50 protein-coding genes (1 of these 50 running past the window's edge) are annotated in these 57,671 nt (G+C 66.7%); 15 read left to right on the top strand and 35 right to left on the bottom strand.

Annotated features, from left to right (window positions below):
• The 19 genes from ffh to ACFWCF_RS19220 all read right to left on the bottom strand — a co-directional run.
• Positions 1-1,300 carry the 5' portion of a signal recognition particle protein gene (ffh, locus tag ACFWCF_RS19310; protein WP_378489898.1) on the bottom strand. The gene continues 272 nt to the left of window position 1, outside the view, so 1,300 of the gene's 1,572 nt are visible here — the first part of the coding sequence; it begins with the start codon at positions 1,298-1,300; its stop codon lies beyond the left edge, outside the window.
• A 138-nt stretch (positions 1,301-1,438) separates the two neighbouring features.
• Positions 1,439-3,940, bottom strand: coding sequence for a [protein-PII] uridylyltransferase (locus ACFWCF_RS19305; protein ID WP_378564652.1), 2,502 nt, complete (start codon positions 3,938-3,940; stop codon positions 1,439-1,441).
• The gene (locus tag ACFWCF_RS19300) at positions 3,930-4,268 is read right to left on the bottom strand and encodes a P-II family nitrogen regulator (protein WP_378489900.1); all 339 of its coding nucleotides are present in this window, start codon (positions 4,266-4,268) and stop codon (positions 3,930-3,932) included. Before ACFWCF_RS19300 ends, ACFWCF_RS19305 begins: the two co-directional genes overlap by 11 nt.
• 150 nt (positions 4,269-4,418) lie before the next feature.
• Positions 4,419-5,726, bottom strand: coding sequence for an ammonium transporter (locus ACFWCF_RS19295; RefSeq protein WP_378489901.1), 1,308 nt, complete (start codon positions 5,724-5,726; stop codon positions 4,419-4,421).
• Complete coding sequence (locus ACFWCF_RS19290; RefSeq protein WP_378564649.1) at positions 5,711-5,854, bottom strand: hypothetical protein; 144 nt, start codon at positions 5,852-5,854, stop codon at positions 5,711-5,713. Before ACFWCF_RS19290 ends, ACFWCF_RS19295 begins: the two co-directional genes overlap by 16 nt.
• A 168-nt stretch (positions 5,855-6,022) precedes the next feature.
• Entirely contained in the window at positions 6,023-7,603 is a 1,581-nt protein-coding gene (ftsY, locus tag ACFWCF_RS19285) for a signal recognition particle-docking protein FtsY (protein WP_378564646.1), read from the bottom strand.
• A gap of 12 nt (positions 7,604-7,615) precedes the next feature.
• On the bottom strand, positions 7,616-11,242 hold the full coding sequence (smc, locus tag ACFWCF_RS19280) for a chromosome segregation protein SMC (RefSeq protein ID WP_378564643.1): 3,627 nt from the start codon (positions 11,240-11,242) through the stop codon (positions 7,616-7,618).
• 22 nt (positions 11,243-11,264) lie between these two features.
• The gene (locus ACFWCF_RS19275) at positions 11,265-11,558 is read right to left on the bottom strand and encodes an acylphosphatase (protein ID WP_378564640.1); all 294 of its coding nucleotides are present in this window, start codon (positions 11,556-11,558) and stop codon (positions 11,265-11,267) included.
• A gap of 10 nt (positions 11,559-11,568) precedes the next feature.
• Complete coding sequence (locus ACFWCF_RS19270; protein ID WP_378489906.1) at positions 11,569-12,006, bottom strand: OsmC family protein; 438 nt, start codon at positions 12,004-12,006, stop codon at positions 11,569-11,571.
• 48 nt (positions 12,007-12,054) lie between these two features.
• A complete protein-coding gene (gene mutM / locus ACFWCF_RS19265; protein ID WP_378564636.1) occupies positions 12,055-12,939 on the bottom strand; it encodes a bifunctional DNA-formamidopyrimidine glycosylase/DNA-(apurinic or apyrimidinic site) lyase in 885 nt (294 codons plus the stop codon).
• A gap of 7 nt (positions 12,940-12,946) precedes the next feature.
• Positions 12,947-13,711, bottom strand: coding sequence for a ribonuclease III (gene rnc, locus ACFWCF_RS19260; protein ID WP_378564633.1), 765 nt, complete (start codon positions 13,709-13,711; stop codon positions 12,947-12,949).
• An 11-nt stretch (positions 13,712-13,722) separates the two neighbouring features.
• Positions 13,723-13,905 (bottom strand): 50S ribosomal protein L32, encoded by a 183-nt coding sequence (gene rpmF, locus ACFWCF_RS19255; protein WP_006551208.1) that lies wholly within the window; start codon positions 13,903-13,905, stop codon positions 13,723-13,725.
• Between the two features lie 2 nt (positions 13,906-13,907).
• On the bottom strand, positions 13,908-14,471 hold the full coding sequence (locus tag ACFWCF_RS19250; protein WP_378564985.1) for a YceD family protein: 564 nt from the start codon (positions 14,469-14,471) through the stop codon (positions 13,908-13,910).
• 163 nt (positions 14,472-14,634) lie between these two features.
• Positions 14,635-15,393: a DivIVA domain-containing protein gene (locus tag ACFWCF_RS19245; RefSeq protein ID WP_378564630.1), complete on the bottom strand. Its 759-nt coding sequence runs from the start codon at positions 15,391-15,393 to the stop codon at positions 14,635-14,637.
• 127 nt (positions 15,394-15,520) lie between these two features.
• Positions 15,521-16,012 (bottom strand): pantetheine-phosphate adenylyltransferase, encoded by a 492-nt coding sequence (gene coaD / locus ACFWCF_RS19240; RefSeq protein ID WP_378489910.1) that lies wholly within the window; start codon positions 16,010-16,012, stop codon positions 15,521-15,523.
• Positions 16,009-16,575, bottom strand: a complete 567-nt coding sequence (gene rsmD, locus ACFWCF_RS19235; RefSeq protein WP_378489911.1) for a 16S rRNA (guanine(966)-N(2))-methyltransferase RsmD — start codon at positions 16,573-16,575, stop codon at positions 16,009-16,011. The genes coaD and rsmD overlap by 4 nt, the downstream gene beginning before the upstream one ends.
• Entirely contained in the window at positions 16,572-19,973 is a 3,402-nt protein-coding gene (locus ACFWCF_RS19230) for a pyruvate carboxylase (protein ID WP_378564627.1), read from the bottom strand. The genes rsmD and ACFWCF_RS19230 overlap by 4 nt, the downstream gene beginning before the upstream one ends.
• Positions 19,974-20,244: 271 nt before the next feature.
• A complete protein-coding gene (gene recG / locus ACFWCF_RS19225) occupies positions 20,245-22,551 on the bottom strand; it encodes an ATP-dependent DNA helicase RecG (protein ID WP_378564624.1) in 2,307 nt (768 codons plus the stop codon).
• A 44-nt stretch (positions 22,552-22,595) separates the two neighbouring features.
• A complete protein-coding gene (locus tag ACFWCF_RS19220) occupies positions 22,596-24,263 on the bottom strand; it encodes a DAK2 domain-containing protein (protein ID WP_378564982.1) in 1,668 nt (555 codons plus the stop codon).
• Between the two features lie 191 nt (positions 24,264-24,454).
• Here ACFWCF_RS19220 and rpmB point away from each other — a divergent pair, with 191 nt between their 5' ends.
• Positions 24,455-24,646, top strand: a complete 192-nt coding sequence (gene rpmB / locus ACFWCF_RS19215; protein WP_054720034.1) for a 50S ribosomal protein L28 — start codon at positions 24,455-24,457, stop codon at positions 24,644-24,646.
• 87 nt (positions 24,647-24,733) lie between these two features.
• Complete coding sequence (locus ACFWCF_RS19210; protein WP_378489915.1) at positions 24,734-25,534, top strand: enoyl-CoA hydratase/isomerase family protein; 801 nt, start codon at positions 24,734-24,736, stop codon at positions 25,532-25,534.
• 36 nt (positions 25,535-25,570) lie between these two features.
• Here ACFWCF_RS19210 and ACFWCF_RS19205 read toward each other — a convergent pair whose 3' ends face one another.
• The 3 genes from ACFWCF_RS19205 to ACFWCF_RS19195 form a co-directional block, all read right to left on the bottom strand.
• Entirely contained in the window at positions 25,571-26,269 is a 699-nt protein-coding gene (locus ACFWCF_RS19205) for a uracil-DNA glycosylase (RefSeq protein WP_378564621.1), read from the bottom strand.
• Between the two features lie 84 nt (positions 26,270-26,353).
• Positions 26,354-26,875: a gamma carbonic anhydrase family protein gene (locus tag ACFWCF_RS19200; RefSeq protein ID WP_378489917.1), complete on the bottom strand. Its 522-nt coding sequence runs from the start codon at positions 26,873-26,875 to the stop codon at positions 26,354-26,356.
• Between the two features lie 9 nt (positions 26,876-26,884).
• Positions 26,885-27,880 (bottom strand): thiamine-phosphate kinase, encoded by a 996-nt coding sequence (locus ACFWCF_RS19195; protein WP_378564618.1) that lies wholly within the window; start codon positions 27,878-27,880, stop codon positions 26,885-26,887.
• Positions 27,881-27,990: 110 nt separating this feature from the next.
• Between ACFWCF_RS19195 and ACFWCF_RS19190 the strand changes: the two genes are divergently transcribed.
• Positions 27,991-28,596, top strand: a complete 606-nt coding sequence (locus ACFWCF_RS19190; RefSeq protein ID WP_378564615.1) for a DUF3515 domain-containing protein — start codon at positions 27,991-27,993, stop codon at positions 28,594-28,596.
• Positions 28,597-28,606: 10 nt separating this feature from the next.
• On the opposite strand, the gene ACFWCF_RS19185 is transcribed toward ACFWCF_RS19190, so the two are convergent.
• On the bottom strand, positions 28,607-30,160 hold the full coding sequence (locus ACFWCF_RS19185; protein WP_378564612.1) for an acetyl-CoA hydrolase/transferase family protein: 1,554 nt from the start codon (positions 30,158-30,160) through the stop codon (positions 28,607-28,609).
• Between the two features lie 146 nt (positions 30,161-30,306).
• Between ACFWCF_RS19185 and ACFWCF_RS19180 the strand changes: the two genes are divergently transcribed.
• The 5 genes from ACFWCF_RS19180 (at position 30,307) to ACFWCF_RS19160 (ending at position 35,868) form a co-directional block, all read left to right on the top strand.
• Positions 30,307-32,409: a RecQ family ATP-dependent DNA helicase gene (locus ACFWCF_RS19180; protein WP_378489921.1), complete on the top strand. Its 2,103-nt coding sequence runs from the start codon at positions 30,307-30,309 to the stop codon at positions 32,407-32,409.
• 142 nt (positions 32,410-32,551) lie between these two features.
• A complete protein-coding gene (gene ectA, locus ACFWCF_RS19175; protein WP_378489922.1) occupies positions 32,552-33,070 on the top strand; it encodes a diaminobutyrate acetyltransferase in 519 nt (172 codons plus the stop codon).
• Between the two features lie 67 nt (positions 33,071-33,137).
• A complete protein-coding gene (gene ectB, locus ACFWCF_RS19170; protein ID WP_378489923.1) occupies positions 33,138-34,421 on the top strand; it encodes a diaminobutyrate--2-oxoglutarate transaminase in 1,284 nt (427 codons plus the stop codon).
• Positions 34,422-34,464: 43 nt separating this feature from the next.
• Positions 34,465-34,866: an ectoine synthase gene (locus ACFWCF_RS19165; protein ID WP_378489924.1), complete on the top strand. Its 402-nt coding sequence runs from the start codon at positions 34,465-34,467 to the stop codon at positions 34,864-34,866.
• A gap of 63 nt (positions 34,867-34,929) precedes the next feature.
• Positions 34,930-35,868, top strand: coding sequence for a D-isomer specific 2-hydroxyacid dehydrogenase family protein (locus tag ACFWCF_RS19160; RefSeq protein WP_378564609.1), 939 nt, complete (start codon positions 34,930-34,932; stop codon positions 35,866-35,868).
• On the opposite strand, the gene ligD is transcribed toward ACFWCF_RS19160, so the two are convergent.
• The gene (gene ligD, locus ACFWCF_RS19155; RefSeq protein ID WP_378564606.1) at positions 35,862-36,827 is read right to left on the bottom strand and encodes a non-homologous end-joining DNA ligase; all 966 of its coding nucleotides are present in this window, start codon (positions 36,825-36,827) and stop codon (positions 35,862-35,864) included. The two genes, ACFWCF_RS19160 and ligD, sit on opposite strands and share 7 nt — an antisense overlap.
• A 130-nt stretch (positions 36,828-36,957) precedes the next feature.
• On the opposite strand from ligD, the gene ACFWCF_RS19150 reads away from it, so the two are divergent.
• The 3 genes from ACFWCF_RS19150 to ACFWCF_RS19140 are packed head-to-tail and all read left to right on the top strand — an operon-like array spanning position 36,958 to position 40,038.
• Positions 36,958-37,563 carry a phosphoribosylanthranilate isomerase gene (locus ACFWCF_RS19150; RefSeq protein WP_378564603.1) on the top strand — a complete coding sequence of 202 codons (606 nt, stop codon included), beginning with the start codon at positions 36,958-36,960 and terminating at the stop codon, positions 37,561-37,563.
• Positions 37,564-37,614: 51 nt separating this feature from the next.
• A complete protein-coding gene (locus ACFWCF_RS19145) occupies positions 37,615-39,153 on the top strand; it encodes an ATP-dependent DNA ligase (RefSeq protein WP_378564600.1) in 1,539 nt (512 codons plus the stop codon).
• A 39-nt stretch (positions 39,154-39,192) separates the two neighbouring features.
• Positions 39,193-40,038, top strand: a complete 846-nt coding sequence (locus ACFWCF_RS19140; protein WP_378564979.1) for a Sir2 family NAD-dependent protein deacetylase — start codon at positions 39,193-39,195, stop codon at positions 40,036-40,038.
• A gap of 87 nt (positions 40,039-40,125) precedes the next feature.
• Here the strand turns inward: ACFWCF_RS19140 and proB are convergent, their stop codons facing one another.
• The 11 genes from proB to ACFWCF_RS19085 all read right to left on the bottom strand — a co-directional run bounded on the left by proB (position 40,126) and on the right by ACFWCF_RS19085 (position 54,893).
• Positions 40,126-41,226 carry a glutamate 5-kinase gene (gene proB, locus ACFWCF_RS19135; protein ID WP_378564597.1) on the bottom strand — a complete coding sequence of 367 codons (1,101 nt, stop codon included), beginning with the start codon at positions 41,224-41,226 and terminating at the stop codon, positions 40,126-40,128.
• A gap of 13 nt (positions 41,227-41,239) precedes the next feature.
• A complete protein-coding gene (obgE, locus tag ACFWCF_RS19130) occupies positions 41,240-42,697 on the bottom strand; it encodes a GTPase ObgE (RefSeq protein WP_378564594.1) in 1,458 nt (485 codons plus the stop codon).
• 134 nt (positions 42,698-42,831) lie between these two features.
• Complete coding sequence (rpmA, locus tag ACFWCF_RS19125; protein WP_378489936.1) at positions 42,832-43,095, bottom strand: 50S ribosomal protein L27; 264 nt, start codon at positions 43,093-43,095, stop codon at positions 42,832-42,834.
• A 36-nt stretch (positions 43,096-43,131) separates the two neighbouring features.
• The gene (gene rplU, locus ACFWCF_RS19120; protein ID WP_378489937.1) at positions 43,132-43,443 is read right to left on the bottom strand and encodes a 50S ribosomal protein L21; all 312 of its coding nucleotides are present in this window, start codon (positions 43,441-43,443) and stop codon (positions 43,132-43,134) included.
• 225 nt (positions 43,444-43,668) lie between these two features.
• Positions 43,669-46,878, bottom strand: a complete 3,210-nt coding sequence (locus ACFWCF_RS19115; RefSeq protein ID WP_378564589.1) for a translation initiation factor IF-2 N-terminal domain-containing protein — start codon at positions 46,876-46,878, stop codon at positions 43,669-43,671.
• Between the two features lie 388 nt (positions 46,879-47,266).
• A complete protein-coding gene (gene ndk / locus ACFWCF_RS19110; RefSeq protein ID WP_378489939.1) occupies positions 47,267-47,686 on the bottom strand; it encodes a nucleoside-diphosphate kinase in 420 nt (139 codons plus the stop codon).
• Positions 47,687-47,703: 17 nt separating this feature from the next.
• Positions 47,704-48,033 carry a DUF4233 domain-containing protein gene (locus ACFWCF_RS19105; protein WP_378489993.1) on the bottom strand — a complete coding sequence of 110 codons (330 nt, stop codon included), beginning with the start codon at positions 48,031-48,033 and terminating at the stop codon, positions 47,704-47,706.
• Between the two features lie 128 nt (positions 48,034-48,161).
• Entirely contained in the window at positions 48,162-49,601 is a 1,440-nt protein-coding gene (locus tag ACFWCF_RS19100; protein WP_378564586.1) for a bifunctional folylpolyglutamate synthase/dihydrofolate synthase, read from the bottom strand.
• Positions 49,598-52,267: a valine--tRNA ligase gene (locus ACFWCF_RS19095; RefSeq protein ID WP_378564583.1), complete on the bottom strand. Its 2,670-nt coding sequence runs from the start codon at positions 52,265-52,267 to the stop codon at positions 49,598-49,600. The genes ACFWCF_RS19100 and ACFWCF_RS19095 overlap by 4 nt, the downstream gene beginning before the upstream one ends.
• A 47-nt stretch (positions 52,268-52,314) precedes the next feature.
• Positions 52,315-52,905 carry a hypothetical protein gene (locus ACFWCF_RS19090; protein ID WP_378564580.1) on the bottom strand — a complete coding sequence of 197 codons (591 nt, stop codon included), beginning with the start codon at positions 52,903-52,905 and terminating at the stop codon, positions 52,315-52,317.
• Positions 52,902-54,893: a S9 family peptidase gene (locus ACFWCF_RS19085; RefSeq protein ID WP_378564577.1), complete on the bottom strand. Its 1,992-nt coding sequence runs from the start codon at positions 54,891-54,893 to the stop codon at positions 52,902-52,904. The genes ACFWCF_RS19090 and ACFWCF_RS19085 overlap by 4 nt, the downstream gene beginning before the upstream one ends.
• Before the next feature lie 110 nt (positions 54,894-55,003).
• Here ACFWCF_RS19085 and thiD point away from each other — a divergent pair, with 110 nt between their 5' ends.
• From thiD to ACFWCF_RS19065, 4 genes are all read left to right on the top strand, one after another.
• Complete coding sequence (thiD, locus tag ACFWCF_RS19080; RefSeq protein ID WP_378564574.1) at positions 55,004-55,795, top strand: bifunctional hydroxymethylpyrimidine kinase/phosphomethylpyrimidine kinase; 792 nt, start codon at positions 55,004-55,006, stop codon at positions 55,793-55,795.
• Positions 55,796-55,910: 115 nt separating this feature from the next.
• Positions 55,911-56,231 (top strand): SAV_915 family protein, encoded by a 321-nt coding sequence (locus ACFWCF_RS19075; RefSeq protein ID WP_378564571.1) that lies wholly within the window; start codon positions 55,911-55,913, stop codon positions 56,229-56,231.
• Positions 56,228-56,518, top strand: coding sequence for a hypothetical protein (locus ACFWCF_RS19070; protein WP_378564568.1), 291 nt, complete (start codon positions 56,228-56,230; stop codon positions 56,516-56,518). Before ACFWCF_RS19075 ends, ACFWCF_RS19070 begins: the two co-directional genes overlap by 4 nt.
• A gap of 4 nt (positions 56,519-56,522) precedes the next feature.
• Positions 56,523-57,641, top strand: coding sequence for a hypothetical protein (locus ACFWCF_RS19065; protein WP_378564565.1), 1,119 nt, complete (start codon positions 56,523-56,525; stop codon positions 57,639-57,641).
• Positions 57,642-57,671: the final 30 nt, after the last annotated feature.

Raw genomic sequence — 57,671 nt, 5'->3', positions numbered from 1 at the left:
CTTCGAAGAACCGGTCGACGAGCTGGTTGACGTCGGAGACCTTCACACCCGAGCCGTTGGCGATCCGCAGCCGACGGGAGCCGTTGATGATCTTCGGGTTGGCGCGCTCCGCCGGGGTCATGCCGCGGATGATCGCCTGGATCCGGTCGAGTTGCTTCTCGTCTACACCCGCGAGCGCGTCCTTCATCTGGCCCGCGCCGGGCAGCATGCCGAGCAGGTTGGCGATGGGGCCCATCTTGCGCACGGCCATCATCTGCTCGAGGAAGTCCTCGAGGGTGAGATCGCCGCTGCCGATCTTGGCGGCTGTCGCTTCGGCCTGCGTGGCGTCGAAGTGCTGCTCGGCATGCTCGATGAGGGTGAGCACGTCGCCCATGCCGAGGATGCGGCTGGCCATGCGTTCGGGGTGGAATACGTCGAAGTCCTCGAGCTTCTCACCGGTGGACGCGAACAGGATCGGCTGACCGGTCAGTTCGCGGACGCTGAGCGCGGCGCCGCCACGTGCGTCGCCGTCGAGCTTGGTGAGCACGACGCCGGTGAAGCCGACACCCTCGCGGAATGCCTCGGCGGTGCTCACGGCGTCCTGACCGATCATCGCGTCGAGGACGAACAAAGTCTCGTCGGGCTGGACGGCGTCGCGGATACCTGCGGCCTGGGCCATCAGCTCCTCGTCGATACCGAGGCGACCGGCGGTGTCGACGACGACCACGTCGTACTGCTTGTTCCTGGCCTCCGCGATGCCCTGCTGCGCGACCTCGACCGGGTCGGCGGCCGTGACGCCGAGTGCGTTCTCGCCTCCGCCGATCGACGTTCCCGGATGCGGCGCGAACACCGACACACCGGCACGTTCACCGACGACCTGCAGCTGCGTGACCGCGCCCGGACGCTGGAGGTCGCAGGCGACCAGCATCGGGGTATGTCCCTGGTCCTTGAGCCACTTGGCGAGCTTGCCTGCGAGCGTGGTCTTACCCGCACCCTGCAGACCGGCCAGCATGATGACGGTCGGCGGGTTCTTCGCGAACTGCAGCCGCCGGGTCTCGCCGCCGAGGATCCCGACGAGCTCGTCGTTGACGATCTTGACGACCTGCTGAGCCGGGTTGAGCGCACCGTGGACCTCGGCGCCCTTGGCCCGTTCCTTGATCTTCTTGATGAACGAGCGCACAACGGGCAGCGCCACGTCGGCGTCGAGAAGGGCGAGGCGGATCTCGCGACACGTCGCGTCGATGTCCGCGTCGGACAGGCGCCCCTTGCCGCGCAGGTCCTTGAGGACACCTGTCAACCTGTCGGAAAGGGATTCGAACACCGAATGCGCTCCTGCGGTCTGACGAGAATACGGACAATACTGCGCTCCAGGGTAGCCGCTCCGATCCACCCACAGCCGAGGGCGGGGCCGTCCGGTCGGCCGAAAGACCGGCCGGACGGCCCGGAGCACGACCTCACGTCACGACGCGGTCGTCGGCTTCGGCGGTTCGGGAGCCGGAAGGACGGCCAGCAGGGCCTGTTCGAGCCGCTCCCGTGACTCCCTGGTTCCGGCTGTCGACAGGTCGACGCAGAAGGAGTCGACGACGGTCGATCCGATCGTCGTCACCGTCGCCCATCGCACGTCGGCTCCGAGATCTTCGAAGACGCCTGCGAGGCGACAGAGCATTCCGATCCGATCTTCCGCCCTGACCTCCAGCACCACCTGCCCCGGATCCGTCGTGTCGAGCCAGATCAGCCGCGGCGGTGCCTGGGAGTACGTGCCGGGCACCGCGCGTTCGGGTCGTATCGACGGTGCGGACTCGCGCGCCGCACGGTCTTTCGCCTCGAGCTCCGCGAGCAGGTCGAGGTCACCGGACCGGGCCCGCAGGAGTTCCTGCCGCAGCAGACCTGCCGCGGGCGGCGCCCCGAATCGTGGCACCACCGCGAACGAGTTGACAGTGCTTCCCGCGTGACTTCCGATGGACGCCGACTGCACCCGCAGTCCGTGAAGGGCCAGCACTCCTGCCGTGTCGGACAACACCCCGGGCTCGTCGGGCGCCACCACCGTCACGGTGTGGCCACGACCGTCGGGCCGCGGGACGAGCGAGACATGCATGGCACCGTCCTCGGCGAGTTGCGCGAGTTCGGGGTCGATCGGGGCGGGCGCGGGAAGATCCTCCCCCGCCATCATCAGGCGGCACCGCCGCACGAGTTCCCTGATGAGCGAGGCTTTCCAGTCGCCCCAGACACCGGGGCCGGTGGCCTGCGAATCCGCCTCCGCGAGCGCGTGCAGCAGTTCCAGGAGCAGCGGGTCGCCGCCCAACGCGTCCACTACCGCTGCGACGGTCGTCGGGTCGTCCATGTCGCGTCGCGTCGCGGTGTGCGGGAGCAGTAGGTGGTGTCGGACCATTGCCGTGAGCACCGACAGATCGGACGGCCACAGCCCCATGCGTGTCCCGATCTGGTCGGCGACCTCCGCACCGACCACACTGTGGTCGCCGCCGCGGCCCTTACCTATGTCGTGCAGGAGGGCTCCGAGGAGCAGCAGATCGGGGCGGGACACCCGCGTCGTGAGCGCACTCGCATGCACCGCGGTCTCCACGAGGTGACGATCGACGGTCCACGTGTGGACCGCGTCGCGTGGCGGGAGGTCGCGAACCGCGCCCCATTCGGGCAACAGACGCCCCCACAGTCCCGTGCGATCGAGTGCCTCAACGACGTCGACGGCAGCGGGCCCCGAGGCGAGCAGCACGATCAGGTCGTCGAGTGCCTGCCGCGGCCACGGCTCCCGCAGTTCCGGTGCGTGGTCCGACAATCGGGTCAACGTCGCCGCGGAGATCGGCAGTCCCGATCGTGCGGCCGCGGCCGCCACCCTCGTGATCAGGCCCGGGTCCTTGCCCGGTTGGGCGTCGCGGGCAAGCGCGACCTCGCCCCCGTGCTCGACGACGCCTTCGTCGAGAGGTCGACGTACCGGCCCGCGTCGCAGGCGCGACAATCCTTTGCGCGGCAGGGAGTTGCCCGCCGTGCGCACGCCGACCTCGACGGAGTAGCTGATCGTGCGCGCCGACTCCGTGAGCAACCGCGCCAGGTCGAAACGGTCGCCGATGCGCAATGCGGCACCGATCTCGTCGGCGTCCTGCGCCTGCAGTTGATCACGGCCACGACCCGCGACACGGTGCAGTTCGGTACGGACGTCGAGCAGGTGACGGTGGGCAGCGGCCAGGCCACCCCCGGGTGCGTCCGGTCCGAGGCCGGGCATGCCGTCGGTGAGCTGCGCGACGGACAACGCGTTGAGCAGTTGTACGTCCCGCAACCCTCCCCGACCGCTCTTGAGATCGGGCTCGGCTCGGTGCGCGACCTGACCCGACCGCTCCCAGCGCGCTTCTGTCATCTCGATCAGCTCGTCGAAGCGGTTCCGGATCCCGGTACGCCACTGCCTGCGCACACCACCGATGAGGAGGTTGCTCAATTCGTTGTCACCGGCGATATGTCGGGCTTCGAGCATCCCGAGCGCGGCGGGGAGGTCGCCGGAGGCCACCTGCAGAGCCTGAGGGACGGTCCGGACGCTGTGGTCGAGCCGGATGTGTGCGTCCCACAGGGGATACCACAACCGATCCGCCACCGACGACACCGTGCCGGGATCGATGTTGTCGTGGAGCAGGATGAGGTCGACGTCGGAGTGCGGCAGCATCTCGCGGCGGCCGAGCCCCCCTACCGCGACGAGCGCAAATCCGCTGTCCGGTCTGATGCCGAGTTCGGAACCCTCGGTGGTCAGCCAGAAGTCGAACAGGTCGACGAGTGCATCACGTAGCGCTTGGGTATCGAGGCGGCGGGTGCGGCCGGAGCCGGAGACGAGGGCGTTCCGGGCTGCAGAGAGGTCTGCCGCCGTGTTCGGGCTCGAAGACACCGAAGGCCCACGACCCGCTGCCTGCGCAGCGCGTCCTGGGCCTCGGGTCTCTGCCCCGTGGGGGTCAGAGTGCATCCGTACCTCGTTCTCCGGTGCGGACTCGGATCACCGATTCCACCGGGGTGACCCACACCTTGCCGTCACCGATCTTTCCGGTACGTGAGGCCTCGATGATCGTGTCGACCACCTTGTCCACCACGGAGTCGTCGACGACGACCTCGACGCGCACCTTCGGCACGAAGTCCACCGAGTACTCGGCTCCGCGGTACACCTCGGTGTGGCCCTTCTGGCGCCCGTAGCCCTGCACCTCGCTCACCGTCATTCCGAGCACCCCGGCCTGTTCGAGCCCTGCCTTGACGTCCTCGAGCGTGAACGGCTTCACGATTGCCGTGATCAGCTTCATTTTTCATCCCTTCCCGGTGCCCACCGGACGTTGTCTTTGCTGTCCGCGTAACCCTTGCCCGCTATCTTCGTCCACTTTCCGCCTCGGTGACGAGGTGAAGCGTCACTTCAGTACAGCGGCGACGTGTCACTTCAGCACCCACACGAAGTTTCACTTCAGGGCAGTGGCGAAGTCGTATGCGGTTTCCGCGTGCTCGTTCTCGTCGATTCCACGAGCTTCTTCCTCGGGGGAGATACGCCAGCCCAGAGGCCTCAGAGCGAAGACGATCACAGCGGTGACGATGGCGGTGAACACCATCGCGACCAGGACGATCACGATCTGGATGACGAGTTGCTTGTAGTCGCCTCCGTAGAACAGACCGGTCTCGGTGGCCAGAAGACCGATGGCAACCGTGCCCCACAGACCGGACACCAAGTGCACACCCACGACGTCGAGCGAGTCGTCGTAGCCGAACTTGTACTTCAGGCCGACCGCAAGTGCCGAGAGAACACCGGCGACAGCACCGAGAGCGATGGACCCGACGGGGCTGAGGGCGCCGGCAGCGGGGGTGATGGCGACCAGACCGGCGACGGCACCCGATGCAGCACCGAGACTGGTGCCCTTGCCGTCGCGGACACGTTCGGTGGCGAGCCAACCGAGGATCGCGGCGGCAGCCGCCACCGTGGTGTTGAGCCACGCCAGACCGGCGACACCGTCTGCGGCGAACGCGGATCCGCCGTTGAAACCGAACCAGCCGAACCACAGCAGCGCAGCGCCGAGCATCACGAACGGAAGATTGTGCGGACGGAACGCGGTCTTCCCGAAGCCCGTGCGCTTGCCGATGACGAGCACGAGCACCAGCGCGGCAATGCCTGCGTTGATGTGGACCACCGTGCCACCGGCGAAGTCGATCGGGTGGACCGCAGCGGTGAGCCCGCCCTCCCCGTCGTCAACGGTGCCGAACATCATCGCTGCGATGCTGTTCTCCGAACCGGAGAGCAGGCCGCCGCCCCACACCATGTGGGCGAGCGGGAAGTAGGCGAGCGTCACCCATACACCCACGAACACCATCCAGGTGCCGAACTTCACGCGCTCGGCAAGTGCACCGCTGATCAGCGCTGTGGTGATGATCGCGAACGTGACCTGGAATCCGATGTCGATGACCTGCGGGTAATTGCCGAGACCCGGCAGGAATCCACCCTCGTCGTCGTAGATGGCGCCCTGCAGACCGAACATCTCGAACGGATTCGCGAAGACCCCGCCGATGCCCTCGGTGCCGTACGACATCGACCAGCCCCACAGCACATAGATCACGGCGATCAGCGCCATCGCACCGAACGACATCATCATCATGTTCAGGACCGACTTGGCGCGCGACATGCCGCCGTAGAAGAACGCCAGACCCGGTGTCATCAGCAGCACGAGCGATGCTGCCATGAGCATCCATGCGGCGTCGCCGGTGTTCACCACTTCCTCCACTTGCACACCTCCCAGTTGTCCGCGCCGTTGAGCGCGTCGTTGGGGAAAGCTTGCTGCGGAGATGTTTCAGCAGAAGCGCCGTCCTGTTTCGTCGGCGTGAACGCCCGACGGATCGGTGTTTCGTTCATGTTTCACAATGTGTTTCGTTCATGTTTCACAGGAACACCCAACACACCTGCGGCAGAAGGCCGCCCCCGCCGGAGCGGGAGCGGCCTCGATCAGATCTTTCGGAAGTGCCGGCAGTGTCGGCCGAACAACAGTGTCAGCCGAACCACAGGGTCAGCCGAACCACAGGGTCAGCCGAGTAGCGCGTCGACGAACGCACCCGGTTCGAAGGGCGCAAGGTCGTCCGCGCCCTCGCCGAGACCGACGAGTTTGACCGGAAGACCGAGTTCGTGTTGCACCTGGAAGACGATTCCGCCCTTGGCAGTGCCGTCCAGCTTGGTCAGCACCACGCCGGTGATGTCGACGACCTCGGCGAACACTCGGGCCTGCATCAGCCCGTTCTGCCCGATCGTGGCGTCCAGCACCAACAGGACCTCGTCGACGGCGGCTTTCTTCTCGACGACACGCTTGACCTTGCCCAACTCGTCCATCAGGCCGGTCTTCGTGTGCAGACGACCCGCGGTATCGATGAGTACTGCGTCGACCCCGTTCTCGATGCCCTTCGCCACGGCATCGAACGCCACGGCTGCGGGATCGGCGGCCTCTTTACCGCGAACCACCTCGGCGCCCACACGCTCGGCCCAGGTCTGGAGCTGATCGGCCGCAGCAGCACGGAAGGTATCGGCAGCACCGAGCAGGACTCGACGTCCGTCCGCAACGAGAACCCGGGCGAGCTTTCCGGTCGTCGTCGTCTTACCCGTGCCGTTGACACCGACGACGAGCAGCACCGCCGGGTGGTTGTCGTGAGGCAGGGCGCGGATGGAACGGTCGAGTTCGGGTCGCAGTTCGTCGACGAGCACCTTACGGAGCACCGCACGCGCGTCTGCCTCGGTCCGGACGTTGCTCGCCGCTATCTCGTCTCGCAACCGGTCGACGATCTTCGTTGTGGTGGCGGAGCCGAGGTCGGCGATGAGGAGCGTGTCTTCGATCTCCTCCCACGAATCCTCGTCCAGATCGCCGCCACCGAGCAGACCGAGCAAGCTCTTGCCCACCGCGTTCTGTGAGCGGGCCAGGCGGCCGCGGAGGCGGACGAGTCGTCCCGATGTCGGCTCGATCTCATCGAGCGCAGGCGCCGGGGGCGTTTCGACGGGAGTGGGCGCGGGCTCCGTTTCGGCAGGGGCAGCCGGCGCAGGCACAGTATCTATCGGCGCAGGAGCTTCGGGCTCCGCGGTCTCGGGCAGGACCTCGGGCTCGGCAACAACCTCAGGCTCAGCAACGACCGGGACTTCAGGTGCGCTCTCGGGCTCTGCAGGCTCCGGTTCCGCGATGGGGGGGCCGGGTGCAGCCTCCGGCTCGACCGGCTCCGGCTCTGCAGGCTTCGGTTCTGCAGGCTTCGGTTCTGCAGGCTTCGGTTCTGCAGGCTTCGGTTCTGCAGGCTTCGGTTCTGTCGGCGGCACCACCGGTATGCGCGTGGTGGGCGGCGCCTCCGTGACCTCCTCCGGCAACGGCACGGTACGAGGTTCCGGCGCAGGCTTCGGGGCCGGGCGTTCGACCGGTTGCGGCGGCGCGGCAGTCGCTCCCTGACTGAAACTGAATCCGCTCTGCGCTTTGTATCCACCCGAGCGGTCCTCGGCTGCCGCAGTGTCGAGCTGCGGGGTGCGCTTCGCCGTCAGCGACACCTGCCGTCGCCGATAGAGGGTCAGACCCACGACGAGCGCGACAAGAACAACCGCGAGGGCGGCCGCGATGATTATCCAGGCTCCGGTACTCACGCACCCATACTGTCAGGCCTGGAGCTCTTGCTCCGGTTCAGGGACCGGTGTCGTGACCTTTTGCCCGCGCAGACGTTGGGAGATCACGCGGGTGATGCCGTCGCCTCGCATGCTGACGCCGTACAGCGCGTCGGCGACTTCCATCGTCGGCTTCTGGTGGGTGATCACGATCAGTTGCGACTTCTCGCGCAGCTGTTCGAACAACCCGATCAGCCTGCGCAGGTTCGTGTCGTCGAGCGCTGCCTCCACCTCGTCCATGACGTAGAACGGCGACGGCCGGGCACGGAAGATCGCCACGAGCATCGCGACTGCAGTCAGCGATTTCTCACCACCGGACAGCAGCGACAACCTCTTGATCTTCTTACCGGGGGGCCGGGCCTCCACTTCGATGCCCGTCGTGAGCATGTCCTTCGGGTCGGTGAGGACGAGTCTGCCTTCACCGCCGGGAAACAATTTTGCGAATACCTGCTCGAACTCGCGCTCGACGTCGGTGTAGGCCTCGGTGAACACCTGCAGGATCCGCGCGTCGACCTCGTCGACCACAGACAGCAGATCCTTGCGGGCATTCTTGACGTCCTCGAGTTGCGTCGCGAGGAAGTTGTACCGCTCTTCGAGTGCGGCGAACTCCTCGAGGGCAAGCGGGTTGACCTTTCCGAGCGTCGAGAGATCCTTCTGAGCCCGCTTGGCCCTGCGTTCCTGGGTCGCGCGATCATACGGCTGCGGCTGCGGAGCAACCACCTGTTCTCCGCGTTCGCGCGCCTGCTCGTACTCGGCCATTTCCAGCTCGGTCGGCGGGAGCGGAACATCGGGGCCGTACTCGGCGACGAGGTCGTCGAGCGCAATGCTGAACTGCTCGAGAATTGTCTGCTCGAGCTGTTCGATGCGCAGCGCCGCCTGGGCCCGCGCCACTTCGTCTCGGTGTACAGCGTCGGTGAGTTGGTCGCGCTGAGTGGCGAATTCGCGGACGAGCCCCTTGGCCCGGTCGAGTTGCTCAGCGCATTCTGTGCGGCGGCGGGTCAGCTCTTCCCGGTGTGCGTGTGCGGTGGCGACCGCGGTCTCGAGTTCCCCGGTCACGCGGGCACCGGCTGCGGCAACCGCAGCAGCGACCGCAGCTGCCTGTCGACGGGTGGCGCGTGCTCGCTCGGCGCGTGCTCGGGCCTCACGTTCGGCCTGTGCGGCACGCCGCAGCGAGTCTGCCTTGCCGCGCAGCGATTCGGCGCGCTCCTCCGCCGTGCGTGCAGTGAGCCGGGCCTCCATCTCGACCGCGCGGACCTCGGCGAGAGCTGCCGCGGCCATCTCCCGCTCAGCGGCGGTCGAGTCGGTGCCTGCGCCCTCGCCACTTCCGTCCTGTTCGTCCTCCGCGACCCGCAACCGCTCTTCGAGTTCGACGAGCTTCTCCCGGGCCGTGTCACGTTCCTTCTCCGCTGCTGCGCGCTGCGTGACGAGACGTTCGGATTCGGCGTGTGCGCCTCGAGCGGCCTGGCCGAGGCGCCCGAGCTGTTCGTAGACCGCCGACATCGCGGCATCGGATTCGTTGAGTGCCGCGAGTGTCTGTTCGGCGTACTCGGCGCGCGCCTTCTGTTCCTCGGCAGCGCCGGTCAGTGCAGCAGCGAGCTCTTCCGAACGGTGTTCCGCGGCGCCGAGCGCTTCTCGCGAGGAGTCGATCGCGGCCTGGATCTCGAGTGTGCTCGGCGCACGATCGGATCCTCCGACGACCCATCCGGATCCGGTGAGATCGCCGCGCCGGGTCACGGCACGCAGATCCGGTCGCTGCGAGCACACCGCCGCGGCGGCCTCGAGGTCATCGACCAGCACGATTCCGGCGAGGATGGCGCCGAGACCGCCGCGCAGTTCGTCCGGGCATTCGACGACGTCGCGCACCCACCGAGCACCCTCGGGAAGCGCACCTGTGGCGTCGGGGGCCTCCGCACCGACCGCGAGGAACGCGACACGGCCCTGGTCGGCGTCGGCGAGCGCGGTGGCCAGCGAGTTCGCCGCTGCGACCGACGCGACCGCGAGGGCGTCGGAGGCCGGTCCGAGTGCAGCGGCGACCGCCGCTTCGAAACCGGATTCGACGCGCAGACGTTCCGCGAGCGGTCCCAGCACACCGGAGTCCGCATGGTGCTCGAGCAGCCACGCAGCGCCGTCCTTACGCTCGAGTCCCATCGACAGAGCCTCGATGCGAGCACCGAGCGAGGCGACCTCTTTACCTGCGGCGCGTTCGGCGTTCTGAAGTTCCTCGACGCGTTCGTCGGCGATGCGTGCCGCTTCGACGGCCCGTTCGTGCTGGGCGTCGGCGTCGATCTCCCCCGCATCGAGGTCGTCGATGCGGCCCTGCGCGGTTTCGAACTCGGCCTGCGCGTCGACTCCACGACGTCGGGCCTCTTCGATCGCAACGGTGAGGCGTGTGATCTCGCCGTCGATCGAGTCGGTGCGAGTCCGGATGGTGTCGACCTGGCCGGTGAGACGAGCGAGTCCCTCGCGACGGTCGGCGATCGCGCGGACCGCGGCCATGTGGGCCCGTTCGGCTGCTGCCGCGTACTCCTCCTGCGCGGCGAGTTGTTCCTTCGCCGCGTCGAGGGTGCCGTGTGCGATCTCGACGGCCTCGATCAATTCGGCTTCGTCGGCGGCGATCCGGTCTGCGTGCGCCTCCATCTGATCGGGATCCTGACCGGCGCGGGTCTCGGGTTCCGCATCGAGGTGGCGGGCGCGTTCCTGTGCGATCCGCACCGTCGCGGAAACTCGTTCGGCGAGGGCCGAGAGTCGGAACCAGATCTGCGAGGCTGCTTCGGTGCTCGGTGTGAGTTGTGCGAGGGCCTGTTCGTGGCGAGCGAGGTCGGCGGTGGCCTCGTCGAGCATCACGTTGACGTGGTCGAGACGTTCACGCAGGACTCGTTCCTGCTCGTCCTGGCCCACGAACTCGGCGCGACGGGCGACGAGATCGTCGGCGGCAAGACGCAGCCGCGCATCACGCAGGTCGGCCTGGACTGTCTGAGCGCGGCGCGCGACCTCGGCTTGGCGTCCGAGGGGCTTGAGTTGGCGTCGGAGTTCCGCGGTGAGGTCGTTCAGCCGAGCGAGATTGGCCTGCATCGAGTCGAGCTTGCGGACCGCTTTCTCCTTGCGGCGGCGGTGTTTGAGCACCCCGGCGGCTTCTTCGATGAACGCGCGCCGGTCTTCCGGGCGCGATTCGAGGATCGCGGCAAGACGGCCCTGCCCGACGATCACGTGCATTTCGCGGCCGATGCCGGAGTCGGAGAGAAGTTCCTGCACGTCCATCAATCGACACGAGTTGCCGTTGATCTCGTACTCGCCTGCGCCGTCGCGGAACATGCGTCGCGTGACGGACACCTCCGAGTACTCGATCGGCAGTGCCCCGTCCGAGTTGTCGATGGTGAGGGTCACCTCGGCGCGACCGAGCGGCGGGCGGCCAGAGGTGCCCGCGAAGATGACGTCCTGCATCTTCCCGCCGCGAAGCGCTTTGGCGCCCTGCTCCCCCATCACCCAGGTGAGGGCGTCGACCACGTTGGATTTTCCCGAGCCGTTGGGTCCGACGACACAGGTGATGCCCGGTTCGAAGCGCAGAGTCGTCGACGAAGCGAAGGACTTGAAGCCCTTCAGTGTCAGACTCTTGAGATGCATGAGGAAAAACCTTACCGGGACGTCAGCGCTCGACGAATCCGGTGAGGCCGCCGCGCGCCGGTTCCCAGCTTTCGACGACGAGCGTGACCTCCCCCGGCGTCAGATCGGACCGCAGCCATTCGAGCAGCATCTCGAGTGCGTGACGCGGCCCCTCGGCGATCACGAGGACCCGCCCGTCCGGGTGATTGGTGGCGTGGCCGACGAGTCCGAGTTCCAGCGCCTGGGCACGGGTGAACCAGCGGAAGCCGACGCCCTGGACCCGACCGTGTACCCAGGCCGTGAGGCGTTCCGTGCTGTCCGACGACTCCGGTGCCACAGCGTCTCCTCTATACGTCCGCGGTGACGGTCAACGACACCTTCGTGCCTGCCTTCAAGGTGCGGCCGACGGTGCAGACCTTGTCGACGGACCGCTCGACGAGCGCAACGAGTCGCTGCTGCGCTTCGGCGTCGAGTTCGGACAGGTCGAGGACCAGTTCTTCCTCGAGGTGCGGGTAGACCTCGTTGTCGCGGTCGGCCGCGCCGGACACTTTGATGGTCGCGTCGTAGTCGTCGCCGAGCCGCCTCGACAGGGGGAAATCGGAGCTCATTCCGGAACATGCGGCCAGCGCGATCTTCAACAGTTCGCCGGGGGTGAAGACACCGTCGACGGTCTCGGAGCCGATGAGTACCTCGGCGCCGCGGGAGCTGCGTCCCGTGTAGCGGCGGGTGCCGGTGCGTTCGACCCACAGCTCGGTGGGTGTGGTCGCGGAGTTCTGGTCAGCCATGTGGGAAATCCTGCCATGCGGTCCTGACACCGCGCGCAGGACGGGGGCTCACACGTTGCCGGCTGCGCCGATCCGGATGCCGCGTGGCCGGGGCTGACAGCGCGGGCACGAATAGGACGAGCGGTTCATGAATTTCTCGCGCCGGATCGGTGCGCCGCATCGCGGGCACGGCATGTCTTCCTGGCCGTACGCGTTCAGGGAACGCTCGAAGTAGCCGGACTCGCCGTTGACGTTCACGTACAGCGCATCGAATGATGTGCCGCCCTGATCGAGCGCCTCGGCCATCACGTCGTGGGCGGCAGCGAGGACGGCGCGCAGTTTCGGTCCGGTCAGTTTGTCGGTCGGGCGGTTGCCGTGGATCTGCGCGCGCCACAGTGCTTCGTCCGCGTAGATGTTGCCGATACCGGAGACGACGGTCTGGTCGAGCAATGCGCGTTTGATCTCGGTGTGCTTGCTGCGCAAGACCTTCACCACCGCGGACGGATCGAATCGTGGATCCATCGGATCCCGTGCGATGTGCGCGACGGGCAACGGTACTCGATCACCGTCGACCTCGACGAGCGGTGCGAGTGCCCATCCGCCGAATGTGCGCTGATCGACGAATCTCAGGTCGGCCCCGGTGTCGAGCATCGCGCGGATACGCAGATGCTTTTCATCCGGGACCGTGGGTGGCTGCACCAGCATCTGGCCGCTCATCCCGAGATGGACGACCACCGCCAGGTCCGTCGGTTCGAGCACGAGCCAGAGGTACTTTCCGCGCCGTTCGACAGCGGAGACGGTCTGACCGGTCAGCTGCAGAGCGAGATCACGCGGGCCGGGTTCGTGGCGCCGCGCGGCCCGCGGGTGCAGGACTTCGACGGACTCCATGGTGGCGCCCAGCATGTGGGTACTCAACCCACGGCGAACGACTTCGACCTCGGGAAGTTCGGGCACGGCAGGATCAGTTCGACCCGGTCGAGGTATCGGAGTTCTTGTCGCCCTCGCTCGACAATCCCTGCCACGCGGTGGAGGCTGCCTTCTGCTCGGCTTCCTTCTTGGTCCGGCCCACACCGACGCCATAGGGCTTGCCTGCCACGAGAGCGGTGGCCGTGAATTCCTTGTCGTGGTCGGGACCGGTTGCGGTGATCTCGTAGACGGGCACGCCGGCACCGCGTTCCGCGGTGAGCTCCTGCAGACTGGTCTTCCAGTCGAGGCCCGCGCCCAAGCGGGGGCCGCGGTCGAGCAGTTCGGCGAACAGCCGCAGGACCACCTCGCGGGCGACCTCGATGCCGTGTTGCAGATGAACTGCTCCGAGCAACGACTCCATTCCGTCGGCGAGGATGCTCGCCTTGTTGCGACCGCCGGTCATCTCCTCGCCCTTGCCGAGCAGAAGGTGTCCGCCCAGGCCGCCTTCACCGAGCTCGCGCGCCACTTCGGCGAGCGCATGCATGTTGACGACGCTCGCACGAATCTTCGCGAGTTCGCCTTCGGGTTTGTCCGGGTGCGTCAGATACAGATATTCGGTCACGGACAGACCCAGGACGGCGTCGCCGAGGAATTCGAGTCGTTCGTTGGTGGGCAGACCACCCTTCTCGTATGCGTACGAGCGGTGGGTCAACGCCAGGGTCAAGAGGTCAGGGGCCACCGGGACACCGAGGGCGGCGAGAAGAGATGCATGTTCTCCCTCGCCGCCCTCGGGTGCGGTTTCGATCGACTTGGTCGTCACGTATGTACCGATCAGACGGGCGCTGTCACCTGACGGCCGTTGTAGGTGCCACACGACGGGCACGCCACATGCGGCAGCTTCTTTTCACCGCAGCCGCGGTTCGGGCAGGTCACGAGCGTGGGCGCAGTGGTGTTCCACTGGCTGCGCCGCGACCGGGTGTTGGAACGCGACATTCTGCGCTTGGGGACGGCCACGTCTACTTCTCCTCGTTGTTCTTGCTGTCGGATGCACTGCTGGATTCTTCGGAGCCTGCGCCGAACGCGGCTGCCAACCCAGCCCAGCGAGGATCTATTATTTCATGTCCGTGCCCGGATTCCGCAATCGCCAGGCGAATGCCGCACTCCGAGCACAGTCCCGCGCAGTCGTCGGTGCACAACGGACGTAACGGAAGTTCCAATCCGACCGCGTTGACGATCGCAGGCTCGAGATCGATCAGATCGTCTTCGATCCGAAAGACCTCGTCTTCCTGCGCGGTCTGGTCGGTCACACTGTTCGGGTAGGCGAACAGTTCGGTGAGGTACAAACTCACCTCGCCCGTGAACGGCTCGAGGCATCGAGAGCATTCACCGACGGTGTCGGCACGAACTGTACCGGTCACCAGAACACCCTCCGACACCGACTCCAACCGAAGGTCGAGGTCGATCTCGCTGCCCTCCTCGATCGCGATCAGATCGAGTCCGAGGCGCGACGGAGACGGAGCGAGTCGCTGCACCGTACGCATCGATCCGGGACGACGCCCCAGCGAGAGCGTATCCAGCACAAGACCGGCTTCCCGTTCGGGATGCCGTGTACCGGAGCGGTGGGTAGACACGTCGATCTCACTTTCGAACAGAGGTCAGTGCGAATTCACTGGGCAACCGTTCTATGGTACGCGACGACCGTGCAATTCACGAAAAAACGGGTGCTTCACTACCCGCGATGTGTCACCGCCGCCACGATGCCCGGTGGTCCGCCTCGGCATAGTCCGGCCTGCCCGAAGTCCTCAATTGCTGACGACCACGACCGACCGACCGCAGCGTGGTGTCGAGCACTTCCTCGAACTCGGCGAGTTTGCTGTCGACATACTCGTCGCACTCGGTGCGCAACCGATCGGATTCGGCGTGGGCACTGTCGATGACCCGCGCCGACTCCGCGTGCGCCGACTGCACGACTTCCGTCTGCGACACCAGCCGTGCCTGCTCGGCCTGACCATCGGCGACAGACCTGTCGTAGGCAGCTTTGCCTGCCTCGATCATGCGGTCCGCCTCGGAGCGGGCCCGACCGGTGACAGCGTCGTACTGCCGCTTGCCGTCGGCGATGAGCGCATCCGTCTCCGCCTGTGCATCGGCGACCAGTTCGTCGGCGTGCGCGCGCGCCTCGCCGACCATGCGGTCTGCCTGCGCCTTGGCGTCGGACAGCATGCGGTCGGCATCGGCTCGGGCATCCTCGAGCAGGGTGCGCGCTTCCTCGTCGGCATCACCGACCGTTTTGTCCGCCAGAACCCGCGCGTCGCCGACCAGCTTGTCGCGGTGGTCGAGAACGTCCTGAGCGTCGTCCAGTTCGGCAGGAAGTGCGTCCCTCACGTCGTCGAGAAGCTCGAGCACATCGCCGCGCGGGACCACGCAGCTCGCCGTCATGGGAACGCTTCGTGCCTCTTCGGTGATCGCGACAAGTTCGTCGAGTGCCTCGAATACCCGGTACACGCCAACCCCAATCTGATCCGTCGACCCGGCCGCTGCGACCGCGCTGAGTCCAGTCTGCCGCAGCTTCGGCTTCGACTCCGGTCCATGCGCCGGTGTGTCGGATCACGGTTCGGTGGCGTGAAGGGAGTTACTTGCCTACGGCCCGCTCGGCGATGCGCGCGAGGAGTCGCTTGTGCACCGCGTCGGGCAACATGTCGGAGACGTCGCCGCCGTAGGTGGCGACCTCCTTGACGAGCGAACTCGACAGGTAGCTGTAGACCGGGTTGGTGGCCACGAACAGGGTGTCGACACCGGTGAGCTTGTGGTTCATCTGCGCCATCTGCAGCTCGTAGTCGAAGTCGTTGGCACCGCGCAGCCCCTTGACGATCGCGGAGATCCCGTTCGCCGTCGCGTAGTCGACCAGCAGCCCCTGCCACGAGTCGACGCGCACGTTACCGAGGTGTGAGGTGGCTTCGGAGAGCATCTCGAGGCGCTCGGGCACTGTGAACATGCCCTGCTTGTTGGGGTTGATCACGATGGTGACCACGACCTCGTCGAATTGCACCGCGGTTCTGGCGATGACGTCGAGGTGTCCGTTGGTGACCGGGTCGAAGGATCCTGGGCATACCGCGCGGCTCATGAGTCAGCACCGTAACAGGCGGCGATCTCCACTCGTGTCTCGCCGTACTTCCGGATCCGGCCGACCTCGAAACCCGTGGGCCACGTGGTTTCCGGCGCCCGTGTGGAGCGTTCGAGCACGACGATCGAGCCCTCCCCCACCCAACCGTGATCCACCAGCGCGGTGAGCACCTCGGCCACCGCGTCCTCCGCGATCGCGTACGGAGGATCCGCGAAGACGATGTCGTATTCGCGGTCGGCACCCGCTGCCAGGACAGCGGCGACCGGCGCGGAGCGCAGCACCGCACCGGGCAGCCCCATGACGGTGATGTTGTCGCGGATCACCGCGGACGCCTTCGCATCGGATTCGACGAGCATCGCGTGCGACGCCCCTCGGGACAGTGCTTCGAGGCCGAGCGCGCCGGACCCCGCGTAGAGGTCCAGCACGACTGCCCCGTCGAGATCCATCCGTGCATCGAGCGAACTGAACAGTGCCTCGCGCACCCGCTCGGATGTCGGGCGAGTACCGCGGGGCGGCACCGTCAGGCGCCGCCCCCCGGCTCGACCGGCGACGATACGTGTCACTCGGCGCCGGCCTCCGTCGCCACGACCACGAGCAGATCTCCACCTTCAACCTGCTGGACGGGTCCGGCGGCGATGCGGGTGATCAGCCCGCCGCGGGGCGCCGTGATCGCCGCTTCCATCTTCATCGCCTCGATCGTGGCAACCGTGTCCCCGGCCGCGACCTTGTCGCCCTCGGAGACGACGAGCGTGACCGTGCCCGCGAACGGAGCCGCGACATGACCCGGATCGTTGCGGTCTGCCTTCTCCGCCACGGGAACCTCGCTGGCGATCGACCGGTCACGCACCGACACAGGGCGAAGCTGCCCGTTGAGCAGGCACATCACGGTGCGGAAACCGCGGGCGTCGGCGTCGGAGATCGCTTCGAGCCCGATGAGCAGTTCGACGCCCTTGCCGAGCTTGACGCGGTGTTCCTCGCCGTGCCGCAGTCCGTAGAAGAACTGGTTCGCCGACAACTCGGTGGTGTCGCCGTACTGCTCGCGGTGCTGCTCGAACTCGCGGGCCGGTCCGGCGAACAGCAGCCGGTTGAGGGTGCGGCGACGCTCGTTCGACGACCCTGCCAGGCCCTTCTCCTCCTCGTCCGTCAACGGCGTTTCGGGCTTCGGTTCGCCACGCCCGGAGAGCGCCTTCGAACGGAACGGCTCCGGCCAGCCACCGGCCGGTGTTCCGAGGTCGCCGCGCAGGAACCCGATGACCGAATCCGGGATGTCGAACTTGCCGGGCTCGGCCGCGAAGTCCTCGACCGATACGCCCGCACCCACCAGGTGCAGAGCGAGGTCACCGACCACCTTCGACGACGGCGTCACCTTGATCAGGCGACCCAGCAGTCGGTCGGCGCCGGCGTAGGCGGCCTCGACATCCTCGAACCGATCTCCGAGACCGAGCGCGATGGCCTGCTGACGGAGGTTCGACAGCTGTCCACCGGGGATCTCGTGCGTGTAGACGCGGCCGGTCGGCGCGGGCAGGCCCGACTCGAACGGTGCGTACACGCGGCGCAGTGCTTCCCAGTACGGCTCGAGATCGCACACGGCCTGCAGATCGAGGCCGGTGTCGAATTCGCTGTGCGCCGCTGCCGCGACGATCGCCGACAATGCCGGCTGGCTCGTGGTACCCGCGAGCGCCGCAGAGGCGCCGTCGACTGCGTCGGCTCCGGCGTGCCAGGCCGCGACGTAGGTCGCGAGCTGACCGCCCGGAGTGTCGTGGGTATGCACGTGCACCGGCAGATCGAAGTTGCTGCGCAGCGCCTTGACCAGAGTGGCCGCGGCGGGAGCACGGAGCAGACCCGCCATGTCCTTGATCGCGATGATGTGCGCGCCGGCATCGACGATCTGCTCGGCCAGCTTCAGGTAGTAGTCGAGCGTGTAGAGCGTCTCGTTCGGATTCGACAGGTCGCCGGTGTACGACAGTGCGACCTCGGCGAGCGTGGTGCCCGTCTCGCGCACCGCGTCGATCGCCGGACGCATCTGGTCGACGTTGTTGAGCGCGTCGAAGATGCGGAAGATGTCGATGCCGGTGTCGGCGGCCTCCTGTACGAACGCGCGCGTCACGGCCTCCGGATACGGGGTGTACCCGACGGTATTTCGGCCGCGCAGCAACATCTGCAGGTTGATGTTGGGGATCGCCTCACGCAGCGCCGCGAGCCGCTCCCAGGGGTCCTCGTGCAGGAAGCGAAGCGCCACATCGTAGGTCGCGCCGCCCCACGCCTCGATCGAGAGCAGTTCGGGGGTCATGCGAGCGACGTGACCGGCCACCGTGAGCAGGTCCTTGCTGCGCACGCGCGTCGCGAGCAGCGACTGATGTGCATCGCGGAAGGTGGTGTCGGTGACGCCGACGCCCTTCTGCTCGCGCAGCGCCCGCGCGAAACCTTCGGGGCCGAGTTCGAGCAGTCGCTGCCGCGACCCGGGCGCCGGGGGCGCCGACAGGTCGATCGCAGGGAGCTTGTCGTGCGGGTACACCGTCGCGATCCGCTCGCCGTGCGGCTTGTTGACCGTGACGTCGGCAAGGTATTCGAGGATCTTCGTGCCACGGTCGGCCGAGCGTCGCTGCGTCAGCAGATGCGGGCGCTCTTCGATGAACGAGGTCGTCACGCGACCCGCGCGGAAATCCTCGTCGTCGAGCACGGCCTGGAGGAACGGGATGTTCGTCGACACACCCCGGATGCGGAACTCGGTCACCGCGCGACGGGCGCGGGCGACGGCGGCCTCGAGGTCGCGGCCGCGGCACGTGAGCTTGACCAGCATCGAGTCGAAGTGCGCCGAGATCTCCGCGCCGACCGAGGTGCCCCCGTCGAGGCGGATACCTGCACCACCCGGGGTGCGGTAGCCGGTGATCCGGCCGGTGTCCGGACGGAAACCGTTGGCCGGATCCTCCGTGGTGATGCGGCACTGCAGTGCCGCACCGTGGATGCGGATCGCGTCCTGGCTCAGACCGAGGTCGGCCAAGCTCTCGCCCGAGGCGATCCTCAGCTGCGCCTGCACCAGATCCACATCGGTGATCTCCTCGGTCACCGTGTGCTCGACCTGGATGCGCGGGTTCATCTCGATGAAGACGTGCTTGCCGCGCTCGTCGAGGAGGAACTCGACCGTTCCCGCGCACTGGTAGCCGATCTGCTCGGCGAACGCGACGGCGTCCGCGCAGATCCGGTCGCGGAGTTCCGGGTCCAGGTTGGGGGCCGGTGCAAGCTCGATGACCTTCTGATGGCGGCGCTGCACCGAGCAGTCCCGCTCGTAGAGGTGGATGACGTTGCCGTGCTTGTCGGCCAGGATCTGCACCTCGATGTGGCGAGGGTTGACCACGGCCTGCTCGAGGAAGACGGTCGGATCACCGAATGCCGCGTCGGCCTCGCGGGACGCCGCCTCGATCGATTCGCGCAGCTGCGCGGGCTCGGCGACACGTCGCATACCGCGTCCACCGCCGCCCGCCACGGCCTTGACGAACACCGGGAATGTCATCGTCTCCGACGCCGCGACGAGCGCGTCGATATCCGCAGACGGCTCCGACGATGCCAGCACCGGCAGGCCCGCCGCCTTCGCCGCCGCGATCGCACGCGCCTTGTTGCCGGTCAGTTCGAGGATCTCGGTGGACGGTCCGACGAAGGTGATGCCTGCCCGATCGCATGCCGCGGCGAGGTCCGGGTTCTCGGACAGGAAGCCGTAGCCGGGGTAGACCGCGTCGGCGCCCACCGACGCGGCTGCACTGACGATCTCGTCGACCGAAAGGTATGCCCGCACGGGGTGGCCTTCCTCGCCGATCTGGTACGCCTCGTCGGCCTTCAGGCGATGCAGGGACTTGCGGTCTTCGTACGGAAACACCGCGACCGTTTCTGCACCCAGTTCGTAGGCAGCGCGAAAGGCGCGGATTGCGATCTCGCCTCGATTGGCGACAAGCACTTTGGAGAACATTGCACGACGGTACCGCGCCCGAACAGCACTTCCTCCTCCGGGATTCCACATCTCGAGACAATCCCGCGTTGATGCGGGACTGTAACGATGCAGTCGTCGCTGAGGAAACATCGCGGCAATCTGCAGAGTCCCAGAGCCGTAACAGAACACGCCGGGCGTGCTACCTCCGAACGAACATCGAGGGCTTGTGCCGGTCCGCGGAGACCGCTTTTCTGTAACCGACAGTCCACGGTCCGAGACACTGCGCGACCGACGGCCCCCGCGTCCTCGATCAGGATTTCTCGAGGAACTCGGTCTTGCTGGTGTCGAGCGCAGCGTCCACCATGCTCGCGAGGCCCGGGTGGTGCTTCAGCTCCGGATCTTCGTCCGTGATCTCCCGGGCGAACCGCTGAGCGGCGGCGATCACCTCGACATCGTCGACGAGTGACAACAGGCGCAGGGTCGACACCGTTCCGGACTGGGCGACGCCGAGAACGTCTCCTTCACGACGCAGCTGCAGATCGAGCTGGGCGAGTTCGAAGCCGTCGGTCGTGCCTGCAACCGCCTCGAGTCTGGCCATCGTCGGACTTCCGGGTTTGGTGTCGGTGATGAGCAGACACAGGCCCTGATGGCCGCCTCGCCCGACACGGCCACGAAGCTGATGCAGCTGGCTGACACCGAACCGGTCGGCATCGACGATGACCATCACCGTCGCATTCGGTACGTCGACGCCGACCTCGACGACCGTGGTGCACACCAGCACGTCGATCGCGCCCGACCCGAAGTCGCGCATCGCCGTGTCCTTCTCGTCACCGGGGAGCCGCCCGTGCAGCAATCCGACACTCAGGCCGGCCAGCGGACCGCTGGTCAGTTCGTCGAACTGCTGCAGCACCGATTTGGTGTCGGGCGGCTTCTGCTTGCCCTTCTTCCCGGTGGCGGTCTCGTCGAGGAGTTCGAAGGCGGCAGGGTCGAAGGCAGCGTCGTCGTCGGCATCTCCGTCGCCGATCCGCGAGCACACGACATACGCCTGACGTCCTTCCGCGACCTCCTCACGGATGCGTTCCCATGCCCTATCGACCCACGTCGGATGAACTTTCGCCGGCACCACACGACTGACGATCGGGGAACGCCCCCTCGGCAACTCACGCAGGGTCGACACTTCGAGATCTCCGAGCACCGTCATCGCGATGGTCCGCGGGATCGGTGTCGCGGTCATCACCAGGACGTGCGGGGCCGCGCCGTCGCGCCCACGGGAACGCAACTTGTCGCGTTGCTCGACACCGAACCTGTGCTGCTCGTCGATCACGACCAGACCGAGATCGAAGAAGTCGACGTTGTCTTCGATGAGAGCGTGGGTGCCGATCACGATGCCCGCGTCGCCGGTGATCGCCTCGTTCAGCGCCTGCCGCTTCTGCGCCGTCTTCATGGAGCCGGTCAGGAGCGTGATGCGGGTGGCGAGCGCGTGGGCGCCGAGCTCCCCTGCAGCGGCGAGGTCGCCGAGCATCGCGGTGAGTGAGCGTGCGTGCTGCGCTGCGAGAACTTCGGTGGGCGCGAGCAGTACACACTGGTGACCGGAATCGATCACCTGCAGCATCGCCCGCAACGCGACGATCGTCTTGCCGGAACCCACCTCGCCCTGCAGCAGCCGGTTCATCGGGTGGTCCTGCGACAGATCCGCGGAGATCTCCTCGGCCACCGACAGCTGTCCTTCGGTCAGCTCGAACGGCAACCGGCGATCGAACTCGTCGGCGAGCGCGTCCGGCCTGCGCGGACACTTCGGTGCGCTGCGCACCTCGACGTCGTGGCGCCGACGGGCCATCACCAGCTGCACGGCGGCGGCCTCGTCGAACCGCAACCGATCCCGCGCGCGGGTGACGTCGTCTTTGGAATCGGGCAGGTGGATGGTGCGCAGCGCCTCGTCGAGTCCGATCAGGGAGTGTTCGCCGCGCACCCCGTCCGGGAGTGGATCGTCGACGGAGTCGAGCTGATCGAGCACCTGCCGGACACACCGCATCACGGTCCACGACTCCACATCGCGGGTGGCGGGATACATCGGGATCAGTGCCCGATCGAAGATCGACATGTCGATGCCGTCGCCGCCCTGTGCGCTGCGTGCCAATCCCGCCAACGCACCGGCTCCACGAACCCGCACCGGTGCGGGCGCGGCGCCGCCGACTTCGGGCTCACGTGGTTCGGGCAGGATCACATAGCTCGGATGCGCCAGGCTCCACTTGTCGCGGAAGTACTTGACGGTGCCCGAGAACATGCCACGCACACCGGGCTTGATGTTGTATTTGACCTTGTGCGGGTTGAAGAAGGTGACATCGATCTTGTGCCGGTCGGACACGAGCACCACAGCCAGCCGTGTACCGGGCCTGCTCTTCATCCGGACCTCGTCGGCCTTCTCCACACGGGCGATGATCGTCACGTGGTCGCCCTCGACCGGCTGGGTGTCTCCGAGTTCGGCGCCCTGGGTGGCGTAGCGGTGCGGGTAGTGCCGCAACAGGTCTTCCACCGTGGTCATCCCGAACGCCTCGGACAACTTGTCGGCGGTCTTCCGGCCGAGGAGATGATCGAGGCGGTCCGCGAGTGTCGCCACTGCCGTCCCTTCCGTTCCGTGCGGTGACCCTCCGAGGTCACCGGCTACTCGACGCCGAGCTGCAGCAGGTCGCTGCGCTGGCCCCCCTGGTACACCACGACCTCGAGTTCGGGGTGGTGGTCGTCGAGGTAGCGGGTCAGTTGTTCGGCGAGACCGTCGGGCGCGCCGTCGCCGACGAGCATCGTCACGAGCTCACCGCCCGCAGCGAGGATCTTGTCGAGCAGCGACACACCCGCTGCCACAAGATCATGCTCGATGACTACGACATCTCGACCGGCGAGCCCGAGACTGTCGCCCGGTTCGCACGTTCCGACCCAGGTCAAGGCACGTTCGGTCGCATATCGCAGCGACCCCCAACGGGTGGCCGCGGCTGCTTCCGACATCGCGAACGCGTCATCGACGGTCGCGCGCCCCGGGTCGTGCACGGCGAGGGACGCCAGTCCCTGGATCATCGAGGAACTCGGAAGAAACATCACCTCCCGGTATCCGTCTCTTGCCTGGGCTCCCACCGCGACGATGTGCTGCTCGGGCACCCAGCCGTTGGGGAGGACGAGGACGTCCGCGCTCGGCAACGACCGGATCGCGTCGAGCAGCAGACGGGGGTCGGCCGCTGTCTCTTCCGAGAGAACGGTGGCTCCCTCGGCGTCGAACAATGCCGCGGCGCCGTCGCCCGACACGATCGCAAGGACCGCGCGGCCGGAACCCGGCACCGGGATCCGCTGAACCGGAGCGCTCGGGCCACACGACCCCGCACGGTGCGCTTCCAGCGCAAAGCCTGTGATGGCAATGCGTCGCAGTCTGCCCGCCGCGATTCCCGCCTCGACCGCGGCACCGGGGTCGCAGCAGTGCACGTGGACCGACCACCCGGCAGAGCCGTCACTCACGATCGCGACCGAATCGCCCAGTTCGCCGAGCCGGGCCCGGAGCATTCCGATCCGCGCGCGATCGGATCCGTCGACGATGTACATGACCTCGTAGTCCTGCGACACACCGTCGTGTTCGGAGACGGCGTGATCCGCGATGTCGCGACCACCGGCGTCCGTGACGGGGGTGCTGGTGAGGCGCAGACGACGGTCGGGACGCTGCCCCGACACGATTTCGACGAGGCAGTCGAGCAAGATCAGCAGACCGAGACCGCCTGCATCGACGACTCCGGCCGCGGCGAGAACATCGAGCTGTTCGGTCGTGTCCTCGAGGGCCGTCGCCGCGGCATCGGCGGCAGCCCCGACGGCGATCTCCAAGGACTTCGTGTCGACCACAGCGCGTGCGGCTCCGCCCGCGGCCGCGCGCAGCACGGTGACGACAGTGCCCTCCGCGGGGGTGCTCAGTGCACCGGTGACGGTGGTGGCGGCGCGGTCCAGAGCGCGGGCGAAGTCGCGGCCGTCGACGGTGTTCAGTCCCGCGATCGAGTCCGCGACGCCGCGGAGCCCCTGAGCGAGGATGACCCCGGAGTTGCCGCGCGCTCCGACGAACGCGCCGCGGGCCAGTGCTTCGGCGACCGCTCCTACCGAGAGCGCACCGTCGACGGGTCCGCCGAGTTCATCGGCGGCGGCACGCAGGGTCGCGAGGAGGTTGGTGCCGGTGTCTCCGTCGGGGACCGGGAAGACGTTGAGGGTGTTGATCTCGTGGCAGCGCTCGCCGAGAGTATCCAGCCCCAACTCGACCCACCGACGCAACGCTCGACCGTCGACGCCCTCACCGACCTCGAGCACCCGATCAACCCCTTTTCCTGCGCTCTCGTACACTCGTCGAAAGCCTAGCTGCGCCGCGATCACGTGTCCGGTTTGGTCTTACGCAGTCCGGATGGTTAAGCTGGTCCGGTTGCCTGACACGGGTGACGACGATCCCCGTGTCTGTGGCCGCACAGACAGAAGATATCCACTAGACACAAGGAGTTCGCGACATGGCTGCCGTCTGCGACGTATGCGCCAAGGGCCCCGGCTTCGGGAAGTCGGTCTCGCACTCGCACCGGCGTACCAACCGTCGCTGGAACCCGAACATCCAGAGCGTCCGCGCTCAGGTTGCACCGGGCAACACCCGCAAGATGAACGTGTGCACCTCCTGCCTGAAGGCAGGAAAGGTTGCTCGCGGCTGATCCCGATGGAGTTGTAATCGAGGCCCCCGGTGCGTAATGCACCGGGGGCCTTGATCGTTCGGCCACCAGTACCGATATGGTGCGACGGTGACCGAAAACCTACAGTCCCTCGTACGCGTGGAGGACGGTGTGCTGCGGATCGCCGTGGCCACCGCCGAACACGGCACGTCGTTGTCCCCCGAAGGTATGAGGCAGGGCATCGCAGCCCTGCGTTCGGCCGGCCCCGAGATCGGCGCTGTCCTGCTGGTCGGCGAGGGCGCAAACTTCTGCGCGGGTGGAAACGTCCGTGGCTTCGCCGCGGCCGAAGACCGCAGCGCCCACCTGTTCGACATCGCGAACCTCTTCCACGACTTCGTTCGCGCGCTCGACGCGATCGCGGTGCCCGTCGTCGCCGCGGTACACGGCTGGGCGGCCGGTGCGGGCATGAGCATCGTGCTGCACGCCGATATCGCGTTCGCAGGTCCCGCAACCAAGCTGCGGGCTGCCTACCCGTCGATCGGGTTCACCCCGGATGGCGGCATGTCGTGGACTCTGCCGCGCGTCGTGGGACTCGCCCGTGCGCGCGAACTCATCCTCACCGATGCTGTGATCAGCGCTGAGGAAGGAGTCCGGCTCGGATTGCTCAGCCGGATCGTCGGCGACGACGAGATCCAGGGCGAGGCCCTCCGGATCGCACGCACCCTGGCGCACGGTCCGACCGCGGCCTACGCGGGTATCCACCGTCTGGTGAACGATTCCGTGCATAGGTCATTGTCCGAACAGCTGGATGCCGAGGCTGCATCGATCTCCGCCGCAGCAACCACCCCGACCGGTGTCGAAGGTGTGGACGCGTTCGTCGAGAAGCGTCGCCCCGACTGGTCGCTGGGCGCCAACGCCGAACAGCAGTGATGGTCGCGAGCCGCTGGGCTGTCGCGAGCCGCTCCGCTACGGCAGACGCCAGTCCACCGGCTCGCCACCCTGCTCTACCAGCAACGCGTTCGCGCGACTGAACGGCTTCGATCCGAAGAATCCGCGCGACGCCGACAGCGGCGATGGATGCGCAGACTCGACGGTAGGGACACCGCCGAGCATGGGGCGGAGGGTGGCCGCGTCGCGACCCCACAGAATCGCGACGAGCGGGGTCTCCCGCGCGACGAGCGCGCGGATCGCCTGTTCGGTGACACCCTCCCACCCTTTGCGCCGATGTGATGCCGGTTCTCCCGGTTGCACGGTGAGCACCCTGTTCAGCAGCAGCACGCCCTGTTCCGACCAGGGTGTGAGATCGCCGTTGGTGGGTTGCGGCAATCCGAGGTCTTCGCCGTACTCGCGGTAGATGTTGGCGAGACTGCGCGGGATGGGCCGCACGTCCGGTGCGACGGAGAAGCTCAGTCCGACCGCGTGGCCGGGCGTCGGGTACGGGTCCTGGCCGACGATCAGCACCCGCACGCGGTCGAACGGGTGGGTGAACGCACGAAGGACGTGGTCGCCGGAGGGTAGGTACCTGCGCCCGGCTGCGATCTCCGCCCTGAGGAACGTGCCCATTGCGGTGATGTCGTCGGCGACCGGCGCGAGGGCTTCCGCCCAGCCCGGGTCGACGATCTCCGACAGCGGCTTCGCTTCCCGCTCGGTTGTCTGTTCGCTCACGTCAGGAACTCCTCGGTCGATCTGTCTGCCTGTCGATACGGTTCGGGGCCGATCGCTGCGACCCGATCAGTCGATACGACCCGATCACTCGATACGACGCAGCGCCGTGCGGTAGTAGTCGGCGTTCGCGGCGTACATCTTCGCGTTCGCGTCGAAGTGGCCCTCGGGCAACTCGAATCCGTCACGGATCTTCGCGGGGATCCCCATCGCCATCCGGCGCGCCGGGAGCTCGAAGCGCGGCGGGATCAGGGCGCCGGCCGCAACCTGGGCGCCCTCACCGATCGTGGATCCGTTGAGCACGAGCGAACCCGACCCGATCAGCGCGCCGTCACCGATCGTGGCGCCCTCGATGTGGGTGTTGTGGCCGATCACGCACCGCGCGCCGAGGATCGTGTCGTCGATCGCGGTGCAGTGGATGATCGTGCCGTCCTGGATGTTCGTTTCCTCGCCGATGACGATCCGGCCGTAGTCGGCCCGCAGGACCGCGGTCGGCCATACGGAAGCGTGAGCGCCGAGGGTGACGTTGCCGATGACCACCGCGTCGGGGTGCACGTAGGCGGTGGGGTGGATGTCGGGAGTGCGGTCGCCGAGCGCGTAAACAGCCATGCCGAAAACCTATCTCGAGGTTGCCGACCCGAAACTCTCCCACCCACCCGGTGACTCCCGGGTCCGGCCGTCGACGGTCACACCGCTGCCTTCGTGCACGCGGCCGATTCGTCGCCACCCGTCCGGCAACTCCACTTCGGGCGGAAAGCATGCGGCGAGGGCATGATCCTCGCCTCCCGTGAGCACCCAGCCCCACGGGTCGGCTCCGAGTTCCTCCGCCGCGGCCGTCAGACGTGGTCCGGGTTCGACGGTGTGCTGTTCCACGGTGATCGCGACGGCCGACGCGACCGCGATGTGCCCGAGGTCGGCGAGTAGCCCGTCGGAGATGTCGGTACCTGCATGAGCCCCGGCGAGCACGGCCCCTACCCCGGCCTCGTAGGGCGGTGACGGAACCCGGTGGGCGTCGACGAGATCAGTGAATCCGGTGTGTTCGGCCTCGAGCAGGGCCAGTCCCGCCGCGGACGCTCCGGTGCTACCGGCGAGCGCGACGATGTCGCCTGCGCGCGCCTCCGAACGCAGCAGCGGTGCGCGCCCCTGCAGATCACCGAGCACGGTGACGGCCACGATCACCTGGTCGGCCTGGACGAGGTCTCCCCCGACTACGCCGGCACCGATCGCTTCGGCGGCTTCACCGATACCCGCGGAGATCCCGTCGAGCACCGACACCGGAGTGTCGGGCGGGCAGCCGAGCCCCACGAGGAATGCGATGGGTCGCGCTCCCATCGCGGCGACGTCCGCACCGTTCTGCGCCACGGCCTTGCGCCCGACGTCGTACGGTGACGACCAGTCGAGCCGGAAATGGCGGCCTTCGACGAGCATGTCGGTGGAGACCGCGACCCGGCCGTCCGCCGCCGCCACGATGGCGGCGTCGTGACCGGGGCCCACCAGCGTCGTGGTTGGCTGTCGCCGACCGGAGGCCGCGCGGGCGATCGTGGGGAACTCCCCCACCTCGGCGACGGTGAGTTCCCGCTCGGAGCTGCTGGACGAACCGATCGGATTCGACACGGTGATTGGCGCCTCTTTCTCGATCGGCTGTGGTCTGGCGGAGTGCGTACCCTGCTAGCGTCGTCAAACGCTACCTTCCTACCCGCTCACTCTCCGATTCCGGGAAGACGATGAACGACAACTCTGCGCCCGACCCCGATCCGACTGCGGCGGATGCCACCGAGACCGCCGCTGAGGAGCCCCGCCGTAGCCCCGCGGTGATCGCGACGGCGGTCGCGCTTCCCATTGCACTGCTCACGGGCATCGTCGTGGCAGCCGTCATGGTGTCGCGTAACCCCGTGACGAGCCCGGTGGGGCTGGGACCGGTCCCCGCGCCCGAAGCGGAATCGAGCGCGTGCACCGACCTGCTCGCCGCACTTCCCGAAAACATCGGCGACTTCGCCCGGGCAGAGCTGGCAGACCCCGCACCGGTCGGTGCGGCAGCATGGCAGGCCGCCGACGCCTCCGAGGTTGTCGTGCGGTGCGGTCTCGAACGGCCCGCCGAGTTCGATCAGGCCGCTGCGTTGCAGATCATCGACGGGGTGCAGTGGTTCGAGGTCTCGGGCGCCGAGCAGGGTATCGATGCCAGCACGTGGTATGTCGTGGACCGTCCGGTCTATGTCGCACTGACCGTCCCGAACGGCTCGGGTCCGACGCCTCTGCAAGATATCTCGGCGGCGGTGGCCGATGTTCTGCCGCAGCAGGAGATCGACCCGGCTCCGGTGGAAGGTCCTTGAGTCGTCGCACTCACCGCGCGTGCATGGATCCGGTCTGCTCGAACCGCTGATGGAATCCGAAGGCCTCTCCGAGTAGGTGCGGTGTGTGCCCCGTGCCCTCGGTGGCTTCGGCACGGTCGACGTAGTCGGTCAGCTCCGCGCGGTAGTCGGGATGTGCACATTTCTCGATGACCACCCGTGAACGTCGGCGCGGCGAAAGACCTCGCAGGTCTGCAAGGCCCTGCTCGGTGACCAGCACCTGCACGTCGTGCTCGGTGTGGTCCACATGGGGCACCATCGGCACGATCGAGGAGATGGCGCCGTTGCGGGCGGTGGACGGACTGAGGAACATCGACAGGTAGCCGTTGCGGGCGAAGTCACCGGAACCGCCGATCCCGTTCATGATCCGCGTGCCCATCACATGGGTGGAGTTGACGTTGCCGTAGATGTCGGCCTCGAGCATTCCGTTCATGCCGATGATGCCGAGTCGCCGCACGATTTCCGGATGGTTACTGATCTCCTGGGGACGAAGCAAGATGCGTTCGCGGTAGAAATCGATGTTGTTCACCAATTTGTCGAGCCCGCTCTCCGACAGCGCCAACGCGGTCGCGGAGGCAAATCGCACCGTGCCGTCCTCGATCAGCTGCAGCATGCCGTCCTGGATGACCTCGGAGTAGCAGGTCAGTCCCTGGTACGGGCCGCGGGACAGGCCGGCGAGGACCGCGTTGGCGACATTGCCGATCCCGGCCTGCAGGGGAAGCAGGGTGTCGGCAGGCAGGCGGCCGGCCGACACCTCGTGGCCGAAGAAATCCAGGACGTGGATCGCGATCGCCTCGCTGGTGGCGTCCTGCGGGGTCAGCTTGCTCGGACTGTCGGGTGCGTGGGTTTCCACCACCGCGACGACGCGCTCGGGGTCGACCACGAAGTGCGGCTGCCCGATCCGGTCGTCCACGCCGGTGAGAAGGATCGGCGTGCGGTGCGGTGGCAGCGCGGTGCCGTAATAGATGTCGTGGCAGCCCGCGAGTCCTTCCGGGATCCAGGAGTTGACCTCGAGCACGATCCGCTCGGCCATGTCGAGCCAGGTCTTGCTGTTGCCGACGGATGTCGCCGCGATCAACTCACCCGATTCGGTGATACCGGCGATCTCCACCACCGCGACGTCGATCCTGCCGTAGTAGCCCTCCCAGACCTGCTGTGCCACGTGCGACAGGTGGATGTCGACGTAGTCCATCCGTCCTGCATTGATGCAGGCACGCGCGGTGGCCTCGGACTGGTAAGGCATCCGTAGCGCGACCCCATCGGTCTCGGCGAGCAGACGCTCGGTCTCGGCCGACACCGAGGCACCGGTGAGCAGGTCGATGGCGAAGTCATCGCCGGCGGCACGAGCACGGCGAATTCGCTCAGCGAGGGCGGGGGTAACAGCTTTCGGGGTACCGGCACTGGCAAAACCACTGATCGCAACGGTGTCGCCGGGGTGGATGTACCGGACTGCCTCTTCCGCGGAGACGACCTTGTCGAGAAAATCCCGGTTCCTGATCCGAGTCGAATTCGAGATCGGGGGAGCGGAGGCAGCGCTGATCGACATGCGGGCAGTTTAGCGGCGGTAACAATCTGTCCCTCACGCTACCCATGCCCGCAGAACAGAAACCACCGTAACGTACAGAGAGTAGGCCGCCGCGACGACTACTGAGCAACGGGTGGACGTCGGAGTTGTCGTGCACGATGGGGCACATGAGCACCCCGACAACCGATCTGCGCGACGATGCCGAACGACTGCTCCGAGAGTTGGCCGGGCCGGCCGCAACACTCCGCGACGACCAATGGACGGCGATCGAAGCGCTCGTGGTGCATCGTCGTCGTGCCCTGGTGGTGCAGCGCACGGGCTGGGGTAAATCCGCGGTGTACTTCATCTCCGCCAAACTTCTCCGTGCTCACGGGCACGGGCCCACCGTGATCGTGTCCCCCCTCCTCGCGTTGATGCGCAACCAGGTGGAGGCCGCCGAACGCGCAGGCGTTCACGCCGCGACGATCAACTCCGGGAATGTGACCGAGTGGGACGGCATCCATCAGCGCATCGCCGACGGACAGATCGATGTTCTGCTCGTCAGCCCCGAGCGGCTCAACAACCCGGACTTCCGCGATCAGGTTCTGCCGTCGCTGGCACGCGACGCAGGTCTAGTGGTGGTCGACGAGGCGCACTGCGTATCCGACTGGGGTCATGATTTCCGGCCCGACTACCGGCGCATCCGCACGCTCGTCGCCGAACTCGGTGAGGGCATCCCCGTGTTGGCCACCACGGCGACCGCGAACGACCGCGTGGTCGCCGACGTCGCGGCCCAACTCGGCGTCGGCGCGGGAACCGACGACACACTGGTCCTGCGAGGCGGGCTCGACCGTCCGTCGCTGCACCTGTCGGTGGTGCAGATCGACGAGCCTGCACGACGTGCCGCATGGCTTGCGCAGCATCTGCACGAACTTCCCGGCTCGGGAATCGTCTACGCACTGACGGTGTCCGCGGCACGCGACCTGGCGTCGCTGCTGGCCGACCATGGTCACGCGGTGGCCGCGTACACCGGGCAGACCGACACCGCCGAGCGTGAACAACTCGAGGCCGATCTCCTCGCGAACCGTGTCAAGGCACTGGTGGCGACCTCTGCGCTCGGGATGGGCTTCGACAAGCCGGACCTCGGGTTCGTGGTGCACCTCGGGGCCCCGTCGTCGCCGATCTCGTATTACCAGCAGGTCGGGCGCGCGGGTCGATCCACCGACCGCGCCGAGGTGATCCTCCTGCCCGGCAGTGAAGACCGGCAGATCTGGAAGTGGTTCGCGTCGGTCGCGTTCCCGGAGGAGTCGCTGGTTCGCCGCGTGATCGGCGCGCTGGATCATGAACGTCCGTTGTCCACGCAGGCCCTCGAGCCCCGTGTCGACCTCAACAGGTCCAGACTCGAGATGGTGCTCAAGGTCCTCGATGTCGACGGGGCGGTGCGCCGCGTCAAGGGCGGCTGGATCGCGACCGGGCAGCCGTGGGAGTACGACGCCGAGCGCTATGCCCGCCTCGAAGTGGCGCGCACGACCGAGCAGGAGGCGATGCTCGAGTACGAGCGGACCGCGGGTTGCCGCATGGTCTTCCTGCGGCGCCAGTTGGACGATCCCGAATCCAGTCCGGACATGCCCGGGTGCGGTCGGTGCGACAACTGCACCGGAGTCCGCTGGGATGCCGGTGTCGACGACGAGGAGGTGCAGCGCACCCGCACCCGACTCGAGCGTCCGGGTGTCGATCTGCCGCCCCGCAAGCAATGGCCCACCGGAATGGCGACTCTTGGCGTGAAGTTGTCCGGGAAGATCACCGACGGGCCGGAGCCCGGCCGTGTGCTCGGTCGGTTGTCCGATCTCGGGTGGGGCCCGCGGCTGCGCTCGCTGCTGGACGGTCCCGATGCCGAGGCACCCGAGTCCGTCGTGAAGGCCGCGGTGGCGGTGCTGGCGGCGTGGGACTGGGCCGAACGCCCGAGCGCGGTGATGGCGCTCGACTCACCCGACCATCCGATACTGGTGGAATCGCTCGCCGAGCAACTCGCTCGACTCGGTCGCCTGCAGAACCTGGGTGTCCTGCGGCGGCGCCCCGGTGCGCCGGCGGTGATCGCTGCGAATTCTGCGTACCGGATCGCCGCGTTGGTCGACGCGTGGGAGCCGGTGGATCTCGACGGGCATCACGGACCTGTACTCCTCGTCGACGCCGTCACCGACACCGGGTGGACCTTGACGATGGCGGCACGACATCTCACCGCGGCGGGAGCCGAGGGGGTGCTCCCCTTCGCGCTGGCGAGCCCGAAGTAATCGCTCGAGGAGCGCCGGTCGATACACAATTGTGACCGGCCTCACAATCGGCGCCTCACCTGCACAGAGCCCGGGTTATTCACCGCCGATTCGGACCAATGGGGTGATTTCGATCCGGACTCTTGTTAAGTTCGAACTACTTATGAAGCCCGTTATGGAGAGTAGTACCCCAACGACTGAACCGGCTGAATTGAGTTTTCGGAGTCTGCAGATCTCCGACGGAAAGCGTTTGTGGCAGATTGCCCGCGATTCCGAGGTGCTCGACGTCAATTCCGGTTATGCGTATGTGCTGTGGTGTCGCGACTTCGCCGACACGTCGGTGGTCGCAACCGACGAGACCGATCGTCCGGTCGGATTCATCACCGGCTACCGCAGGCAGGATTCCCCCCAGACGCTGTTCGTGTGGCAGGTTGCTGTCGACGCAGATCAGCGTGGTCGCGGAGTCGCCGGGCGCATGCTCGACTCCCTTCTCGATCGACTCCGCCCGTCCGGTGTGACCCGGTTGGAAACCACCGTGAGCCCCGACAACGCGGCCTCGATCGCCATGTTCACCGCCCTGGCACGACGCCGTGGCACTCATATCACGCGAACCGATTTGTTCGCTCCCGATGATTTTCCCGATTCACACCTGGCGGAAGATCTTTACACGATCGGCGACTGATCAGGCATTACGGATAATTCCCGAGCCACGTTCGTCATCGAAATTCATCACAGGAGGACCAGAGAAAATGACCATCCTGGAAGACAAGCCCGGCACCCACGCTGGTAACGATATCTTCGAGAGCCTCGAATCCGAGGTCCGCAGTTACAGCCGTGGGTGGCCCGCAGTATTCGACACGGCGTCCGGCTCCTGGTTGCGGAGCGAAGACGGCAAGGACTACCTGGACTTCTTCGCCGGTGCCGGGGCCCTGAACTACGGCCACAACAATCCGATCCTGAAGTCCGCCCTGGTGGACTACATCATGAAGGACGGGATCACTCACGGCCTCGACATGATGACCACCGCCAAGCGCGATCTGCTCGAGACGTTCGAGCGTGTGATCCTGAAGCCGCGTGGACTCGACTACAAGGTCCAGTTCCCCGGCCCGACCGGCACCAACACCGTCGAAGCCGCTCTCAAGCTGGCCCGTAAGGTCACCGGTCGCGAATCGATCATCAACTTCACCAACGCGTTCCACGGCATGACGCTCGGCGCGCTGTCGGTCACCGGCAACTCGATGAAGCGCGCCGGTGCCGGTGTGCCGCTCGTACACGCCACTCCGATGCCGTTCGACAACTACTTCAACGGTGTCACCGAGGACTTCCAGTGGTTCTCCCGCGTGCTCGACGACTCCGGCAGTGGCCTCAACCGGCCCGCCGCGGTGATCGTCGAGACCGTCCAGGGTGAAGGTGGCGTCAATGTCGCGCGCGCCGAATGGCTTCGCGCCCTGGCAGATCTGTGCTCCGAACGTGAGATTCTGCTCATCGTCGACGACGTCCAGATGGGCTGCGGCCGTACGGGTGCGTTCTTCTCCTTCGAGGAGGCCGGCATCACCCCCGACATCGTGACGCTGTCGAAGTCGATCGGTGGCTACGGCATGCCGATGGCCCTCACACTCTTCAAGCGCGAGCTCGACGTCTGGGGCCCCGGCGAACACAACGGCACCTTCCGTGGCAACAGCCCGTCATTCATCACCGCGACTGCAGCACTGAACCACTACTGGACCAACGACGAACTCGAGCGCGGCACGCTGCGCAAGGGTGAGCGTATCCATCAGACCTTCATGAACCTGTCCGACATGTTCGAGGGTGTTTCCACCCGCGGACGCGGCCTGGTACAGGGTCTGGTCTTCGACGAACCGTCCGATGCCCAGAAGGTGTGCAGTATCGCTTTCGAGCAGGGGCTGTTGGCGGAGACGTCGGGACCGTCCGACCAGGTCGTCAAGCTGCTGCCGCCGCTGACCATCTCCGACGACGAACTCGAGTTCGGTCTGAACATCCTCGCCGAGGCCACCGCCAAGGTCCGTTCCTGACCGTTCGTCCCCCAGTTCACCAGTAGAAAGAGCATTGCTTCACATGATCGTGCGCACCACCGAGGAAATCACCGGGACCGAGCGTGACATCACATCCGAAGACGGACAGTGGCGCAGCAAGCGCATCGTCCTCGCCGGAGACAAGGTCGGATTCTCGTTCCACGAGACCACCATCGAGGCCGGAACGATCAACGAGTTCCACTACGCCAACCACATCGAGGCGGTCTGGCTGGTGGAGGGCACCGGCAAGCTGCGCGACCTCGACAACGATGTGGTGTACGACATCGGCCCCGGATCGATGTACCTGCTCAACGGACACGAGCGGCACCGCGTCGAGCCGGAGACGCGCATGCGGATGCTCTGCGTGTTCAACCCGCCGGTCACCGGCCGAGAGGTACACGACGAGAACGGGGTCTACCCGCTCATCGTCGAAGAAACTGCCTGATCGTCCCCATAATCGGGGTCACACAGCGTGACCGATGCGGGACGGACGCATAGAGTCGAGGCCATGGCCTCCTCTCAGCGTTCGCCCCGCATTGCTGTAGGTCCGCGACCAGACGAGATGTTCGTCCGCGCAGTGACCAGCGGAGGCGGGATCGCGGTGCCCTTCGAGGAGAGTCCCGACGGCCTGATCTGGACCGGCACGCCGGATCTGTTTCCCGCAGTCCTTCCCGAATCGGTGCGCTGGGTTCAGCTTCCCGCCGCAGGCGTCGAGAACTGGCTCACCGAGGGCGTCATCAAGCAGCACCCGCAGGTGCTGTGGACCTCCGCAGCCGGGGCGTACTCCGCAACGGTCGCCGAACACGCGCTGATGCTGCTGCTCGCCGGTGTGCGGGCGCTCCCCCACCACCTCGCGGCGAGGTCGTGGGTACCCGACGAGTTCCATCCGCGTCTGGGCACGCTCCGCGGGGCCACGATCGGCATCGTCGGCGCGGGCGGGATCGGACGCGCGCTCATCCCGATGCTCGCGTCACTCGGCGCCCAGACGCTGGCCGTCAATCGCAGCGGACGCCCGGTGCCCGGCGCCGTCGAGACCTTCCCTGCTGAGCTGATAGACGAGATCTGGCCTCTCGCAGATCATTTCGTCGTCGCCGCAGCGGCCACACCAGATACCGAGCAGCTGATCGGCGCGGAGGAACTGGCCGCGATGAAGCCGACCGCGTGGCTGGTCAACATCGCACGTGGCAGCCTCATCGACACCGACGCGCTGGTCGGCGCCCTGACGGCAGGCACGATCGCGGGCGCAGGACTCGATGTCACCGACCCCGAACCCCTCCCCGACGGGCACCCTCTGTGGTCGCTGCCCAATGCGATGATCACGCCACACGACTCGAATCCCCCGGCCCTGCGGGTGCCCGCCTACGTCGAGCGGGTGGTCGAGAACATCACGCGGTTCGCGTCGGGCGTCGAACCTGTCGCGGTGATCGATGTGAGCGCGGGCTACTGAGACTCGGCCTCTTCCGGGTTGTGTCGCTCGTCCCGATCTGCCCATTCCAGTAGCTGATCGAGTGAGAACGCGTCGTCGTCGATTCCGGCGTGCAGGTCTCCGAGTTTCGCGAAGCGGTCGGGGACCGTCTCGATGGTGAAGTCGCGGGATTCGAGGTCGTCGATCTCGTCCCACCGCACCGGCGCCGATACGGTCCCCTCCGGAACACCGCGCACCGAGTACGCGCTCGCGAGCGTGTGGTCGCGAGCGTTCTGGTTGTAGTCGACGAACACCGCGGCTGGATCCCTGTCCTTGCGCCACCACGTGGTGGTCACTTCCCTGGGCGCACGCCGCTCCACCTCCCGAGCGAAAGCCAGTGCAGCCCTGCGTACATCGTCGAATCCCCACCTCGGTTCGATCCGGACGTAGACGTGCAACCCGTGCCCGCCCGAGGTCTTCGGCCACCCCACCGCGCCGAGCTCGTGGAGCACCTCGTGCGCGACCGATGCAACACGTCGCACCTTCCCGAAGTCGCATTCGGGCATCGGGTCGAGATCGATCCTCCACTCGTCGGGTCTCTCCACGTCGGTGCGGCGCGAGTTCCACGGATGGAACTCCACCGTCGACATCTGCACCGCCCACACGACATCGGCGAGATGCGTGACGCACAATTCGTCAGCGTCGCGGTTGTATCGCGGAAAGTGCACGCGGACGGTCTGCACCCAGTCGGGTGCGCCGCGCGGCAGCCGCTTCTGATGCACCTTGTCGCCGTCCAACCCATCGGGGAACCGGTGCAGCATGCACGGGCGATCCCGCAGCGCGCGGACGATGCCGTCGCCGACAGCCATGTAGTACCGGGCCAGATCGAGCTTGGTGATCCCGAGCTTCGGAAAGTAGACGCGCTCGGGATGCGATATCCGCACCGTTCGGCCCTCGACGTCCAGCTCGACAGCCGTCGACGAGTCCTTTGCTGCTCCCATTCCCCGACTCCCGTCGTCGATCCTCCTCACAGTCCATGGTCGCCCGTGGCTGCGCTCCGCACACGGCATTCGCCGACATCGAGGAGCGCCCGGGGTTACCGCAGAGCGACAGCGACGTAGGGTTCAGTGCATGTTCGTCAAGATCTGCGGCCTCCGGGAACCTGAGCACGTTGCGGCAGCAGTCTCGGCCGGCGCCGACGCCATCGGGTTCGTCCTGACCGAGAGCCCCCGGAAGGTCACCCCGGAACGCGCGGCCGAGCTGGCCGCCGGAGTACCCGAAACCGTGCTCACCGTCGGCGTGTTCGCCGGACAATCGGTCGCGGAGGTCCGGGAGTTCGCCGACGCCGCCGGGGTCCGCGCGATCCAGTTGCACGGCAACTACCCGGTCGAGTCCTTCACCGCACTCGCAGAGCACTCCGCTCGGCTGATCCGCGCGGTGGGCGCCGACACCGCTCAGCCTTTGACTGCGGGTGCGTTCGGAGAGGACATGCTGCTGGTGGACGCACCGAAACCGGGCAGTGGTGAATCCTGGGACCCTGCGTCACTGCCGTCACTGCCGACCGGGCAGTGGCTGCTTGCCGGCGGTCTCTACCCCGACACCGTCGCCGCAGCCGTCGCCGCCGTCCGCCCCTGGGGTGTCGACGTCTCGAGCGGTGTCGAAGTGTCGCGCGGAGTGAAGGACTCCGACGCGATCCGCCGGTTCATCGCTGCAGCCAAGGGCGCAGGCGCGCGCTGACACTGCAGGCATTCGCCGACATCGACCGCCTTCGGGCGATACCGTCGAACGGTGCTGTTGGCTCAGGTGGTCGAGACCTCCTCCGCGGTCGCCGCGACTCGATCGAGAAAGGTCAAGACGGCGGCTCTGCGTGCGCTGCTTGCACTGGCGACCACCGACGAAGTCGAGCCTGTGGTGTCGTGGTTGTCCGGTGTGCTGCCGCAGGGACGCATCGGCGTGGGGTTTCGCACACTCACGACGCTGAAAGCAGCGCCTGCCGACCACCCGACTCTGACGGTGACGGAAGTCGACTCTCTCGTCGACCGCATCGCCGGTGTGTCCGGTTCCGGATCGACCGGAGTCAGACGCGAGCTGCTGTCGGATCTGTTCACCTGCGCCACCGCGGATGAGCAGGTCTTCCTGGTGCAGTTGCTCGGCGGGGAGCTCCGACAGGGCGCGCTGGAAGGGGTCATGACCGACGCCGTCGCGGCCACCGCGGAACTGCCGGTCGACGCCGTGCGACGCGCGGTGATGCTCTCGGGGCAACTTCCCCGCGCGGCCGCCGCCGCGTTTGCCGGTGGCCTCGACGCCCTGTCCGCCTTCCGGCTCGAGCTCGGCCGCCCGGTCCGGCCGATGCTCGCCGTGCCCGCCGAGTCCGTCGAATCGGCGCTCGACGAGTTCGCCGGCGAATGCTCCGTCGAGTACAAACTCGACGGAGCGCGCATTCAGGTGCACCGCGACGGCGACTCGGTGTGGGTGTTCACGCGGACTCTGCGCGACATCACCTCGTCGGTACCCGAAGTCGTCGAACTCGTCGCCGGATTACCCTGCCGCAGTGTCGTTCTGGACGGAGAAACACTCGCCCTCAACGACTCCGGGCGACCACGCCCCTTCCAGGAGACCATGAGTCGCTTCGGAGCGAGAAGCACCCGCGAACTTCTCCTCCGTCCGTACTTCTTCGACTGCCTCCATCTCGACGGCGTCGATCTGCTCGATCTGCCGCTGTCCGAACGTCGTGCCTCCCTCGATCGTGTCGCCGGTGCGCATCGGGTTTCGGCGGTGGTCTCACCGGACACAGCTGCCGCGCATGCCCACCTCGAGGCAGCCCTCGAACACGGTCACGAAGGGGTCATGGTCAAGTCCCTGTCGTCACGGTATCTGGCCGGTCGCCGAGGCCACGCGTGGCAGAAGATCAAACCCGAGCACACTCTCGACCTGATCGTTCTCGGCGCCGAATGGGGCTACGGACGCCGCACCGGGTACCTGTCCAACCTGCACCTCGGCGCCCGCGACCCAAACGGCGGCCCCCCGATCATGGTCGGAAAGACCTTCAAAGGGCTGACCGACGAACTTCTGCGATGGCAGACCACCCGGTTTCCGGACTTCGAATCCCACCGTGACGACCACACCGTCTACCTGCGACCGGAGTTGGTCGTGGAGATCGAACTCGACGGTGTGCAGAGCAGCACCCGCTATCCGGGCGGTGTCGCGCTTCGCTTCGCCCGGGTTCTGCGCTATCGCCCCGACAAGTCTCCCGCCGACGCCGATAGCATCGACGCCGTCCGGGGCTTGCTCCCCGCCCGGAGCACGAACACGGCACCGCAGGAATAGCATGGGGGCCGCGAAGGAGGGCCCGTGTTCGGTAGTCAGATGACGACGGTGACGAACCCGTCCGAGAAGTTGTATGCGCTCGTGGACGGACGACGCGTCGCGGTCCTCACCGGTGCCGGGGTGTCGACGGATTCCGGGATCCCCGATTACCGCGGGCCCGATTCGCCGCCGCGCAATCCCATGACGTTTCAGGAGTTCGTCGGTGATCCGGTGTTCCGCCAGCGGTACTGGGCTCGTAACCACGTCGGCTGGCGATACATGGACGCGGCACGGCCGAATACCGGTCACCGCGCACTCGCCGCGCTCGAACGGAGCGGAACCGTCCTCGGTGTCATCACCCAGAACGTCGACCTGCTGCACATGAAGGCGGGAAGTCGTCGCGTGATCGATCTACACGGCACGTACGCACAGGTTCGTTGCCTCGCATGCGAGAACCGCATCTCGCGGTTCACGTTGCACGAACGGTTGTCGGCAGCGAACCCCGGCTTCGCCGAACGTACCCACGCCGTCACCGGGCTCGAGGTCGCGCCCGATGCCGACGCCGTCGTTGCGGACACCAGTGACTTCGTCGTCGTCGATTGCGACCGGTGCGGCGGCATGCTCAAACCCGACATCGTGTACTTCGGTGAGATCGTGCCGCGCCCCCGTGTCGAAGCGGCCTTCGAATTGGTCGACGAAGCGGATGTGCTTCTCGTCGCGGGAAGTTCACTGACCGTGCAGTCGGGGCTACGTTTCGTCCGTCGCGCGGTCGCACGAGAAATCCCGGTCGCGATCGTGAATCGGGGTCCGAGCCGCGGAGACACTCACGCGACGCTGAAGGTCGATGCGGGCGCCTCCGAGGTACTCAGCGCCCTCGAATGCGCTGGTGCTACAGCCGAGCATTGATCTGATGACTGAACTTTCCTCGCGTTACCCGGGTTCCCGTGGGTCGTGAGGCAACGGAAACCCGCACGACTGGGGGAAAGTGTCGCACTAGATACGCACCAGATCGTCGGCGTGCACGACCGGTCGCTGCAGGTCCTGAGGCAGCTGACGCGTTGAGAATCCGATCATGAAGTCGAGCTCGCTCGGGTCGTAGGCCACGACACCACGGGCGATGGTGTGGTCGTCCGGTCCGATGAGCGCGACAACGTCGCCGGCATGGAAGCTGCCGCTCATCCCGGTCACGCCGGCCGCGAGCAGCGACCTGCGGCGTTCGACGACAGCGCGCACCGCACCCGCATCGAGATGCAGGGTGCCGACGGTATCGGCCGCATGCCGAACCCAGAAGTGGCGGGCCGACATACGCTCGGGACGCGCAGCGAATGCCGTACCCACATCAGCAGCACTCAAAGCCTTGTCGGCATCCGACGCGGCGGCCAGCAGCACCGGCACCCCGGAGTCGGCGGCGAGCCGCGCCGCAGAAAGCTTGGTTGCCATCCCGCCGGTACCGAGCGCACCGCCGGACCCCGCCACGACGCCGTCGAGATCTTCGGGGCTGGTGACCTCGGGGATCAGAGTTGCTCCGCCCTTTCGGGGATCGCCGTCGTACAGCCCGTCGACGTCCGAGAGCAGGACCAGTGCGTCCGCGCTGGTCAGGTGCGACACGAGCGCAGCGAGGCGGTCGTTGTCGCCGAAACGCAGCTCGACGGTCGCTACTGTGTCGTTCTCGTTCACGATGGGCACCGCTCCCAGCGACCGCAGTCGGTCGAGGGTGCGCTGCGCGTTGCGATGCTGAGTGCGTCGGGCGATGTCGTCGGCGGTGAGGAGCACCTGACCGACAGTGCGGTCGTACCGGGCGAACGAGGTTCCCCAGGCGTGCGCGAGGGCAAGCTGCCCCACGCTCGCTGCGGCCTGCTTGGTCGCGAGGTCGCGGGGTCGTGTGGTCAGGCCGAGAGGTGCCAGTCCGGCACCCACCGCCCCGGACGACACCACCGTGACGTTCGAACCGGCCCGCATGCGCCCTTCGATGGCGTCGACGAGCTGATCGAGACGTTCACGGTCGAGGCCACCGGCCAGGCTCGTGATCGCCGACGATCCGATCTTGACGACGATGCTGCGTGCGGAAGCGATGACCCCTCGGGTGTCGCTCACTGTTCTCCTCGGTTCAGAATTCGTCGTCGTCGGTTGCGAGTCCACGGCGGACCTTCTTCGCGTGGCGACGTTCGGACGCGCCGACGCGATCGGTCTGGTCGAGGCGTGAATCGGTGCCACGGCCCGTGGGAACGACGTCGACACCCGCGTGGGTCTGCGGCTCCCATTCGAAGCTGACGTCGCCGATGGTGACATGGCAACCGGGTACAGCACCCTGCTTGACGAGTTCGTTCTCCACTCCGAGCCGTGCAAGACGGTCGGCGAGGTAACCGACGGCTTCGTCGTTGTCGAACGCGGTCTGACGTACCCAGCGTTCCGGACGGGTGCCGCGCACGATGAAGCCGCCCGGCTCGTCCGGATCGGCGACGACGCTGAAGCCGGTCTCGTTGCGCGCGATGGGACGGATGATGGGACGCGCCGGAACAGCCGGCGGATGTGCCTCGCGGTACTCATCGACCATCTTCGCCAACGCGAATGTCAAGGGGCGCAGCCCTTCTCGACTGACCGCAGAGATCGTGAACACCGGCCATCCACGAGACTCGAACTCAGGCGTGACGAACTCGGCGAGCTCGGCAGCCTCGGGAACATCGGCCTTGTTGAGGATGACGATGCGCGGGCGCTCGGAGAGCTCACCGAGGCTACTGTCGCCCGACAGTGCAGGCTGGTACGCAGCGAGTTCCGCTTCGAGGACGTCGACGTCGGAAATCGGGTCGCGCCCCGGTTCGAGGGTTGCGCAGTCCACGACGTGCGCGAGCACGGCACAGCGCTCGAGGTGGCGCAGGAAGTCGAGTCCGAGGCCGCGGCCTTCGCTGGCACCGGGGATGAGCCCGGGCACGTCGGCGACAGTGAACGTGGTATCGCCCGACTGCACCACGCCGAGGTTGGGCACCAGGGTGGTGAAGGGATAGTCGGCGATCTTCGGCTTCGCCGCGGACAGCACCGACACGAGCGACGATTTGCCCGCCGACGGGAACCCGACGAGGCCGACATCGGCGACCGATTTCAGTTCCAGGACGAGGTCGAGTTCCTCGCCTTCCTCACCGAGGAGGGCGAAACCCGGGGCTTTGCGAGCGCGCGACGCGAGCGCGGCGTTACCGAGCCCACCGCGTCCGCCCTGCGCTGCCACGTACCGGGTGCCGACACCGATCAGATCGACGAGTACGCGGCCGTCCTTGTCGAGGACCACTGTGCCATCAGGCACTTTGAGGACGAGATCGGATCCGTTGGCACCTTCACGGTTGCCGCCGGCCCCCTGCGCACCGCTCGATGCCTTCGCATGCTGATGAAAGTGGAAGTCGAGCAGCGTATGAACGCTCTCGTCGACTTCGAGAATGACGTCGCCGCCGTTACCGCCGTTACCGCCGTCGGGGCCACCGAGCGGCTTGAACTTCTCACGGTGGACGGAGGAGCAGCCGTTACCACCCTTGCCTGCGCTGACGTGCAGCACAACCCGGTCGATGAAACGGGACATGGGTGGACCTCTCTCCGAGCGAAACTACCGATGAAACACACAATAGGGGCGAGTCAGGGTGTGCGACCCTGGCCCGCCCCTATTGGGAGTATGTCGCGAGAATGCTCCCGCGGTGTCCTTATCGGACGGCTGACTCAGGCGTCTGCCGCGACCGGGACGATGTTGACGGTCTTGCGACCACGCTTGCTGCCGAAAGTGACTGCACCGGCCTCGAGAGCGAACAACGTGTCGTCGCCGCCGCGTCCCACATTCACACCGGGGTGGAAGTGGGTGCCGCGCTGACGAACGATGATCTCGCCGGCGCTGACGGACTGACCGCCGAAACGCTTGACGCCGAGTCGCTGTGCGTTCGAATCGCGACCGTTACGGGAGCTGGATGCGCCCTTCTTGTGTGCCATGACGAACCCTCCTGGGTTGTGAAGCCGAAGTTCGAGTTACTTGATACCGGTGACCTTGACGACCGTCAGGCGCTGACGGTGGCCCTGGCGCTTGTGGTAGCCGGTCTTGTTCTTGAACTTGTGGATGCGGATCTTCGGACCCTTGGTGTGCTCGACGATCTCGGCGGTGACCGAAACCTTGGCCAGAGCATCGTTGTCGGTGGTCAGCGCGGACCCGTCGACGACGAGGACCGGAGCAAGCGAGACAGCCGTGCCGGGCTCACCCTCGATCTTCTCGACCTTGACGAGATCGCCCTCAGCGACCTTGTACTGCTTACCGCCGGTCTTGACGATCGCGTACGTTGCCATCGGACGGCTACCCCTTGCTTCTTCGAACGTGCTCGCGTCACAGTGTTGCGACACGACTGGTCTGGTGTGGCTGCTGACTCGGGTCCCGCCGCTCTTCCTGAATCCAGGCGCAGCTGGGCAGTATCGCCGAGTAGCGACTGTGCAAGATTACGGGAAAGTGACTACCAGGGTCAAACCAGGTGTGGCCGAAGCCGGGTCGGCACTCGCCGACCCGGCTTCACCGGGTCACACCTGGGCGTCGACCGGCGGCCCTGCAGGCCGTCCGGCAGCGCGACGTCGGCGGGGACGTCGGACAATCTCTGCCGCAGCGGCGCCGTCGTCCGACGGCGCTGTCTGCTCCGGCGTAACGGGCTCCGGTGCAGCCTCAGGCGCGGGCTCGGACACCACGAACACCCGGGGCTCACCTGCGCTCACGTCCGCCGGTGCCGCTGTCGGCCTGGACACCCTGCGGGCACGCCGACGGCGCGGAGCCGGTTCGGTGTGCTCGGCCTCGGGCTTCGCAGGCTCGGGCTCCTCGACCGTCACGGGCTCGGACCGCTCGCGCCGTTCCGGCTGGACCGGCTCCGCGGGAGTCTTCGACTCCTCTGTGAGATCGGCCACGGACTCGCTTCGCACCTCGGAGCGCCGCTCTTCCGGCTTCTCCGCAACCGCGACATTCGCGACCGCTCCGGTCGTCTCGGCGCCGTCGGCAAGGTCGTCGTGAGACTGGTGCGCAGCCATCGCCAGCGCCACCGGATGCGCCGCACGCTTGGCAGCTTCCTCCGGGTCGGACGCGGGCGCCGCAACCTCGGGTACGGATGCGGGCGTGGGTTCGGCCACGGGCTCCTGCTGGCCGCTCTTGTCGCGACCACGCTTGCGACGCGACCCTCCACCCTGCGACGAACGCCCGGAGTCCTCGGCCGGCTTCGACTCGATCGGCTCGGAATGCACGATGATGCCGCGTCCCTGGCAGTGCTCACATGTCGTGGAGAACGCCTCGACAAGGCCGGTCCCGAGACGCTTACGCGTCATCTGCACCAGGCCGAGCGACGTCACCTCGGAGACCTGATGCCGGGTGCGATCCCGTCCGAGTGCTTCAGTGAGACGACGCAGCACGAGATCACGGTTGGACTCGAGCACCATGTCGATGAAGTCGACGACGATCATGCCGCCGATGTCGCGCAGGCGCATCTGCCGCACGACCTCCTCGGCAGCTTCGAGGTTGTTGCGGGTGACGGTCTCCTCGAGGTTTCCGCCCGCTCCGGTGAACTTGCCGGTGTTGACGTCCACCACCGTCATTGCCTCGGTGCGGTCGATGACGAGGGTGCCGCCGGAAGGCAGCCACACCTTGCGGTCCAGCGCCTTCGCGAGCTGCTCATCGATCCGGTGCGCACCGAAGACGTCGACCGACGACTCCGACTGATAGCGCTCCACCCGCGGCAGCAGGTCGGACGCCACCGTCCGGATGTAGCTCTCGACGGTGTTCCAGGACTTCTCACCTTCGATGACCAGCTTCGAGAAGTCCTCGTTGAACAGGTCGCGGACGACCTTCACGAGCAGGTCCGGCTCCTCGTACAGCGCCTTCGGCTGACCCGACCCGTCGGACTGCACCTTGTCTGCGTGCTCGCGAACGGCTTCCCACTGCGACTGCAGGCGCGCGACGTCACTTGCGAGTTCGTCCTCGCTGACGCCTTCCGCGGCGGTGCGGATGATCACGCCGGCATCGGCCGGGACGATCTCGCGGAGGATGTCCTTGAGACGCTTGCGTTCGGTGTCGGGCAACTTGCGGCTGATGCCTGTCGACGAGCCACCCGGCACGTACACCAGGAATCGTCCGGCAAGGCTGATCTGTGTGGTGAGCCGTGCGCCCTTGTGACCGACAGGGTCCTTGCTCACCTGCACGACCACCTGGTCGCCCGGCTTCAGGGCCTGTTCGATCTTGCGGGACTGGCCACCGAGGCCCGCCGCCTCCCAGTTCACTTCACCGGCGTAGAGCACGCCGTTGCGGCCGCGACCGATGTCGATGAACGCGGCTTCCATCGAGGGAAGCACGTTCTGAACCCGGCCGATGTAGATGTTGCCGACCATCGAGGCCGATCCGGCGCTGGTCACGAAGTGTTCGACGAGGATGTTGTCCTCGAGCACTGCAACCTGGGTCATACCCACGTGCGCTCCGTCGACCTTCTCCCGGACGACCATGACGCGCTCGACCGATTCGCGGCGGGCGAGGAACTCCGACTCGGTGAGGATCGGCGGACGCCTGCGGCCGGCCTCGCGACCGTCGCGACGACGCTGACGTTTGGCTTCGAGACGCGTCGACCCGCTGATTCCCTGGACTTCGTCCTTCACGGCCCGCGCCTTCGTGCGCGGCTCCCGCTCGTGGACGACGGTGTTGGGCGGATCGTCTTCCGACGTGGTTTCGGAGGTGTCGCCGGTCCCGCGCCGACGCCGACGGCGGCGACGACGACGCGACGCGCCGTCTCCCGAGGTGTCCTCCGACTCTTCGGACTCCTCCGACTCGCCGTCCTCGGAACCGGCGGCAGTGGTCTCCTCGGTCGTGGTCTCCGCAGCCGGAGCGGCCGTCTCCTCCGCGTCACCATCGGAGTCCCCGGGCGCCTGGTCGGACTCCTCCTGGTCGGACGACTCGGTGGCCTCCTCGTCCTGCTGCTCGTTCTCGGCATTGTCGCCGCGTCCACGGCCGCGGCCACGGCGACCCCGGCGACGACGACGCGGATGCTCGTCCTGATCGTCGCGATCCTCGGCCGGAGCGGTCGGCTCGGGGGTCGTGTCGGCCGTCGCCTCGGTGTCCGAGGGGGTGTCCGACGGGGCGTCTGCGGTGACCTCGATAGGCGCAGCGGTCGCATCAGCGGCCGGTGCGGCAGTACCACGACGAGCACGACGGCGACGTGGACGTGTTTCGCCTTCTTCCTCGGCCGAGGAAACCTCGGGCTGGAGGAACAGCGGTGCGGAAACCTGCTCGGTCGCCCGAGCGGGCGCGGGTTCGGGGATCTCGAACAGCGGTGTGTTCTGCTCGAGGGAAGTGAACAGCCCGGTCGGGCCGCCCACGGGAGCGACGGCAACGGGCTCGGTGGCCGCAGCGTCCTTCGTGTCGTCGAGCTCGAGGGCGACGCCCGTGAGGACCCCTTCGACCGCCGGAGTCTCTTCGACTGCAGGTACTTCTTCGACTGCAGGTACTTCTTCGGATGTAGGTGCTTCTTCGGATGCCGGGGCCTGTTCCACCGGACCGCTCAGCGCGGCGTGCAGTCCCTCCGCGGCTTCACGAGGAAGCGTCGCGTGGGCACTGCGCAGTTCTGTACCGAGTTCCGCGGCCTTCGCCATCACCTGTTTGCTGGTCAACCCGAGGAGCTTGGCAAGAGCGTGCACGCGAATCTTCGCGGGCAAGTTCAGGGCATTCGCCTCGGTCGAGCTGTTTTCCTGCGGCTCTTGATCGGCCACGTAAGTCTCCTAAGACCCCCGGGCGCGTCCATCACCGCGGAAGGCGATGTGAGCGGCCACACGGGGGCGCTGCTTGTGTACTCGCGCAGTCAGCGCGAGTTCTTCCGGTCTCGCATCACTCGGCCGTACGGTGCCCGTTTTCACTGCACGGCCTAGCGGTGCCTGGCTTGATCGCAGATCGAGCGCCGGTGCATCCAGCGTGCGGCCGAGCGAGGTATCTCCTGCGTTCCTCGGCAACAGCGATGTCGGGCATCGTTCCGTGATGTCTTCGGCCGTTCCGCGCGGGCTCGTGCGGTACAACCTTCCTCAGTATCCCACACAGGCATGCGCAGATACGCCAACGGCGCCCCGAAGGGCGCCGTCGAGCACGTTCAGAAGGGTCGGAGGTCTACGCGGACGCGAGTGCGGGAAACCACAGCGCGATCTCGCGCTCGGCCGATTCGACGGAATCGGATCCGTGAACGAGGTTCTCACCGGCTTCGAGTCCGAGGTCGCCGCGGATCGATCCCGGGACAGCTTTCTCGACGGGGTCGGTGCCGCCGGCAAGCTGCCGGAATGCGGCGATCGCGCGCGGCCCTTCGAGAACTGCGGCGACCAGGGGGCCGCCGGTGATGAAGTCGAGCAGGCCCGGATAGAAGGGCTTGCCTTCGTGCTCCGCGTAGTGCGCCGCCGCGATGTCCGCGGGGGCGGTGCGCAGTTCGAGTGCCACGATGTTCAGTCCCTTGCGCTCGATGCGCGACAGGATTTCTCCGACATGACGGCGTGCGACGCCGTCGGGCTTGATGAGTACCAGGGTCCGCTCAGTCACGGAGACAGCGTAGAGGTTCAGCCGCGCTGTCCGGGAAGCAGACCCCGTTGCTCACGGTCCTGGATGTCTTTACGCAGGTAGAGGATGTACGCCCAGACGACGCAGAACAGCACACCGATCGCACCGAACGCGAGGTCGACGAGGAACCCGAGCACGGCCAGGACCTGCAGGCCGATGTTGAAGGGAATCGCCCACGACCGTCCTTGGACGCCCGCACCGAGGATCATCAACACTGCGAGCCCCACCACATATCCGGTGGAGACGGCAGTGAGTCCGCCCCCGAGCGTCGCGATCACCGGGAGTACCAGCAGCACGACGATCGCTTCCAGCACGAGCGTGCCTGCCATCACACCGCGGAACCCTTTCCACGGGTCGGTCGTCGGCGGGAGGAACTCCGAACTCTCGGCACTGCGCTCCCCCACCGTGTTGTCGTCGGGGTTCTCGGCGTTGTCGCCTGACACTGGGTTTTCGCTGCTCACGCAGGGTCCTTTCCGAAGAGTGTGCGCGCTGCTCCGGCGGTCACGACCGAACCGGTCACGACGACGCCGGCTCCCGACACCGCTTCACCTGGCTCACCGACCTCCTCCGCGATCGCAATTGCAGTCTCGATCGCGTCGGGGAGCGTCGCAGCAGTGACCACGCGTTCGTCACCGAAACGCGCGACTGCAGCGTTGGCGAGGTCGTCGACATCCATCGCACGCGGCGAGCCGTTGTGGGTGACGACGATCTCGTCGAATACCGGCTCGAGCGCCTCCATCAGTCCGGCGACGTCCTTGTCCGCCATCACGCTGACGACACCGACGAGCTTGCGGAAATCGAATTCGCCGGCCAGCGCCGCAGCGAGGGCCTTGGCGCCGTGCGGGTTGTGCGCGGCGTCGAGGAACACCGTCGGGGCGTTCCGCACCCGCTCGAGCCGTCCCGGGTTGACGACCGACGCGAAGGCCTCGCGCACGGTGTCCACGTCGAGCTGTTTACCCGGACCGGCGCCGAAGAACGCTTCGACGGCGGCGAGAGCCAGCGAGGCATTGAATGCCTGGTGCTCGCCGTGGAGCGGCAGGAAGATGTCGGTGTACACACCGCCGAGTCCCTGCAGGTCGATCTGCTGGCCCCCGACCGCGACGGCGCGACGCACCACCGAGAACTCCGAGCCCTGGCGGGCTACGGCGGCGTCGGCCTCGACGGCCTGCCGAAGTAACACGTCCATCGCCTCGGGTTCCTGTTGCGCGATGATCGCGACGGTGTCGCGGGGCACGAGCTCGTCTTCGGGGGCCTTCTTGATGATGCCGGCCTTCTCCCCCGCAATTTCGGTGAGCGACTCACCGAGATACCCGGTGTGGTCGATGCCGATCGGGGTGATCACAGCAACCTGACCTGTGACAACGTTCGTGGCATCCCAGCGTCCACCCAGTCCGACCTCGACGATCGCGACGTCGACGGGCGCATCGGCGAACGCCGCGAATGCCATCGCGGTGGTCACCTCGAACTTGCTCATCTTCGGGCCGCCGGCAGCCTCGGACTGCTCGTCGACCATCCGGACATACGGTTCGATGTCGCGGTAGGTGTCGACGTAGGTGCGCGGCGAAATCGGGGCGCCGTCGACGCTGATCCGCTCGGTGGCGACCTGCAGGTGCGGACTCGTCGTCCGACCGGTCCGATGCTGCATCCGGGTCAGAAGCGCATCGATCATCCGCGTCACCGACGTCTTGCCGTTCGTCCCCGCCACATGAATCGACGGATAGTTGAGCTGCGGCGACCCGAGGATGTCCATCAACGCGGAAATCCTTGCGAGCGACGGCTCGATCTTCGTCTCGGGCCAGCGCCGGTCGAGTTCGGCTTCGACCAGGGTCAGCTCCGCGAGGTCGACAGGGGACGGTGCCCCCGGCCGATCTGCGGACGCCGGATTGTCGGCACTCACGCCTGTCCCAGCTCCTTCAGCCGCGCGGTGATGCGGGCGATCTCTTCTTCTGCGATCTGCTTGCGGCTCGTGATCTTCTCCACGACCGGAGCCGGTGCCTTCGACAGGAAGGCCTCGTTGCCGAGCTTGGCCGTCGTACCCGCGAGTTCCTTCTCGGACGTCGCGAGGTCCTTTCGCAGGCGCGCGATCTCCGCGCCGATGTCGATCGTGCCGGACGTGTCGAGTTCGACGGTGACCGTGGTACGACTCAGACGCACCTCGATCGATGCCGACGCATCGAAGCCGTCCTCGGGCGGGGTCAGGCGCGCGAGCGACTGCACCGCGGGAACCTGGGTTTCGAGGTCTGCAGCGTCGATACTCACCAGACGGGCCGCGACCTTCTGCGATGGCTTGAGTCCCTGGTCGCTGCGGAATCGGCGGATCTCGGTGATGAGCTTCTGCAGATCCTCGATGCGACGTGACGAGTCGGCGTCGGCCGCTACACCGGAGGATGCCGGCCAGTCCGCGATCACGAGGGACTCACCATCGGTGAGCACCTTCCACAAGGTCTCGGTGACGAACGGGATCACCGGGTGCAGCAGGCGCAGCAGCGCGTCGAGGACGGTGCCGAGAACGACCTTGGTACCGTCGGCGTAGGCGCTACCTTCAGCGAGCTGGACCTTGGCGAGCTCGAGGTACCAGTCGCACACCTCGTCCCATGCGAAGTGGTAGAGCGCCTCGCAGGCCTTGGAGAACTCGTAGCGGTCGAATGCCTCGTCGACCTCGGCGCGAACCTGCTCGAGCCGGTCCAGGATCCAGCGGTCGGCGTCGGTGAGGGCGTCGCGGGCGGGCAGTTCCCCGATGACCGCACCGTTCATGAGCGCGAACTTCGTGGCGTTGAACAGCTTGTTCGCGAAGTTCCGCGACGACTGGGCGTGGTCTTCACCGACCGCAAGGTCGCTGCCGGGGTTCGCTCCGCGCGCGAGTGTGAAGCGCAGGGCATCGGCGCCGAACCGGTCGACCCAGTCGAGCGGGTCGATGCCGTTGCCGCGCGACTTCGACATCTTCTTGCCGAACTGGTCGCGGACCAGGCCGTGCAGGAACAGGTCCTTGAACGGAACGGTTCCGGCCTCACCGCCACCCAGCACCTCGTCACCGGAGACGTAGGTGCCGAACATCATCATCCGCGCGACCCAGAAGAACAGGATGTCGTAGCCGGTGACGAGAACACTGGTGGGATAGAACTTGTCGAGCTCGGCGGTCTTCGCCGGCCAGCCCATGGTGGAGAACGGCCACAGGCCGGAGGAGAACCACGTGTCGAGCACGTCGGGGTCCTGCTCCCAGCCTTCGGGGGCGGTCTCGTCGGGGCCGAAGCACTCGACCTCGCCGTTCGGGCCGTACCAGATCGGGATGCGGTGGCCCCACCACAGCTGACGCGAGATGCACCAGTCATGCATGTTGTCGATCCAGTCGAACCAGCGAGGTTCCTGGCTCTTGGGATGGATCACCATGTCGCCGTCGCGCACTGCGTCGCCGGCGGCCTTGGCGAGGGTTTCGACCTTGACCCACCACTGCATCGACAGACGCGGCTCGATGGTCTCGCCGGACCGCTCCGAATGTCCGACGCTGTGCAGATAGGGCCGCTTTTCGGCAACGATACGGCCCTGCTCGGCGAGTTCCTCGCGGATCTTGACGCGGGCCTCGAAGCGGTCCATACCGTCGAAACGGGTGCCCGAGTCGGCGATCTTGCCGGTCTTGTCCATGATCGTGGGCATCGGCAGGTTGTGCCGCAGGCCCATCTCGAAGTCGTTGGGGTCGTGCGCCGGGGTGATCTTCACAGCGCCGGTGCCGAACTCGGGATCGACGTACTCGTCGGCGATGATCGGGATCTGTCGGCCCGTGATCGGATGCTCCAGAGTCGTGCCCAGGAGATGCTTGTAGCGCTCGTCGTCGGGGTGAACCGCGACGGCGGTGTCGCCGAGCATCGTCTCGACACGGGTGGTCGCGACGATGACGTGCGGTTCGTCGTCGTCGAGGGAGCCGTAGCGCAGGGAGACGAGTTCGCCCTCGACCTCTTCGAACTTGACCTCGATGTCGGAGATCGCGGTCTGCAACACGGGCGACCAGTTCACGAGTCGCTCGGCCCTGTAGATCAGGCCGTCGTCGTACATCCGCTTGAAGATGGTCTGCACAGCGCGGGACAGGCCGTCGTCCATGGTGAAGCGGTCGCGCGACCAGTCGACGCCGTCTCCGATGCGCCGCATCTGCCCCTGGATGGTGCCGCCGGATTCGCGCTTCCAGTCCCACACCTTGTCGATGAACAGCTCGCGGCCGAAGTCTTCCTTCTTCTTTCCGTCGGCGGCGAGTTGCTTCTCGACGACGGTCTGCGTCGCGATGCCTGCGTGGTCCATGCCCGGCAGCCACAGCACCTCGAAGCCCTGCATGCGCTTACGACGGGTGAGCGCATCCATCAGCGTGTGGTCGAGCGCGTGGCCCATGTGCAGGCTGCCGGTGACGTTCGGGGGTGGCAGTACGATCGAGTACCCGGGCTTGTCGCTCGTCGGGTCGGCCTCGAAGTACCCGGCATCTACCCAGCCCTGATACAGCTCCTCTTCGACTGCGCTGGGGTCCCAGCTCTTGGGGAGGGCGTCGGCGGGGTTCTGCGAGTTCTCTGGCGCACTGGTCACCCGACAATCGTAAGCGGATGACCCAAATCACCAGGACACGGCCCGAGTCAGAAGATTATCGCGGTGAATGTGTACCAATCGCCGTGGAAGTGCCGGTAGCCGATGTCGCCTTCCCCCTTCGGATTCCCGATCTTGTCGGTTCCCTGCGGTAGGTGTGCGACTCCGACCGAGTTGAACAGCCCACCCCGGGTATAGAAGTGGCAGCCGTCCGGTCCGGAAGCAACCCTGTGTACTTCGTATATTCCGACGCGCATGTCCTCGAGGGTCGGCTCGCAGGTCGCCGCGCGCTGTTCGAGCGCACCTCTCGACAGTTGCCACCCGATCCACGACGGGATTCCGAGCGCACTCACAAAGGCTGTCGCGACGACAATTCCGGGAGTGATCCACAGGCGACGGTCGGGGCGGTACCGCCACAGTCGGATCAGCGCCAGTACCAGCCACACCGCCCCGAGCACGACGAATACCCAGCCCACGAGGATCACGACGATGAACGCCGTGACCGGTTGAAGCTGCGCGCCCAGCAACACCGCACATGCCGCACCGACCAGAGCGGGCAATACAGCGCACACGCCGATCCGCCACCAGCGCGGCGTCGGAGTGCGCTCACGCGACGACCCTGTCCGGGTGCTCGGACTCACCCGAGGATCTCCGGCAGTTCGATCGGAGTGCCGAGGACGTGTTCGGACAGGAACGCTTCGACCGCTTGGTACCAGATTTTGGCGTGTTGCGGGCTCAGCACCCAGTGGTTCTCGCTCGGGAAGTACAGGAAACGGTGGGCGGTGGTGCCGTCGTCCTCTGCGGGCAGACCGGATTCGTCGAGCAGTTCGTACCAGAGGCGCAGCGCTTCCCCGATCGGGACGCGGTAGTCCTTGTCGCCGTGGATGACGAGCATCGGAGTGACGATGTCGGCGACGAACAGGTGCGGCGAGTTCTCGACGGCCATCTCGGGGGTCATCTCACGCTGCCAGTACCACGCAACGTCGGTGGTGGGAACGAACTGGTCGAGGGCCCATAGGCTCGCGTGTGTCACGATCGCTCGGAAGCGGTCGGTGTGTCCGGCAACCCAATTGGCCATGTAGCCGCCGAAGGATCCGCCCATCGCTGCGGTGCGCTCGGCGTCGATGTCGGGGCGAGTCTCGACCGCGTCGGTGATCGCCATGAGGTCGGTGTAGGGCTCCTTGCCCCATCGGCCCCAGCCGCGGCGAATGAAGTCGTCGCCGTATCCGGTCGAGAGCGCCGGGTCGGGCAGCAGCACGGCGTAGCCGCGCGCGACCAGCAGCCACGGGTTCCATCGCCACGACCATGTGTTCCAGCTGCTGAGCGGCCCGCCGTGGATCCAGAGCAGCAGGGGTGCCGGTGCGTCTTCCGTGGCCGTGTCCGGAAGGGCGAGCCAGCCGCGCACGGGAGTTCCGTCGTCGGCCGTTGCAGTGACGTCGACGAGGTGTCCCGGCAGGTCCGGCAGCGCAGCGGGTGCCCGGAGCAGGGTCACCGTTCCGGCGTCGGGGCCGGTCAGCGCGACACGCACAGGATGCGGCGGTGCCTCGTAGGACGCACGCAGCGCATACAGCACCGTCCCATCGGGTGCCACAGACACATCGGTGTATGCGGCGTCGTCGCCGGTGAGCTGCGCGGGGTGATCGGCTCCGGACCGCAGGACGAAGATCGGTGCGCGGCCGTCTTCGTCCGCGGTGAGGACCAGACCGCTGCCGTCGGGCAGCCACGCGATCGACGTGGGACGGCGGTCCCAGTGGCGTGCTTCGACGGTGGTGATCCCGTCGGCGGTGTCGAGGATTCGCAGGGTGATCCGCGGCGGTGTGTCCGAATCGCTCAGCGCTTCGTGCAGATATGCGAGCCTGGTCCCGTCCGGCGACAGCGTCGGGTGTGTCGCGTCGCCGGTCTCGTCGTCGACGAGCGGGGTACGCAGCCCGGTGGCCAGGTCGATCCGCACGAGGGTCGTGCGCCGCGAGGCGAGGGGCCCGGCCACGACCCAGGTCGACGCGGCGAACGAGCCATCCGCGACGACGTCGAGTTGTGCGTTGCGCAGCGAGTTCCGGACACCGGGTGTCAGGTCGGTGAGCTCGTCGTCATTGCCGACAGTGAGAAAGTGCGGGCGGTCCGGGCCGAGGTCGTGGTCCCAGTACCGCACCGGGTAGCCGGTATGCATCACGGCCGAGACCTTGCGGTCCTTGCGTGCGGCGCGGACACGTTCGTCGTCGGTGTCGCTGTGACCGAGCACGTTCGCGGCGAGCACGATCCGGTCGGCATGGGAGGCGGAATGCACTCCTGCAACACCGCCCTTTCGAGCAACCACCTGCTCGGCTTCACCACCGGCAGCGGGAAGTCGCCACAGCGATGCCGGCTCGTCGCCCTCTCTCCGGACCGCGGTGAAGAGGACATCGCCGGTCGCAGTGAACGTCGGGTTCGACTCCCCTTTCGCTCCGCGAGTCAGCCGGCGTGCGGATTCGCCGCCCGAGGGGTCGATCTCCCACAGTGCACCGACGAACGACGTCGCCGTGTCGTCGAGGGTCGATTGAGCAAGGACCAGTCGGGTGCCATCCGGCGACATCACGAGAGTCGTGGCACGCGGTAGAGCAAGGTAGTCGTCGAGGTCCTGGAAGGCGGTCATGCCGAGAACCTTAGTGACGCGATCGGCGGGCGTCCGGCCGCCGGTTGTAACCTGGTCGTTCGACGAACAGTTCGGGTTTCGTCTCCCCGATATCGAACGGAGAACGTACAGTGGTCGATCTCGCATATGTCATCGCCGGTTCGGAAGCGACCGGCGGCGCAGGCCTGCAGGTCGATCTCAAGACGTTCCAGCAGCTCGGGGTGTACGGCGTCGGAACAGCGACGTGCATCGTCTCCTTTGATCCGAAGAACAACTGGGGACACCGCTTCTTCCCGGTGCCCGCCGAGGTCATCGCCGATCAGATCGAGGCCGCCACGTCCGCACACGACCTCGACGTCGTGAAGATCGGCATGCTCGGCACGCCGGCAACCATCGACGTCGTCGCGGAGGGGCTGGGCAAATCCCGCTGGCGGCACGTGGTGCTCGATCCGGTGCTGATCTGCAAGGGGCAGGAACCCGGCGCTGCACTCGACACCGACAACGCATTGCGCCAGCAGATCCTGCCGCACGCGACGGTGATCACTCCGAACCTGTTCGAAGCTCAGACGCTGTCGGGAATGGACGCCATCAAGTCCATTGAAGACCTGACCGAGGCGGCTCGCCGTATCCACGATCTCGGCCCGAAGTACGTCGTGGCGAAGGGCGGCGTGGAGCTGCCCGGCGACGAAGCTGTCGATGTGCTGTTCGACGGCGAGACCGTCACCCTCCTGTCCGCGCCGAAGGTCGGGAACGAGCGTGTGTCCGGGGCCGGGTGCACGCTGGCGGCTGCTATTACGGCAGAGCTCGCGAAGGGCACCGAGGTCGCCGAGGCAGTCAAGGCCGCAAAGGATTTCGTCACGAACGGCATAAAGGGTCGCGTGTCGGCGCACACCCCGTTCGATACGGTCTGGCAGGGCGCGTAGCCGCACCCGTGCAGGAGTCGCCGGCGGGGTTACGAACCGATCTTGATACTGTCGGCGCCGACGTGTTCGACCTGGGGGGTTGAACGCTTACCGACACGATCATGGGGGGATCGTCGTGACCGACGCACCACCGGCACTGCCGCCGTATCTGTATATTCCTTGCGCACAAGGAGTTTCCGACCCTGCTGATGCCGTCGTCGATCTGAGATATCTCAGCGACGGGCGCATTGCACTACTCGGCTACACGGCGCTCGATCGCCTTCTGTCCTGCTGCGGCGACTCACAACCGTGGCTTGTCGTTCCCGCCTCTCTGCTCCCGCGACTACGCCAGTCGTACCGGTGGGACGTGCTTCTGCTCGACATCGAGATCCCCGAAAACGAACGTCGGAGCGCGCACGACAACTGGGCTACGCCCGCCCAGCAGGAGTCGCTATGACCCTGCGCGCCGTCCCCGATGAACTCGATCGTGCCGCAGCACGATACGAAGCGGCCGCGCATGCAGCAGCCGACATCGGTCAGCATGTCCCCGAGTCGGTGCGCGCCGGTGCCGCGACAGCCCCGCTCACCGGAATGCTCGCCCACGCTGCGTCAGACCTCGCCGGTCTCGTACAGACACTCGGCTCGAGCGCGGTGGTACTCGGCGGATGTGCCGCGGCATACCGCAGAACCGACGACGACACCGCTACGTATCTCGTGACCACCTGGTCCGACAGCGACGACTGAACCGATGCCGATCGACACCTTCATCGACGGCGATCCCGTCGACATCTCCCGCATAGGAGATTGGCTCCGCCGAAGTCTTGCAGTAGCTGTCGAGAGCGCAGGGGACGACGCAGCCGCCGCCCGTCGGATCGCCGGCGACGCATGGGACGGTGATGCGTCCGAGGCATTCCTGCGCGAGGCCACCAGCCTGGTCCACTCCATCGATGCCTTCCAGGCCAGAGTTCTCGACACTGCAGGCCACTTCGATCAGATCGCTGCCGCACTCACTTCGGTGCTGGCCGAGATGGCCGATATCTGCGACCGCGCCGCAACCGCTGGTTTGTCCGTGGTGTGCAACACCATTGCCGATCCGGCTCCCCAATCGGACGAGACCGTCCTGCTCGCATACAGCGACGCCGCAGCCGCAGCTCAGGACGTGCACGCGCGCTGGGCGCGAGAGGTGGCAGCCGTCGCCAACCGATGGGCCAGTGAAGCGTGGGCCGCGTCGTTCACGACCACCACCGTGCTCGACTACCTGACCGCAGATCTGAAGAAAACGGTGCAAGGTCTCACAGAACGGGCCGACGGCCTCACGCGGCACTCTCTGCAGTCGATGCAGTTTGTGCTCGACCTCCCCGACGGCACCCCGTACGACGAAGTGCGCCGACTCTACGGAGCCGCTCAAGGTACCGCCGACGACCTTGCCGCTACCACCGCGAAACATGCGCAGCTGGCCGATATTCCGGGAAGGCTGGCCGTCGGTACGGGAGCGCTGAGTCTCGTTGCCGGTGTCGGTATCGACTACTACGGCGGTGGAGAATCACTCGAGCAGGCCGTGGTCTCTAACTCCGCTGGCCTCGCGGCTTCGATCGCAGCCGGAGCCATCGCCGGGTCGATCGTTCCCTTCGGCGGCACCGTTGTAGGTGCACTGGCCGGGACTGTGGTCGGAATCATCGCTTCAGGCGGGGTCGACCATCTCTACGAAGACTCCTCGGGAGGCATCATGAGCGCGCTCAAGGCTGGGGGCAACGAATTGGGAGAAGCGGGTAGCGCATTATCGGACCTCGGCGACCTCACATTAGCCTCGTGCTTTCACGCCGAATCGGCAGGGGGCCTGTGTCGCTCACAAAGAAAGGTGCTCTGAACTGCAAGAATATGACTTGCTGAGGGTCAT

This window comes from Rhodococcus sp. NPDC060090 (assembly GCF_042729855.1).
Classification (GTDB): Bacteria; Actinomycetota; Actinomycetes; order Mycobacteriales; family Mycobacteriaceae; genus Rhodococcus.
Note: the sequence above shows the minus strand (reverse complement) of the source record. Positions and strands in the feature narration are given on the sequence as shown.

Coding starts and splice junctions, on each gene's coding strand:
- coaD (WP_378489910.1), bottom strand. CDS start 16,012: ATGAGCCGCGCGGTATGCCCAGGATCCTTCGACCCGGTCACCAACGGA.
- ectA (WP_378489922.1), top strand. CDS start 32,552: ATGAAGCCCGTTATGGAGAGTAGTACCCCAACGACTGAACCGGCTGAA.
- ACFWCF_RS19085 (WP_378564577.1), bottom strand. CDS start 54,893: ATGACCGCCTTCCAGGACCTCGACGACTACCTTGCTCTACCGCGTGCC.
- ACFWCF_RS19270 (WP_378489906.1), bottom strand. CDS start 12,006: ATGGCTGACCAGAACTCCGCGACCACACCCACCGAGCTGTGGGTCGAA.
- ACFWCF_RS19300 (WP_378489900.1), bottom strand. CDS start 4,268: ATGAAGCTGATCACGGCAATCGTGAAGCCGTTCACGCTCGAGGACGTC.
- ACFWCF_RS19230 (WP_378564627.1), bottom strand. CDS start 19,973: ATGTTCTCCAAAGTGCTTGTCGCCAATCGAGGCGAGATCGCAATCCGC.
- ACFWCF_RS19305 (WP_378564652.1), bottom strand. CDS start 3,940: ATGCACTCTGACCCCCACGGGGCAGAGACCCGAGGCCCAGGACGCGCT.
- ACFWCF_RS19190 (WP_378564615.1), top strand. CDS start 27,991: ATGAACGACAACTCTGCGCCCGACCCCGATCCGACTGCGGCGGATGCC.
- ACFWCF_RS19200 (WP_378489917.1), bottom strand. CDS start 26,875: ATGGCTGTTTACGCGCTCGGCGACCGCACTCCCGACATCCACCCCACC.
- ACFWCF_RS19070 (WP_378564568.1), top strand. CDS start 56,228: ATGACCCTGCGCGCCGTCCCCGATGAACTCGATCGTGCCGCAGCACGA.
- rpmA (WP_378489936.1), bottom strand. CDS start 43,095: ATGGCACACAAGAAGGGCGCATCCAGCTCCCGTAACGGTCGCGATTCG.
- ACFWCF_RS19150 (WP_378564603.1), top strand. CDS start 36,958: ATGTTCGTCAAGATCTGCGGCCTCCGGGAACCTGAGCACGTTGCGGCA.
- ACFWCF_RS19185 (WP_378564612.1), bottom strand. CDS start 30,160: ATGTCGATCAGCGCTGCCTCCGCTCCCCCGATCTCGAATTCGACTCGG.
- ACFWCF_RS19105 (WP_378489993.1), bottom strand. CDS start 48,033: ATGGCAGGCACGCTCGTGCTGGAAGCGATCGTCGTGCTGCTGGTACTC.
- smc (WP_378564643.1), bottom strand. CDS start 11,242: ATGCATCTCAAGAGTCTGACACTGAAGGGCTTCAAGTCCTTCGCTTCG.
- ACFWCF_RS19290 (WP_378564649.1), bottom strand. CDS start 5,854: ATGAACGAAACACCGATCCGTCGGGCGTTCACGCCGACGAAACAGGAC.
- rplU (WP_378489937.1), bottom strand. CDS start 43,443: ATGGCAACGTACGCGATCGTCAAGACCGGCGGTAAGCAGTACAAGGTC.
- ACFWCF_RS19140 (WP_378564979.1), top strand. CDS start 39,193: ATGACGACGGTGACGAACCCGTCCGAGAAGTTGTATGCGCTCGTGGAC.
- rpmB (WP_054720034.1), top strand. CDS start 24,455: ATGGCTGCCGTCTGCGACGTATGCGCCAAGGGCCCCGGCTTCGGGAAG.
- obgE (WP_378564594.1), bottom strand. CDS start 42,697: ATGTCCCGTTTCATCGACCGGGTTGTGCTGCACGTCAGCGCAGGCAAG.
- ACFWCF_RS19065 (WP_378564565.1), top strand. CDS start 56,523: ATGCCGATCGACACCTTCATCGACGGCGATCCCGTCGACATCTCCCGC.
- ACFWCF_RS19160 (WP_378564609.1), top strand. CDS start 34,930: ATGGCCTCCTCTCAGCGTTCGCCCCGCATTGCTGTAGGTCCGCGACCA.
- ACFWCF_RS19180 (WP_378489921.1), top strand. CDS start 30,307: ATGAGCACCCCGACAACCGATCTGCGCGACGATGCCGAACGACTGCTC.
- ligD (WP_378564606.1), bottom strand. CDS start 36,827: ATGGGAGCAGCAAAGGACTCGTCGACGGCTGTCGAGCTGGACGTCGAG.
- ACFWCF_RS19165 (WP_378489924.1), top strand. CDS start 34,465: ATGATCGTGCGCACCACCGAGGAAATCACCGGGACCGAGCGTGACATC.
- ectB (WP_378489923.1), top strand. CDS start 33,138: ATGACCATCCTGGAAGACAAGCCCGGCACCCACGCTGGTAACGATATC.